This window comes from Bacillus sp. FSL W8-0223 (genome assembly GCF_038006805.1).
GTDB classification, from domain to species: Bacteria; Bacillota; Bacilli; order Bacillales; family DSM-4216; genus Bacillus_O; species Bacillus_O smithii.
The window spans coordinates 115,343-171,357 of record NZ_JBBOVX010000001.1; the positions used below are offsets into that span (position 1 = coordinate 115,343).

68 protein-coding genes, 2 rRNA genes and 2 other annotated features (2 of these 72 running past the window's edge) are annotated in these 56,015 nt (G+C 42.1%); of the genes, 68 read left to right on the forward strand and 2 right to left on the reverse strand.

Annotated features, from left to right (window positions below; all coding sequences use genetic code 11):
• The 64 genes from disA to NST81_RS00860 all read left to right on the forward strand — a co-directional run.
• Positions 1-349 carry the final stretch of a DNA integrity scanning diadenylate cyclase DisA gene (disA, locus tag NST81_RS00545; RefSeq protein WP_003354814.1) on the forward strand. It extends 719 nt beyond the left edge of the window, so 349 of the gene's 1,068 nt are visible here — the last part of the coding sequence; its start codon lies beyond the left edge, outside the window; its stop codon occupies positions 347-349.
• Positions 350-549: 200 nt separating this feature from the next.
• Entirely contained in the window at positions 550-1,635 is a 1,086-nt protein-coding gene (locus NST81_RS00550; protein WP_003354813.1) for a PIN/TRAM domain-containing protein, read from the forward strand.
• A 22-nt stretch (positions 1,636-1,657) separates the two neighbouring features.
• Complete coding sequence (gene ispD, locus NST81_RS00555) at positions 1,658-2,347, forward strand: 2-C-methyl-D-erythritol 4-phosphate cytidylyltransferase (RefSeq protein WP_270583437.1); 690 nt, start codon at positions 1,658-1,660, stop codon at positions 2,345-2,347.
• Between the two features lie 17 nt (positions 2,348-2,364).
• A complete protein-coding gene (ispF, locus tag NST81_RS00560; protein ID WP_327797712.1) occupies positions 2,365-2,841 on the forward strand; it encodes a 2-C-methyl-D-erythritol 2,4-cyclodiphosphate synthase in 477 nt (158 codons plus the stop codon).
• A 189-nt stretch (positions 2,842-3,030) separates the two neighbouring features.
• Complete coding sequence (gltX, locus tag NST81_RS00565) at positions 3,031-4,488, forward strand: glutamate--tRNA ligase (protein WP_003354810.1); 1,458 nt, start codon at positions 3,031-3,033, stop codon at positions 4,486-4,488.
• A gap of 39 nt (positions 4,489-4,527) precedes the next feature.
• Positions 4,528-4,765: a binding site (T-box leader), on the forward strand.
• A 256-nt stretch (positions 4,766-5,021) separates the two neighbouring features.
• Positions 5,022-5,687, forward strand: a complete 666-nt coding sequence (gene epsC, locus NST81_RS00570; RefSeq protein ID WP_341027666.1) for a serine O-acetyltransferase EpsC — start codon at positions 5,022-5,024, stop codon at positions 5,685-5,687.
• Positions 5,668-7,065 carry a cysteine--tRNA ligase gene (gene cysS / locus NST81_RS00575; protein WP_327797713.1) on the forward strand — a complete coding sequence of 466 codons (1,398 nt, stop codon included), beginning with the start codon at positions 5,668-5,670 and terminating at the stop codon, positions 7,063-7,065. Before epsC ends, cysS begins: the two co-directional genes overlap by 20 nt.
• A 4-nt stretch (positions 7,066-7,069) precedes the next feature.
• The gene (locus NST81_RS00580) at positions 7,070-7,474 is read left to right on the forward strand and encodes a Mini-ribonuclease 3 (RefSeq protein WP_003354806.1); all 405 of its coding nucleotides are present in this window, start codon (positions 7,070-7,072) and stop codon (positions 7,472-7,474) included.
• Positions 7,475-7,491: 17 nt separating this feature from the next.
• Positions 7,492-8,235: a 23S rRNA (guanosine(2251)-2'-O)-methyltransferase RlmB gene (gene rlmB, locus NST81_RS00585; protein WP_003354805.1), complete on the forward strand. Its 744-nt coding sequence runs from the start codon at positions 7,492-7,494 to the stop codon at positions 8,233-8,235.
• Position 8,236: 1 nt separating this feature from the next.
• A complete protein-coding gene (locus NST81_RS00590) occupies positions 8,237-8,746 on the forward strand; it encodes an NYN domain-containing protein (RefSeq protein WP_048622364.1) in 510 nt (169 codons plus the stop codon).
• A gap of 114 nt (positions 8,747-8,860) precedes the next feature.
• Positions 8,861-9,466: an RNA polymerase sporulation sigma factor SigH gene (gene sigH, locus NST81_RS00595; protein ID WP_147542803.1), complete on the forward strand. Its 606-nt coding sequence runs from the start codon at positions 8,861-8,863 to the stop codon at positions 9,464-9,466.
• Positions 9,467-9,543: 77 nt separating this feature from the next.
• Positions 9,544-9,687 carry a 50S ribosomal protein L33 gene (rpmG, locus tag NST81_RS00600; protein ID WP_040341604.1) on the forward strand — a complete coding sequence of 48 codons (144 nt, stop codon included), beginning with the start codon at positions 9,544-9,546 and terminating at the stop codon, positions 9,685-9,687.
• Between the two features lie 33 nt (positions 9,688-9,720).
• The gene (secE, locus tag NST81_RS00605; RefSeq protein ID WP_048622365.1) at positions 9,721-9,903 is read left to right on the forward strand and encodes a preprotein translocase subunit SecE; all 183 of its coding nucleotides are present in this window, start codon (positions 9,721-9,723) and stop codon (positions 9,901-9,903) included.
• Positions 9,904-10,224: 321 nt separating this feature from the next.
• Positions 10,225-10,755, forward strand: a complete 531-nt coding sequence (gene nusG / locus NST81_RS00610) for a transcription termination/antitermination protein NusG (RefSeq protein WP_040341608.1) — start codon at positions 10,225-10,227, stop codon at positions 10,753-10,755.
• Between the two features lie 156 nt (positions 10,756-10,911).
• The gene (rplK, locus tag NST81_RS00615; RefSeq protein WP_003354800.1) at positions 10,912-11,337 is read left to right on the forward strand and encodes a 50S ribosomal protein L11; all 426 of its coding nucleotides are present in this window, start codon (positions 10,912-10,914) and stop codon (positions 11,335-11,337) included.
• 112 nt (positions 11,338-11,449) lie between these two features.
• Entirely contained in the window at positions 11,450-12,154 is a 705-nt protein-coding gene (gene rplA, locus NST81_RS00620) for a 50S ribosomal protein L1 (RefSeq protein ID WP_003354798.1), read from the forward strand.
• A 39-nt stretch (positions 12,155-12,193) separates the two neighbouring features.
• Positions 12,194-12,338, forward strand: a sequence feature (ribosomal protein L10 leader region).
• Between the two features lie 42 nt (positions 12,339-12,380).
• Entirely contained in the window at positions 12,381-12,881 is a 501-nt protein-coding gene (gene rplJ / locus NST81_RS00625; protein ID WP_341027673.1) for a 50S ribosomal protein L10, read from the forward strand.
• 61 nt (positions 12,882-12,942) lie between these two features.
• Positions 12,943-13,308: a 50S ribosomal protein L7/L12 gene (gene rplL / locus NST81_RS00630; protein WP_048622368.1), complete on the forward strand. Its 366-nt coding sequence runs from the start codon at positions 12,943-12,945 to the stop codon at positions 13,306-13,308.
• 99 nt (positions 13,309-13,407) lie between these two features.
• Positions 13,408-14,010: a class I SAM-dependent methyltransferase gene (locus NST81_RS00635; RefSeq protein WP_048622369.1), complete on the forward strand. Its 603-nt coding sequence runs from the start codon at positions 13,408-13,410 to the stop codon at positions 14,008-14,010.
• Between the two features lie 239 nt (positions 14,011-14,249).
• Positions 14,250-17,807: a DNA-directed RNA polymerase subunit beta gene (rpoB, locus tag NST81_RS00640; protein ID WP_341027675.1), complete on the forward strand. Its 3,558-nt coding sequence runs from the start codon at positions 14,250-14,252 to the stop codon at positions 17,805-17,807.
• Between the two features lie 123 nt (positions 17,808-17,930).
• Positions 17,931-21,539, forward strand: coding sequence for a DNA-directed RNA polymerase subunit beta' (rpoC, locus tag NST81_RS00645; protein ID WP_341027677.1), 3,609 nt, complete (start codon positions 17,931-17,933; stop codon positions 21,537-21,539).
• Between the two features lie 133 nt (positions 21,540-21,672).
• Positions 21,673-21,924, forward strand: a complete 252-nt coding sequence (locus NST81_RS00650) for a 50S ribosomal protein L7ae-like protein (protein WP_003354792.1) — start codon at positions 21,673-21,675, stop codon at positions 21,922-21,924.
• A gap of 94 nt (positions 21,925-22,018) precedes the next feature.
• Positions 22,019-22,438, forward strand: coding sequence for a 30S ribosomal protein S12 (rpsL, locus tag NST81_RS00655; protein ID WP_003354791.1), 420 nt, complete (start codon positions 22,019-22,021; stop codon positions 22,436-22,438).
• Between the two features lie 35 nt (positions 22,439-22,473).
• Positions 22,474-22,944 (forward strand): 30S ribosomal protein S7, encoded by a 471-nt coding sequence (gene rpsG / locus NST81_RS00660; protein WP_341027678.1) that lies wholly within the window; start codon positions 22,474-22,476, stop codon positions 22,942-22,944.
• 181 nt (positions 22,945-23,125) lie between these two features.
• Positions 23,126-25,204, forward strand: coding sequence for an elongation factor G (gene fusA, locus NST81_RS00665; RefSeq protein WP_341027679.1), 2,079 nt, complete (start codon positions 23,126-23,128; stop codon positions 25,202-25,204).
• 130 nt (positions 25,205-25,334) lie between these two features.
• Entirely contained in the window at positions 25,335-26,522 is a 1,188-nt protein-coding gene (tuf, locus tag NST81_RS00670; RefSeq protein WP_341027682.1) for an elongation factor Tu, read from the forward strand.
• 1,005 nt (positions 26,523-27,527) lie between these two features.
• The gene (gene rpsJ / locus NST81_RS00675) at positions 27,528-27,836 is read left to right on the forward strand and encodes a 30S ribosomal protein S10 (RefSeq protein WP_003354783.1); all 309 of its coding nucleotides are present in this window, start codon (positions 27,528-27,530) and stop codon (positions 27,834-27,836) included.
• Between the two features lie 34 nt (positions 27,837-27,870).
• Positions 27,871-28,503, forward strand: coding sequence for a 50S ribosomal protein L3 (gene rplC, locus NST81_RS00680; RefSeq protein WP_341027684.1), 633 nt, complete (start codon positions 27,871-27,873; stop codon positions 28,501-28,503).
• 29 nt (positions 28,504-28,532) lie between these two features.
• Positions 28,533-29,156 carry a 50S ribosomal protein L4 gene (gene rplD / locus NST81_RS00685; protein WP_341027686.1) on the forward strand — a complete coding sequence of 208 codons (624 nt, stop codon included), beginning with the start codon at positions 28,533-28,535 and terminating at the stop codon, positions 29,154-29,156.
• Positions 29,156-29,440 (forward strand): 50S ribosomal protein L23, encoded by a 285-nt coding sequence (gene rplW / locus NST81_RS00690; RefSeq protein WP_341027688.1) that lies wholly within the window; start codon positions 29,156-29,158, stop codon positions 29,438-29,440. The genes rplD and rplW overlap by 1 nt, the downstream gene beginning before the upstream one ends.
• Positions 29,441-29,466: 26 nt before the next feature.
• Positions 29,467-30,297 carry a 50S ribosomal protein L2 gene (gene rplB, locus NST81_RS00695; RefSeq protein ID WP_328202345.1) on the forward strand — a complete coding sequence of 277 codons (831 nt, stop codon included), beginning with the start codon at positions 29,467-29,469 and terminating at the stop codon, positions 30,295-30,297.
• Positions 30,298-30,357: 60 nt separating this feature from the next.
• Entirely contained in the window at positions 30,358-30,636 is a 279-nt protein-coding gene (gene rpsS / locus NST81_RS00700) for a 30S ribosomal protein S19 (protein WP_048622377.1), read from the forward strand.
• Between the two features lie 18 nt (positions 30,637-30,654).
• A complete protein-coding gene (rplV, locus tag NST81_RS00705) occupies positions 30,655-30,996 on the forward strand; it encodes a 50S ribosomal protein L22 (protein ID WP_048622378.1) in 342 nt (113 codons plus the stop codon).
• Positions 30,997-30,999: 3 nt separating this feature from the next.
• Complete coding sequence (gene rpsC, locus NST81_RS00710) at positions 31,000-31,656, forward strand: 30S ribosomal protein S3 (RefSeq protein ID WP_003354776.1); 657 nt, start codon at positions 31,000-31,002, stop codon at positions 31,654-31,656.
• 1 nt (position 31,657) lies between these two features.
• Positions 31,658-32,092, forward strand: a complete 435-nt coding sequence (rplP, locus tag NST81_RS00715; RefSeq protein WP_003354774.1) for a 50S ribosomal protein L16 — start codon at positions 31,658-31,660, stop codon at positions 32,090-32,092.
• On the forward strand, positions 32,082-32,285 hold the full coding sequence (gene rpmC, locus NST81_RS00720) for a 50S ribosomal protein L29 (protein WP_003354772.1): 204 nt from the start codon (positions 32,082-32,084) through the stop codon (positions 32,283-32,285). The genes rplP and rpmC overlap by 11 nt, the downstream gene beginning before the upstream one ends.
• A gap of 19 nt (positions 32,286-32,304) precedes the next feature.
• Positions 32,305-32,568, forward strand: a complete 264-nt coding sequence (gene rpsQ / locus NST81_RS00725; protein WP_003354771.1) for a 30S ribosomal protein S17 — start codon at positions 32,305-32,307, stop codon at positions 32,566-32,568.
• A 45-nt stretch (positions 32,569-32,613) separates the two neighbouring features.
• Positions 32,614-32,982, forward strand: a complete 369-nt coding sequence (gene rplN, locus NST81_RS00730) for a 50S ribosomal protein L14 (protein WP_003354770.1) — start codon at positions 32,614-32,616, stop codon at positions 32,980-32,982.
• Between the two features lie 42 nt (positions 32,983-33,024).
• Positions 33,025-33,336 carry a 50S ribosomal protein L24 gene (rplX, locus tag NST81_RS00735; protein ID WP_003354769.1) on the forward strand — a complete coding sequence of 104 codons (312 nt, stop codon included), beginning with the start codon at positions 33,025-33,027 and terminating at the stop codon, positions 33,334-33,336.
• A 26-nt stretch (positions 33,337-33,362) separates the two neighbouring features.
• Entirely contained in the window at positions 33,363-33,902 is a 540-nt protein-coding gene (gene rplE / locus NST81_RS00740) for a 50S ribosomal protein L5 (RefSeq protein WP_003354768.1), read from the forward strand.
• Between the two features lie 32 nt (positions 33,903-33,934).
• A complete protein-coding gene (locus tag NST81_RS00745) occupies positions 33,935-34,120 on the forward strand; it encodes a type Z 30S ribosomal protein S14 (RefSeq protein WP_003354767.1) in 186 nt (61 codons plus the stop codon).
• A gap of 30 nt (positions 34,121-34,150) precedes the next feature.
• The gene (gene rpsH / locus NST81_RS00750) at positions 34,151-34,549 is read left to right on the forward strand and encodes a 30S ribosomal protein S8 (RefSeq protein WP_003354766.1); all 399 of its coding nucleotides are present in this window, start codon (positions 34,151-34,153) and stop codon (positions 34,547-34,549) included.
• Positions 34,550-34,581: 32 nt separating this feature from the next.
• Positions 34,582-35,118, forward strand: a complete 537-nt coding sequence (gene rplF / locus NST81_RS00755; RefSeq protein ID WP_048622379.1) for a 50S ribosomal protein L6 — start codon at positions 34,582-34,584, stop codon at positions 35,116-35,118.
• A 32-nt stretch (positions 35,119-35,150) separates the two neighbouring features.
• Positions 35,151-35,513 carry a 50S ribosomal protein L18 gene (gene rplR / locus NST81_RS00760; protein WP_003354764.1) on the forward strand — a complete coding sequence of 121 codons (363 nt, stop codon included), beginning with the start codon at positions 35,151-35,153 and terminating at the stop codon, positions 35,511-35,513.
• Between the two features lie 21 nt (positions 35,514-35,534).
• Positions 35,535-36,035: a 30S ribosomal protein S5 gene (gene rpsE / locus NST81_RS00765; RefSeq protein ID WP_003354763.1), complete on the forward strand. Its 501-nt coding sequence runs from the start codon at positions 35,535-35,537 to the stop codon at positions 36,033-36,035.
• Positions 36,036-36,047: 12 nt separating this feature from the next.
• A complete protein-coding gene (gene rpmD / locus NST81_RS00770) occupies positions 36,048-36,230 on the forward strand; it encodes a 50S ribosomal protein L30 (RefSeq protein WP_003354761.1) in 183 nt (60 codons plus the stop codon).
• Between the two features lie 33 nt (positions 36,231-36,263).
• Entirely contained in the window at positions 36,264-36,704 is a 441-nt protein-coding gene (gene rplO, locus NST81_RS00775) for a 50S ribosomal protein L15 (RefSeq protein ID WP_003354760.1), read from the forward strand.
• Entirely contained in the window at positions 36,704-37,996 is a 1,293-nt protein-coding gene (secY, locus tag NST81_RS00780; RefSeq protein ID WP_048622381.1) for a preprotein translocase subunit SecY, read from the forward strand. Before rplO ends, secY begins: the two co-directional genes overlap by 1 nt.
• 49 nt (positions 37,997-38,045) lie before the next feature.
• Positions 38,046-38,699, forward strand: coding sequence for an adenylate kinase (locus NST81_RS00785; RefSeq protein WP_003354758.1), 654 nt, complete (start codon positions 38,046-38,048; stop codon positions 38,697-38,699).
• Positions 38,700-39,181: 482 nt separating this feature from the next.
• Positions 39,182-39,400, forward strand: coding sequence for a translation initiation factor IF-1 (infA, locus tag NST81_RS00790; RefSeq protein ID WP_003354757.1), 219 nt, complete (start codon positions 39,182-39,184; stop codon positions 39,398-39,400).
• 35 nt (positions 39,401-39,435) lie between these two features.
• Entirely contained in the window at positions 39,436-39,549 is a 114-nt protein-coding gene (gene rpmJ, locus NST81_RS00795; protein WP_003156543.1) for a 50S ribosomal protein L36, read from the forward strand.
• 21 nt (positions 39,550-39,570) lie between these two features.
• Positions 39,571-39,936 (forward strand): 30S ribosomal protein S13, encoded by a 366-nt coding sequence (gene rpsM, locus NST81_RS00800; RefSeq protein WP_003354756.1) that lies wholly within the window; start codon positions 39,571-39,573, stop codon positions 39,934-39,936.
• Positions 39,937-39,960: 24 nt separating this feature from the next.
• Positions 39,961-40,350: a 30S ribosomal protein S11 gene (gene rpsK, locus NST81_RS00805; protein WP_003354755.1), complete on the forward strand. Its 390-nt coding sequence runs from the start codon at positions 39,961-39,963 to the stop codon at positions 40,348-40,350.
• Positions 40,351-40,515: 165 nt separating this feature from the next.
• Entirely contained in the window at positions 40,516-41,460 is a 945-nt protein-coding gene (locus NST81_RS00810; protein WP_003354754.1) for a DNA-directed RNA polymerase subunit alpha, read from the forward strand.
• Positions 41,461-41,505: 45 nt separating this feature from the next.
• Positions 41,506-41,901: a 50S ribosomal protein L17 gene (gene rplQ, locus NST81_RS00815; RefSeq protein WP_003354753.1), complete on the forward strand. Its 396-nt coding sequence runs from the start codon at positions 41,506-41,508 to the stop codon at positions 41,899-41,901.
• 539 nt (positions 41,902-42,440) lie between these two features.
• The gene (locus NST81_RS00820) at positions 42,441-43,283 is read left to right on the forward strand and encodes an energy-coupling factor ABC transporter ATP-binding protein (protein WP_341027702.1); all 843 of its coding nucleotides are present in this window, start codon (positions 42,441-42,443) and stop codon (positions 43,281-43,283) included.
• Positions 43,259-44,128 carry an energy-coupling factor ABC transporter ATP-binding protein gene (locus tag NST81_RS00825; protein ID WP_341027705.1) on the forward strand — a complete coding sequence of 290 codons (870 nt, stop codon included), beginning with the start codon at positions 43,259-43,261 and terminating at the stop codon, positions 44,126-44,128. The genes NST81_RS00820 and NST81_RS00825 overlap by 25 nt, the downstream gene beginning before the upstream one ends.
• Positions 44,125-44,922, forward strand: coding sequence for an energy-coupling factor transporter transmembrane component T family protein (locus NST81_RS00830; protein ID WP_341027708.1), 798 nt, complete (start codon positions 44,125-44,127; stop codon positions 44,920-44,922). The genes NST81_RS00825 and NST81_RS00830 overlap by 4 nt, the downstream gene beginning before the upstream one ends.
• A gap of 14 nt (positions 44,923-44,936) precedes the next feature.
• The gene (truA, locus tag NST81_RS00835; RefSeq protein ID WP_327797722.1) at positions 44,937-45,680 is read left to right on the forward strand and encodes a tRNA pseudouridine(38-40) synthase TruA; all 744 of its coding nucleotides are present in this window, start codon (positions 44,937-44,939) and stop codon (positions 45,678-45,680) included.
• A gap of 150 nt (positions 45,681-45,830) precedes the next feature.
• Complete coding sequence (rplM, locus tag NST81_RS00840; protein ID WP_003354746.1) at positions 45,831-46,268, forward strand: 50S ribosomal protein L13; 438 nt, start codon at positions 45,831-45,833, stop codon at positions 46,266-46,268.
• A 21-nt stretch (positions 46,269-46,289) separates the two neighbouring features.
• Positions 46,290-46,682, forward strand: coding sequence for a 30S ribosomal protein S9 (gene rpsI, locus NST81_RS00845; protein WP_003354745.1), 393 nt, complete (start codon positions 46,290-46,292; stop codon positions 46,680-46,682).
• A gap of 168 nt (positions 46,683-46,850) precedes the next feature.
• On the forward strand, positions 46,851-47,300 hold the full coding sequence (locus NST81_RS00850) for a DUF2521 family protein (protein ID WP_048622385.1): 450 nt from the start codon (positions 46,851-46,853) through the stop codon (positions 47,298-47,300).
• A gap of 90 nt (positions 47,301-47,390) precedes the next feature.
• Positions 47,391-48,086 carry an N-acetylmuramoyl-L-alanine amidase CwlD gene (cwlD, locus tag NST81_RS00855; protein ID WP_341027714.1) on the forward strand — a complete coding sequence of 232 codons (696 nt, stop codon included), beginning with the start codon at positions 47,391-47,393 and terminating at the stop codon, positions 48,084-48,086.
• Between the two features lie 210 nt (positions 48,087-48,296).
• Complete coding sequence (locus tag NST81_RS00860; RefSeq protein ID WP_327797726.1) at positions 48,297-49,358, forward strand: Mrp/NBP35 family ATP-binding protein; 1,062 nt, start codon at positions 48,297-48,299, stop codon at positions 49,356-49,358.
• 36 nt (positions 49,359-49,394) lie between these two features.
• Here NST81_RS00860 and gerD read toward each other — a convergent pair whose 3' ends face one another.
• Positions 49,395-49,991 carry a spore germination lipoprotein GerD gene (gene gerD / locus NST81_RS00865; RefSeq protein WP_048622388.1) on the reverse strand — a complete coding sequence of 199 codons (597 nt, stop codon included), beginning with the start codon at positions 49,989-49,991 and terminating at the stop codon, positions 49,395-49,397.
• Positions 49,992-50,137: 146 nt separating this feature from the next.
• Here gerD and NST81_RS00870 point away from each other — a divergent pair, with 146 nt between their 5' ends.
• Positions 50,138-50,815 (forward strand): KinB-signaling pathway activation protein, encoded by a 678-nt coding sequence (locus tag NST81_RS00870; RefSeq protein WP_341027720.1) that lies wholly within the window; start codon positions 50,138-50,140, stop codon positions 50,813-50,815.
• A gap of 294 nt (positions 50,816-51,109) precedes the next feature.
• Here the strand turns inward: NST81_RS00870 and pdaB are convergent, their stop codons facing one another.
• On the reverse strand, positions 51,110-51,859 hold the full coding sequence (gene pdaB, locus NST81_RS00875) for a polysaccharide deacetylase family sporulation protein PdaB (protein ID WP_048622390.1): 750 nt from the start codon (positions 51,857-51,859) through the stop codon (positions 51,110-51,112).
• A 119-nt stretch (positions 51,860-51,978) separates the two neighbouring features.
• On the opposite strand from pdaB, the gene NST81_RS00880 reads away from it, so the two are divergent.
• The 3 genes from NST81_RS00880 to NST81_RS00890 form a co-directional block, all read left to right on the forward strand.
• The gene (locus tag NST81_RS00880) at positions 51,979-52,209 is read left to right on the forward strand and encodes a hypothetical protein (protein ID WP_003354735.1); all 231 of its coding nucleotides are present in this window, start codon (positions 51,979-51,981) and stop codon (positions 52,207-52,209) included.
• A 224-nt stretch (positions 52,210-52,433) separates the two neighbouring features.
• Positions 52,434-53,988: ribosomal RNA gene (locus NST81_RS00885) — 16S ribosomal RNA — on the forward strand.
• A 135-nt stretch (positions 53,989-54,123) separates the two neighbouring features.
• A 23S ribosomal RNA gene (locus tag NST81_RS00890) occupies positions 54,124-56,015 on the forward strand; it runs 1,041 nt beyond the window's last position.
• Together the 16S and 23S rRNA genes form the textbook arrangement of a ribosomal RNA operon.

Here is a 56,015-nt window from a genome sequence, read left to right on the forward strand (position 1 = left end):
AAAAGACCGTCAAGTTAAACCGTTTGAAGTGCTCTCCAAATTTCAAGAGTTGGTGACGAATGAACTGCTGGATGATTCGGTTTTATTAAAGCTTCTTGGTTTTTCGGGCCACGTTCCGATCGAAGAAGGAATATGTCCCAGAGGCTATCGCGCTTTAAGAAAAATTCCTCGCCTTCCTATCGTCATCATCGAAAATTTAATTTCAAAGTTTAAATGGCTGCCGGAAATTGTGAAAGCGGATGTCGATAAACTGGATGACGTAGAAGGGATTGGAGAAGTGCGGGCGCGAAAAATAAAAGAAGGATTAAAGTTAATAAAGGATCAAATGTTAGCTGATCGTCAATTATAGAGAGAGGCATTCATTTAAATTGACAGTTGCATTGTAGGATGTTACTCTCAAGTTACTAAGATTTTCCTTAATTTAGCCGGCGAATTTTTCAAATGTAAAGAAAATTTTTCATCTATGTTATAATAAAAAATTATTCTCTTTGCAAAGGTTATAATAAAAGAAAAGTGTTTATAATGGTAAAGAGGAGGTGAATGTTGTACATGCTAAGACGTATTGTGCAAGCCATTTTTATCATTTTGGGTGGAACATTAGGTCTGTTTGTTTTGCCGGAATTATTTCATTTATTGAAATTGCCTGAGGCAAGATTATTGTACAATCCATACACAACTACTGTTTTAGGAGCCATTATATTTTATTTATTGACTTTCTGGGCTGTGGATTATGTTGTGAATTTTGTAAAATGGATCGAAGACCGGTTGGTTAAAATGCCGGTTGTGGATATGATATCAGGATGTGTTGGGCTGATTGTGGGGTTGATTGTCGCTTATTTATTAGGGATCCCGCTCAACAAAATTGAAATTCCCATCATTAATACAGTTGCCCCGATTTTTTTGACTTTGCTTTTAGGGTATTTAGGTTTTCAAGTGGGTTTTAAGAAAAGAGATGAAATCAAAGCATTATTTACGTCGAATAGAGTAAGCAGAAGAAAGGAAAGCGAGCCCGAATCGCCTGAACGGAAAACATTTAAAATTTTGGATACGAGTGTCATCATTGATGGCAGAATTGCGGATATTTGCCAGACTGGATTTTTGGAAGGTGTGATCGTGATCCCTCAATTTGTTCTCGAAGAGCTTCAGCATATCGCCGATTCGGCGGATGCGCTGAAAAGAAATCGGGGACGAAGAGGGCTGGATGTATTAAACCGAATTCAAAAAGAACTCCCAATTGAAGTTCAGATTTACGAAGGAGATTTTGAAGAAATCCAAGAAGTGGACAGCAAGCTTGTGAAACTGGCAAAAGTAATGAACGGAATCGTTGTCACAAATGACTATAATTTAAACAAAGTATGTGAATTTCAAAAAGTTCCGGTTTTGAATATTAATGATTTAGCTAATGCCGTGAAGCCAATTGTTCTTCCGGGTGAAGAAATTAACGTTCAAGTGATTAAAGATGGGAAAGAACATAATCAAGGCGTTGCTTATTTAGATGACGGAACCATGATTGTGGTAGAGGAAGGAAAAGACTTTATCGGAAAACAAATTGACGTTCTAGTCACAAGCGTTTTGCAAACATCTGCGGGACGAATGATTTTTGCCAAACCTAAATTATTAGAAAAAGCATTATAAGCGATAATGGAGTTGGATAAGTATGAATTATCAAGTAGTCATTCCGGCAGCCGGGCAAGGAAAACGGATGAGAGCCAAAAAGAACAAATTATTGATGGAATTGCGCGGCTTGCCGGTGATTGTTCATACTTTAAAAGTTTTTGAAAGCGATCCTTGGTGTGAAGGGATTATTTTAGCCACTCAACCAGAGGAAAAGGAAATATTTTTATCATTGGTGAAACAACACGGAATTACAAAGGTTCAGTCCATCGTTGCGGGCGGGCGAGAACGACAGCATAGTGTTCGAAGCGGCTTGAATATGTTAAAAAACTGCAAGGCTGTTCTTGTCCATGATGGAGCCCGTCCTTTTATCACCATCAACGTCATTCATCGATTAGTGGATCGGTTAACGGAGTTTCCTGCTGCGATCGCTGCTGTTCCTGTGAAAGATACGATCAAAAAAGGGGCAGATGGTTTGGTGTCTGAAACGATTGATCGATCAAGCTTGTGGTCAGTACAAACGCCACAAGCTTTTCGTGTGCCAATTTTGTTAGAGGCACACGAAGCGGCAGAACGGGATTCTTTTCTAGGCACGGATGACTCTTCCTTAGTAGAAAGGCTTGGAATTCCGGTTCAAATTGTCGAAGGAGATTATGATAATATTAAATTGACGACTCCAGAAGATTTATTTTTTGCTGAAGCTATTTTAAACAAACGTTTGAATGAACAATGACAAAGGAGTTAAAAGAAATGTTTCGAGTGGGACAAGGATTTGATGTTCATCAATTGGTGGAAAACCGGCCTTTGATAATAGGCGGTGTCCATATTCCTTATGAAAAAGGACTGCTGGGCCATTCAGATGCGGATGTTTTGCTGCATGCCATAGCAGACGCCTGTTTAGGGGCTATTGGAGAAGGAGATATAGGATCCCATTTTCCTGATACAGATCCTGCTTTTAAAGATGCTGACTCATCTTTTTTGCTTTCCCATGTATGGAAATTGGTGCAAGAAAAGGGGTTCCGATTGAGCAATGTCGATGGCACTATCATCGCTCAAAAGCCTAAAATGGCCCCTTACATTGGACAAATGCGGGAAAACATTGCAAGAATTTTAGAAGCAGAAATCAGCCAAGTAAATATCAAAGCTACGACCACGGAAAAACTGGGATTCCCCGGGAGAGGCGAGGGGATTGCTTCTTTGGCTGTGGTCCTGATTGAGAAAGAATGAGAATAACCTTTATTCAATAAGGCAAAGATGATAAAATACTACAGGAAGAAAACGTATAGAGAATTTTTATTGATCAGGATAGATGGCAGTTTCTGTTTTCTGCTTTTTCAGCAAAAGAGTCGAAACAACGGCGGCAGAAACATACATCGAATCGATTAGCGTTTGAATTCAAGAGGAGGCATTCAAATAATGGCTAGTGAAATACGTGTGCGATATGCTCCGAGCCCGACAGGACATTTGCATATTGGAAATGCACGCACCGCATTGTTTAATTATTTATTCGCCAGAAGCCGAGGCGGAAAGTTTGTGATCCGGATTGAAGATACCGACCAAAAACGGAATATAGAAGGCGGCGAGCAAAGTCAGCTAAAATATCTAAAATGGCTTGGAATGGACTGGGATGAAGGCGTTGATATCGGCGGTCCATATGGGCCATACCGTCAGTCGGAACGCACGGATATATACAAAAAATATTATGAAGACCTGTTAGAAAGAGGTCTTGCTTATAAATGTTATTGTACGGAAGAGGAATTAGAAGCAGAACGGGAAGCTCAGCTTGCCCGAGGAGAAATGCCGAGATATTCGGGTAAATGCCGCCATTTAACAAAAGAACAGCAGGAAGCTTTGGAAGCGGAAGGACGTCAGCCTAGCATTCGTTTTCGCGTGCCAGAAGGAAAAATATATGAATTTGATGATATTGTCAAAGACCATGTGTCTTTTGAATCGGACGGAATCGGCGATTTTGTCATTGTGAAAAAAGACGGAATGCCGACATACAATTTTGCGGTTGCGATCGATGATCATTTAATGGGCATGACTCACGTTCTCCGCGGTGATGACCATATTTCTAATACGCCTAAACAATTGATGATTTACGAAGCTTTTGGTTGGGAGCCGCCGAAATTTGGTCATATGACTTTGATCGTCAATGAAAACCGCAAGAAATTGAGCAAACGCGATGAATCCATTATTCAGTTTATCGAACAGTATGAAGAACTTGGCTATCTGCCGGAAGCGTTGTTTAATTTCATTGCATTATTGGGATGGTCTCCAAAAGGAGAAGAAGAAATTTTCTCAAGAGAAGAGTTCATCGAAATTTTTGACCCGGCCCGTCTTTCTAAATCTCCTGCTGTTTTTGACAAGCAAAAGCTTATGTGGATGAATAACCAATATATGAAACAGCTGGAATTGGACAAGGTAGTGGAGTTGTCTCTTCCACATCTTATTAAAGCGGGTCGCGTTTCGGAAAACTTGTCTCCGGATGAAGAACAATGGGTAAGAAAATTAATCGCTCTTTATCAAGAACAAATGAGTTATGGAGCGGAAATTGTAGAGCTATCCGAGCTGTTCTTTAAAGATAAAATTGAGTATAATGAAGACGCGAAGGCCATTCTTTCCGAAGAGCAAGTGCCGGAAGTCCTAGAATCCTTTTTAAATAAAATTCGTGAACTCGATGTGTTTGAAGCTGCTGAAATTAAAAAGACGATTAAGGCTGTTCAAAAAGAGACAGGCCATAAAGGGAAAAAGCTGTTCATGCCGATTCGTGTGGCTGTGACGGGGCAAATGCACGGTCCTGAACTTCCGAACACGATTGAGCTTCTCGGAAAAGACAAAGTGGTTGAACGAATTGAAAATCTTCTTCGTTAACATTATTTTTCGAAAAACAATATATTGAATACCATAAAGGATAAAGCGTTGATGAGGAGAAGTAGAAACCGATGTTTGACAGAGAGAACCATCATCGGCTGAAAGTGGTTTAAACCTCTCGGTTTTCGAAATGCACCTCGGAGTCCGCATCTGAAATGCCTGATAAGGTTAAAGTAAGATGCGGCGGCAGCCTCCGTTACAGGAATTGAGTTTGGGGAACAGGCCAGTCGGCTGATGTTCTCAAACAGAGTGGAACCGCGCTGAAAGCGTCTCTGTCTTTTACAGGGACGCTTTTTTGCATAAAGGGGAGGGGGTTTCTTGTTTGCAGCTGGCTATTTAAAAAGCTGAATGCTTAGCCAAATTAGTCTCCTTTTTTGCATGAAAATAAAAAATCGGGATGAAGAAAAAGCACCTAATAAACGACAATAAAAGTCATAGCCGAATACAGGATCTGCTTTTATTGCCAATCTTGATAAGGAAGCAAGAGCAGTAATTAGCTGTACAAAATCATGAATGTAAAGGAGGAGAGCTGAATGTTTAAAACATTAAAAGAAGATATTGAAGTGGTTTTCGAACAAGATCCAGCTGCAAGAAGCTATCTTGAAGTCATCTTGACTTATTCTGGCTTGCACGCCATTTGGGCTCATCGAATTGCGCATGCTTTGTTTAAAAGAAAGTTTTTTTTTCTTGCGAGAGTGATTTCGCAAATAAGCCGTTTTTTTACCGGAATTGAAATCCATCCTGGAGCCAAAATTGGCCGCAGATTATTTATAGATCATGGAATGGGAGTTGTGATTGGCGAGACTTGTGAAATTGGTGATAATGTGACACTTTATCAAGGTGTTACTCTCGGCGGCACAGGGAAGGAAAAAGGAAAACGCCATCCAACCATTAAAGATAATGCGTTGATCGCCACAGGTGCAAAAGTCCTCGGTTCGATCACGATTGGTGAGAATTCTAAAATTGGGGCGGGTTCGGTTGTTTTAAAAGATGTTCCCCCGAACTCCACGGTGGTTGGTATCCCCGGAAGAATTGTCGTCCAAAATGGAAAGAAGATCAAAAAAGATTTAAATCACCGTGATTTGCCGGATCCAATTTCTGATCGAATACATGAAATGGAACAGGAAATTAAAAGACTTCGAGAGGAAATCGAAAACCTGCGGAAAGGGGAAAAAGAAAATGCCAATTCAACTTTATAATACGCTCACCAGACGCAAGGAAACCTTCGTTCCCCTGGAAGAAGGAAAAGTGAAAATGTATGTGTGCGGTCCGACCGTATACAATTATATTCATATCGGAAACGCCCGCCCCGCGATCGTCTTTGATACAGTGCGAAGATATCTGGAATTTCGTGGATACGATGTCCAATACGTTTCCAATTTCACAGACGTGGATGATAAATTGATACGGGCGGCAAGAGAACTGGGAGAAGATGTCCCAACACTTGCCAATCGGTTTATCCACGCTTATTTTGAAGATGTAGAAGCCCTCGGTTGCAAACGGGCGGACATTCATCCTCGAGTTACGGAAAATATGGACATCATCATTGAATTTATTCGAACGTTGGAAGAGAAAGGTTATGCTTACGAAGTAGACGGTGATGTTTATTACCGCACGAGAAAGTTTAAAGACTACGGGAAGCTTTCCCATCAATCCATTGATGAATTGAAAGTGGGAGCCCGTATCGAGGTTGGCGAGAAAAAAGAAGACGCTCTTGATTTTGCGTTGTGGAAAGCGGCAAAGGAAGGCGAAATTTCTTGGGATAGCCCGTGGGGAAAAGGACGTCCCGGATGGCATATTGAATGTTCGGCGATGGCTCGCCATTATTTAGGAGATACTATTGATATTCATGCGGGCGGGCAAGATTTAACGTTCCCTCACCACGAAAACGAAATTGCTCAATCAGAAGCTCTTTCCGGCAAGACATTTGCTCGTTATTGGATGCATAACGGTTATATTAATATTAATAATGAGAAGATGTCCAAGTCGCTAGGAAATTTCGTTTTGGTCCATGATATTATTCAAAAGCATGATCCCGACGCATTGAGGTTTTTTATGCTGTCTGTCCATTACCGCCATCCGATCAATTACAGCGAAGAATTGCTGGAAAACGCTAAAACATCGCTGGAACGGTTGAAAACTTCTTATCAAAATTTAAAACACAGGAAAGAAGCCAGTACCAATTTAACCGAAAATGATCATGAATGGATGGAAAAAATTCAAAAGCTTCACGATGAGTTTGTGAAGGAAATGGATGATGATTTCAACACGGCGAACGCCATTTCGGTTTTGTTTGAACTGTCTCGGCAAGCCAATTACTATTTGATGGAGAAACATACGTCTGAAAAAGTCATTTCCACGTTTATGAAAGAATTCGAAGATCTCTTTTCCGTCTTGGGATTGAAGCTGGAAGTGAATGAGTGGCTGGATGAAGAGATCGAGCAGCTGATTGAAAAGCGGAACCAAGCACGCAAGGAGCGCAATTTTCAGCTGGCGGATGAAATTAGGGATCAATTAAAGAATATGAATATTATTTTGGAAGATACGCCGCAAGGGACGAGATGGAAAAGAGGATAAAAGAATGATGGAATTTGAACAAATGGAGGACGCTGAACAATTAAATGGACTGGCGCTGGCTTATATGGGCGACGCGATCTATGAAGTATATGTTCGCCGACATCTTTTAGTAAACGGATATGTAAAACCGAATCGTCTGCACAAAGCTGCCACTCATTATGTTTCAGCCAAAGCGCAGGCTATGATTTTGAAAAAATTGATCGATGATCACGTTCTTTCCGAAACGGAGTTGTCTATAGTAAAAAGGGGAAGAAATGCAAAATCCGGCACGGTTCCGAAAAATACCGATGTGCAAACCTATCGCTACAGCACTGCTTTTGAAGCACTGATCGGCTATTTGTTTTTAACGGGGCAGTCATCCCGATTGAATGACATCATCGATCAATCTTTGCAAATACCAACAGATTAAAAGGAGGAGGAGCCCCATTGGATAAGGAATTAATTGCCGGCAGGAACACTGTGTTGGAAGCCCTTCGATCCAAGCGGGAGATCAATAAAATATGGATTGCGGATGGTGCTCAAAAAGGATCTATGACGCCGATCATTAAAGAAGCAAAAAAGGCGAACATTCTCGTTCAATTTGTCCCGAAACAAAAGATTGATCAACTAGTGAACGAAAACCATCAAGGTGTTGTCGCACAAGTGGCAGCATACAAGTATGCAGATATAGATAAATTGTTTCAAGTGGCCGCTGAAAGAAAGGAAACGCCTTTTCTTTTAATTTTAGATGAAATCGAAGATCCGCATAATTTAGGCTCTATCATGAGAACGGCCGATGCTGTCGGTGTCCATGGAATTATCATTCCGAAACGAAGAGCGGTAGGACTGACGACGGCGGTAGCGAAAGCTTCCACCGGTGCCATAGAATATATCCCTGTTGCCCGCGTTACGAACTTGGCCCGGACAGTGGACGAGCTTAAAGAGAGAGGCCTTTGGATTGCGGGGACAGATGCTCAAGGCAATGAGGATTATCGAAGTCTTGACGGAAAGCTTCCGCTTGGTTTAATTATTGGCAGTGAAGGGCGAGGAATGAGCAGGCTGTTAAAAGAAAAATGCGATTTTCTCTATCGACTTCCGATGAGAGGCCATGTAACCTCATTAAACGCATCGGTTGCAGCCGGATTGCTCATGTATGAGATTTTTAGAAATCGTTATCCTTTAGGGGATTAAGATGAACATCCTATTAGTCGACGGCTACAATATTATCGGAGCCTGGCCGGAACTTCAGGAATTGAAGAAAAAAGATTTAGCGGCAGCAAGGGACCGTTTAATTGAAAAAATGGCAGAATATCAAGGATACAGCGGATTTAAAGTGATCGTCGTGTTTGATGCCCACTATGTAAAGGGGATTGAAAAAAGATATCAAAATTATCAAGTCGAAGTCGTCTTTACGAGAGAAAATGAATCTGCCGATGAATGGATTGAAAAAAAGGCGATTGAATTGACGAATATTCGCAATCAAGTATATGTAGCAACATCCGATTATACGGAACAATGGGCCGTTTTCGGGCAAGGGGCGCTTCGTATTTCAGCACGGGAATTGCTGATCGAGATGAAAGAAATCGAGAAAAAAATAAAAAAGAAAGTGAAGAAAACGCAAGAAGCGAAATCTGTTTCAAAAATCTTTCTTAGTGACGAAGTGGCGGAAATTTTTGAAAAATGGCGCCGTGGTCAAAAATGATTCGTTGACGTTCAAAAAATTTCTACTGTATAATATTTCTATCTATGTTTTTGCGGTCGAGGGGATGGTGTGAGCTTGAATAATCGGAGCTTAAACGGCGGGGTATTGGAAAAGATGGATGACGAAGAAATTATCGAATTGGTTCATCAAGGGAATAGTGAAGCATTGGATTTTCTGATTCACAAGTACAAAAACTTTGTAAGGGCCAAAGCTCGTTCTTATTTCCTGATTGGCGCCGATAAGGAAGATATTGTTCAGGAGGGAATGATTGGCCTTTACAAAGCCATCCGTGATTATAAAGAGGACAAGCTTACAACCTTTAAAGCTTTTGCGGAGCTTTGCATTACAAGACAAATTATAACCGCTATTAAAACAGCTACGAGGCAAAAACATATACCTTTAAATTCTTATGTATCACTTGATAAACCGATTTATGACGAAGAATCAGACCGGACGCTTATGGACGTCATTTCGGGGACAAAAATGCTTGATCCGGAAGAGCTGTTAATCAACAGAGAAGAATTTGACAGCATCGAGGAAAAAATGAATGAGCTATTGAGCGATCTTGAAAGAAAGGTATTGGCACTGTATTTGGACGGTCAGTCTTATCAAGAGATTTCCGAAGAGCTGAACCGCCACGTCAAATCGATTGATAATGCTTTACAAAGGGTAAAAAGAAAACTTGAGCGCTATCTTGAAATAAAACAATTATCTATTTAAACGTTTGTTTGACATTTTACAATTATAGTGATATTTTTTTAACATTTCAACGTTATAATCTTATTAGGTGACCAAAAATGAGAAAAAAAGTCGTTTTAGCTTGCTCAAAATGCGGTTCAAGAAATTATTCTGTTAACGGGAGCAACTCGGCTCAGCGTTTAGAAGTGAAAAAGTTTTGCAAATATTGCAATCAACATACGATTCATAAGGAGACGAAATAATCGTAAGAGCAAGCATTATATGGAGGTTTCGACATGTCACGTATTGCCCAATTTTTCCGTAACGTCACGTCTGAGATGAGAAAGGTCAGCTGGCCTAATCGGAAAGAATTAACGAACTACACCATAACAGTTATCGCGACCGTCGCGTTTTTGGCCGTTTTTTTCGCGGTCGTGGACTTGGGAATTTCTTCGATCGTTCGCTGGATATTAAAATGATGGTAAAATCTTTTTATTTCCCTTGAATATACCTTCTTCATACATGGTATAATGAAAACAAAATAGTCAAGATGCAGAAAAAGCCCGGGATATTCGGGTTTTTTCATTTGGATAAAAAGAGCGAACTGACCACATGTGTTTTCATCGAAAGTCTAAAACAATGAAAATACAGATATTTCTTTGCGGTTTTCAATCGAACGCACTAATAAGCTAATGTGGCAGGTCTGTAGAAAATGATCTTCCTGCAATGAAAGATGATCCGTGGCTGTCCACAAAGAGCTGTATAACTTGGAGGAGGGAAGGACGCTAAGTCCCTTGGAAATGGAGAAAAATTGGTATGTAGTACACACGTATTCAGGCTACGAAAATAAAGTAAAAGCAAATTTAGAAAAAAGAGTTGAATCAATGGGAATGCAAGACAAAATTTTCCGTGTGATTGTGCCGGAGGAAGAGGAAACGGATGTAAAAAACGGGAAAAAGAAAGTAGTAAAAAGAAAAGTTTTCCCCGGTTATGTACTGGTGGAGCTGGTCATGACTGACGATTCTTGGTATGTAGTACGAAATACTCCTGGTGTCACCGGTTTTGTCGGATCTTCTGGTTCTGGATCCAAGCCGACTCCTCTTTTGCCGGAAGAAGTAGAGGCCATTTTAAAACAAATGGGCATTGAGGAAAAACGGCTTGACGTTCACTTTGAAATTGGTGAAGTGGTAACGGTGAAAGAAGGTCCGTTTGCGAATTTTGCCGGAACCATTGAAGAAATTGACTATGACAAAGGAAAGTTGAAAGTTCTGGTAAATATGTTTGGTCGGGAGACGCCAATTGAACTTGATTTTGATCAAGTCGAGAAATAATTTTGTAACCAACTTGAATTTTCGCTAAAAAAATGGTACTATTTCATAAGTCAGTGTGTCTCTCGATTGGGAGGCTGATTTTGATAGATGACTGCATGAGTGGGAGGAGATTGGATTCTCCAAGTACCACATCACGGACTTAAGGAGGTGTGTCTCGTGGCTAAAAAAGTAATCAAAGTAGTTAAATTGCAAATCCCTGCAGGTAAAGCAAATCCTGCTCCGCCAGTAGGTCCTGCGCTTGGTCAAGCTGGTGTCAATATCATGGGATTCTGTAAGGAATTTAATGCTCGTACAGCAGACCAAGCAGGTTTAATCATTCCGGTTGAAATTACGGTTTTTGAGGACCGTTCATTTACATTCATCACCAAAACACCGCCTGCTGCCGTATTGCTTAAAAAAGCAGCCGGTATCGAATCTGGTTCTGGTGAGCCAAACCGCAACAAAGTAGCAACAATTAAACGCGACAAAGTACGCGAAATCGCTGAATTGAAAATGCCGGACCTTAATGCAGCCAGCGTGGAAGCTGCTATGCGAATGGTTGAAGGTACTGCACGCAGCATGGGCATTGTGATTGAAGACTAACGCTTAAGTGATTGTTGACAAGGTTGCGAAGTTGAATGTATTGGATTACTTTCACTCGCAGCCTTTATTAGTGGGAGGATTTCCGTTAATACCACATAAGGAGGATATTGAAATGGCTAAAAAAGGAAAGAAATATTTAGAGGCTCTTAAGCTTGTTGATCGTTCGAAAGCTTATTCTATTGAAGAAGCAATTGATTTAGTAAAGAAAACGAACTATACCAAATTCGACGCTACGGTTGAAGCTGCTTTCCGTCTTGGTGTTGATCCGAAGAAAGCGGACCAACAAATTCGCGGAGCTGTTGTTCTTCCGAATGGAACTGGTAAAACAGCGAAAGTTCTTGTGTTTGCGAAAGGTGAAAAAGCAAAAGAAGCGGAAGCGGCAGGCGCAGACTACGTTGGCGATACAGAATATATCAACAAAATCAGCGAAGGCTGGTTTGACTTTGACGTGATTGTGGCAACCCCGGACATGATGGGTGAAGTTGGTAAACTAGGTCGTATTTTAGGTCCTAAAGGTTTAATGCCAAACCCTAAAACCGGCACTGTTACTTTTGATGTAACGAAAGCAGTTCAAGAAATTAAAGCCGGTAAAGTAGAATACCGTGTAGATAAAGCTGGAAACATTCATGTTCCTATTGGTAAAGTTTCATTTGATAATGAAAAGCTTGTTGAAAACTTTGCAACGATCTTTGAAACTTTATTAAAAGCAAAACCAGCTGCTGCTAAAGGAACGTACATGAAAAATGTTTCCGTTACTTCTACAATGGGACCTGGAATTAAAGTAGATCCAGCTTCCGTTGCTGTAAAATCAAATTGACAATTTGTATAAATTATAATATAATGAAACACGTTTGAAAAACGAATAACATTTGTACCGTAGACAGCAGGTGCTTTCTTCAAAGCTTAATTTCCTGCCGAGGTAAGATCGTATAGATACATGTCCTTTTTGACATTGTCTTCTTTGCCTCCGTGTCTACGCATGGAGGTTTTTTATTGGCTCGCGCGGTATAAATGTTCATCTGCCATATATAGGAGGTGTAAAGATGAGCACTGCAATTGAAAAAAAGAAACAAATTGTGGAAGAAATTACGGAAAAATTTAAAAACAGCGTTTCGACCATTGTGGTAGATTACCGTGGATTAAACGTTGCGGAAATTACAGAACTTCGTAAACAGCTTCGCGAAGCGGGTGTGGAATTTAAAGTATATAAAAATACTTTAACGCGCCGTGCTGCTGAAGCGGCTGAATTAACGGAAATCAACGACGTGTTGACAGGTCCGAACGCCATCGCTTTCAGCAACGACGATGTTGTAGCTCCGGCCAAAATTTTAAACAACTTCGCTAAAGAAAACGAAGCGCTTGAAATTAAAGCTGGGGTCATCGAAGGAAAAGTTGTTTCCTTGGATGAAATTAAAGCACTGGCTGAACTTCCATCCCGCGAAGGTTTGCTTTCGATGCTGCTTAGCGTTTTGCAAGCTCCAATCCGCAACTTTGCTCTTGCTGCTAAAGCTGTGGCTGAACAAAAAGAAGAACAAGGCGCATAATCTTTATTGCTATGATTATATGACTGCATTGTGATAAAATAATTTAAGGAGGAAAATAAAGATGACGAAAGAACAAATCATCGACGCTATCAAAGAAATGAGCGTTCTTGAATTAAACGACTTAGTAAAAGCTATTGAAGAAGAATTTGGCGTAACGGCTGCTGCTCCTGTGGCTATCGCTGGTGCTGCTGCTGGTGGCGCTGACGCTGCTGAAAAAACAGAATTCGATGTAATTCTGACTGATGCAGGTTCACAAAAAATCAAAGTTATTAAAGTGGTTCGTGAAATCACAGGTCTTGGACTTAAAGAAGCAAAAGAACTTGTTGACAATACTCCAAAACCAATTAAAGAAGGCGCTTCTAAAGAAGAAGCTGAAGAAATCAAAGCGAAACTTGAAGAAGTTGGAGCTGGCGTTGAAGTTAAGTAATTACAATTTTATGAAAAAGCTCGCTGAATCAGCGGGCTTTTTTGCACTTTTTCTTCTTAAACCAATTCTTCGCAATCACTCCTTTGGAGGGGATACAATTTGGCAGATCATTATTTTTCGCGTTCCCCCGAAATCAAAAGCAACCCGATTTACTGGGATTATCAATTAAAAAATCATTCCTTTCATTTTAAAAGCGATGCCGGAGTTTTTTCTAAAAAGGAAGTCGATTTTGGCTCGCGTTTACTGATTGAAAGTTTTCGAGCGCCTCGTTTAGAAGGTCCGGTACTCGACGTCGGATGCGGCTACGGTCCTATTGGGTTGGCGGTTGCTGCTTATTGTCCCGAAAGAACGGTGCATATGGTCGATATCAATTTGCGCGCTTTGTCGCTTGCAAAGGAAAACGCAGATATGAATGGCATTGAAAATGTACAGATTTATGAAAGCGATGGTTTGGATAACGTAAAAGAGTATGGCTTTGCTGCTATACTGACCAATCCCCCGATAAGAGCGGGCAAGGCGATTGTCCATAGAATTTTTTCGCAAAGCTATGATAAACTTCAACCCGGAGGAGAGTTTTGGGCGGTGATCCAAAAAAAACAGGGCGCCCCATCAGCAATGAGAAAACTGGAGGAACTGTTTCAATCCGTTTCCGTTGAAGAGAAAAAGAAAGGTTACTACGTTTTAAAAGCAGAAAAACATTGACGACAAATAATGGTTGTGTTAATATTATAAAATGCCAATATATTATCCAAGTCTTAATTGAAAAAATAAGCTGATGGTTAAATTTTGGGTATTATGGAAAAGATAATATAATAACTAGTTCTTGTGAATTTGAGGTTTTCTAAGAAAAAACCTTTTTCTTTTTGCCTTAGTTGTTAGGGGCTATCCCCGACATAAAAGGATAGATGCAACTAAAACGCTTGATTTGAGGGGTGAATCAGTTGACAGGTCAACTAGTTCAATACGGACGACACCGCCAACGTAGAAGTTACGCGCGTATTAGAGAAATTTTGGAATTGCCGAATCTTATTGAAATTCAAACATCCTCTTATCAATGGTTTCTTGATGAGGGACTAAGAGAAATGTTCCGGGATATTTCGCCGATCGAGGATTTCACTGGAAACTTATCTTTGGAATTTATCGACTATAGTCTCGGTGAACCAAAGTATTCGGTGGAAGAAGCGAAACAGCGAGATGCAACTTACTCTGCTCCTCTTCGAGTAAAGGTGCGTTTAGTCAATAAAGAAACAGGCGAAGTGAAAGATCAAGAAGTATTCATGGGTGACTTCCCGCTTATGACGGAAACGGGAACGTTTATCATTAACGGTGCTGAACGGGTCATTGTTTCCCAATTGGTCCGCTCGCCAAGCGTTTACTTCAACGGTAAAATGGACAAAAACGGAAAACAGGGATTTACAGCAACTGTTATACCGAACCGCGGAGCTTGGCTTGAATACGAAACAGATGCCAAAGATATCGTATATGTACGTATTGATCGGACAAGAAAACTGCCTGTTACGGTTCTTCTACGGGCTCTTGGTTTTGGCTCTGATCAAGAAATCATCGAGTTGCTTGGTGACAACGAATATCTTCGAAATACATTAGAAAAAGATAATACAGACAATACGGAAAAAGCTCTTATTGAAATATATGAACGCCTGCGTCCGGGCGAACCGCCGACGGTTGAAAACGCTAGAAACTTATTAATTTCCCGCTTTTTCGATCCGAAACGGTATGATTTGGCCAATGTAGGACGCTATAAAATTAACAAAAAACTTCATATTAAAAACCGCATTTTCGGTCAACGTCTGGCAGAAACACTTGTTGATCCTGAGACGGGAGAAATTATTGCCGAAGAAGGAACCGTTTTAGATCGCCGGACTTTAGACAAAATTTTGCCTAACATCGAAAATGGTATTGGTTTTAAAACCTATCGCCAAACGGGCGGTGTCTTAGAAGACGATATCGTGGTCCAATCCATAAAAGTTTATGCCCCCAACAGTGATGAAGCCAAAGTAATCAACATTATCAGCAATGCGGTGCCGGATGAGAATGTAAAACACATCACTCCAGCTGATATCATTGCATCTATTAGTTATTTCTTTAATTTGCTGTATGGTGTGGGACATACTGATGATATTGACCATTTAGGAAACCGTCGCTTGCGTTCGGTAGGTGAATTGCTGCAAAATCAATTCCGCATTGGTTTATCGAGAATGGAACGTGTTGTTCGTGAAAGAATGTCCATTCAAGATACCAATACGATTACGCCTCAGCAATTAATTAACATTCGACCAGTCATCGCGTCGATCAAAGAATTTTTCGGAAGTTCTCAGCTGTCTCAATTTATGGATCAAACCAACCCTCTTGCAGAATTAACACATAAACGTCGTTTATCAGCATTGGGACCAGGTGGATTGACGAGGGAACGTGCGGGCTTTGAAGTACGGGATGTTCACTATTCCCACTATGGTCGTATGTGTCCAATTGAAACCCCTGAAGGTCCGAATATCGGGTTGATTAACTCTCTTTCTACTTACGCAAAAGTCAATCGTTTCGGTTTTATTGAAACTCCGTATCGCCGCGTAGATCCGGAAACCGGAAGAGTGACTGACCAAATTGATTATTTAACGGCTGATGAAGAAGATAATTATGTCGTTGCACAGGCAAATGCCCGTTTAGATGAAAATGGAGCGTTTGTTGATGATGAAGTCGTTGCGCGTATCAGAGGCGAAAACACGGTAGTCAAGAAAGAACGTGTTGATTACATGGATGTTTCGCCAAAACAAGTTGTGTCTGCGGCAACGGCATGTATCCCGTTCCTTGAAAACGACGACTCCAACCGTGCTTTAATGGGAGCCAACATGCAGCGTCAAGCAGTACCGCTCATTCAGCCTGAAGCACCAATTGTTGGAACAGGAATGGAACATGTTTCAGCAAGAGACTCAGGGGCTGCTGTTATCTGTAAGCATGACGGTATTGTTGAACACGTAGAGGCAAGAGAAATTTGGGTTCGGCGTGTATCAGAAGTGGATGGCCAAGAAGTAAAAGGCGACTTGGATAAATACCGTCTTCTGAAATTTGTTCGTTCTAACCAAGGTATGTGCTACAACCAACGTCCTATTGTCCAAGTCGGAGATCGAGTAAAAAAAGGTGAAATTTTAGCTGACGGTCCGTCCATGGATAAAGGTGAATTAGCGTTAGGTCGTAATGTTTTGGTCGGATTTATGACTTGGGAAGGTTATAACTATGAAGACGCTATTATCATGAGTGAACGCCTCGTAAAAGATGATGTTTATACATCGATCCACATCGAGGAATATGAATCCGAGTCACGCGATACAAAACTTGGACCGGAAGAAATCACCCGCGATATTCCGAACGTTGGGGAAGATGCGCTGAAAAATCTAGATGAACGTGGAATTATCCGCATTGGCGCTGAAGTAAAAGACGGTGACCTTCTAGTAGGAAAAGTAACTCCTAAAGGCGTTACAGAATTAACGGCTGAAGAACGTTTGCTGCACGCCATTTTTGGTGAAAAAGCCCGCGAAGTCCGAGATACTTCTTTAAGAGTGCCTCATGGCGGCGGCGGAATTGTCTTGGATGTAAAAGTCTTTAACCGTGAAGATGGAGACGAACTACCACCTGGCGTCAATCAGTTGGTTCGTGTTTATATCGTTCAAAAACGGAAAATCCATGAAGGAGACAAAATGGCTGGACGCCATGGTAACAAAGGGGTTATCTCACGCATTTTGCCTGAGGAAGATATGCCGTTTTTACCGGACGGAACCCCTCTCGATATCATGCTTAACCCATTAGGGGTGCCATCACGGATGAACATCGGGCAAGTGTTAGAACTTCATCTTGGAATGGCTGCCAAAAAATTGGGAATTTATGTTGCAACTCCTGTTTTTGATGGTGCCCGTGAAGATGACGTATGGGAAACGATCGAAGAAGCAGGAATGCCTAGAGATGGCAAAACCATTCTTTACGATGGACGGACTGGGGAACCGTTCGATAACCGTGTATCAGTTGGTATCATGTATATGATCAAACTGGCTCACATGGTCGATGATAAACTGCACGCTCGTTCAACAGGACCATACTCACTCGTCACCCAACAACCACTTGGTGGGAAAGCACAGTTTGGTGGGCAACGCTTTGGAGAAATGGAAGTGTGGGCGCTGGAAGCATATGGTGCAGCTTATACGCTACAAGAAATCCTCACGGTGAAATCCGACGATGTAGTCGGCCGTGTAAAAACATACGAAGCTATTGTTAAAGGAGAAAATGTTCCTGAACCGGGAGTTCCTGAATCTTTCAAAGTATTGATCAAAGAACTTCAAAGTTTAGGTTTAGATGTCAAAATTCTTTCAGGTGATGAAAAAGAAATTGAAATGAAAGAGCTGGAAGATGAAGACGATATTCAGCAAGTTGACTCTTTAAACATTGTGACGGAAGGCAATGAAGAATCGGAAAAAGTCGGCACTAAAGAATGATGCTCGGTCGTTCTATAGACTCAGAAAAGATTTTTGGCAGATAGGTCGTTCCTCCCGGATGACAAAATAGGGAGGAACGATTTAAAACTTGCAAAGCTCTATATAAAAAGGGAGGTAGGCCCCTTGCTAGATGTAAATAATTTCGAGTATATGAAAATCGGTCTAGCGTCTCCGGATAAAATCCGGTCTTGGTCTTACGGTGAAGTAAAAAAACCCGAAACGATTAACTATCGAACTCTCAAACCAGAAAAAGACGGCTTATTCTGTGAACGTATTTTCGGTCCAACAAAAGACTGGGAATGCCATTGCGGAAAATATAAAAGAGTGAGATATAAAGGTGTTGTATGTGATCGTTGCGGTGTGGAAGTCACCAAATCGAAAGTTCGTCGGGAAAGAATGGGCCATATTGAATTGGCTGCGCCAGTGTCCCACATTTGGTATTTCAAAGGAATTCCAAGCCGCATGGGACTTGTCTTGGACATGTCGCCTAGAGCCCTAGAAGAAGTTATTTATTTTGCTTCTTACGTTGTGACGGATCCTGGGGAAACAACATTAGAGAAAAAACAACTCCTCTCTGAAAAAGAATACCGTACGTATAGAGAAAAATACGGAAATAAATTCCAAGCATCAATGGGTGCAGAAGCTATTAAAAAGCTTTTACAAGACATCGACTTGGATAAAGAAGTAGAAACATTAAAAGAAGAATTAAAAACAGCTCAAGGGCAAAGAAGAACACGTGCTATTAAACGATTGGAAGTATTGGAAGCTTTCCGTAATTCCGGCAATAAACCGGAATGGATGGTTTTAGATGTTCTTCCGGTTATTCCTCCTGAACTGCGCCCAATGGTTCAACTTGACGGAGGACGTTTTGCTACTTCCGACTTAAATGATCTGTACCGGCGGGTTATCAACAGAAACAATCGGTTAAAACGTCTTTTAGATTTAGGTGCTCCTAATATTATTGTTCAAAATGAAAAAAGAATGCTGCAAGAAGCAGTCGATGCTCTTATCGATAACGGACGTCGCGGTCGACCTGTAACTGGACCTGGAAATCGCCCGCTCAAATCTCTTTCTCATATGCTGAAAGGGAAACAAGGTCGTTTCCGTCAAAACTTGCTAGGAAAACGTGTTGACTATTCTGGTCGTTCTGTTATTGTTGTAGGTCCGAACTTAAAAATGTATCAATGCGGACTGCCGAAAGAAATGGCGCTTGAACTCTTTAAGCCTTTTGTAATGAAAGAGCTTGTTGAAAAAGGATTAGCGCACAACATTAAAAGCGCTAAAAGAAAAATTGAACGAGTTCAACCAGAAGTATGGGATGTACTAGAAGAAGTCATTAAAGAACATCCTGTATTACTGAACCGTGCCCCAACGCTTCACCGTTTAGGAATTCAAGCGTTTGAACCAACATTGGTAGAAGGTCGCGCCATTCGTCTTCATCCGCTTGTTTGTACAGCTTATAATGCGGACTTCGATGGAGACCAAATGGCTGTTCACGTTCCTTTGTCTGCAGAAGCACAAGCAGAAGCCCGGATGTTGATGTTGGCTGCTCAAAACATCTTGAACCCTAAAGATGGTAAACCAGTCGTAACGCCATCTCAAGATATGGTGCTTGGTAACTATTATTTAACGCTTGAACGAGAAAATGCAGTCGGAGAAGGAATGGTCTTCAAAGATGCGAACGAAGCTTTGATCGCTTATCAAAATGGCTATGTTCATTTGCACTCTCGTATTGCGGTTCATGCCGGTTCGCTTCATAACCAAACCTTTACAGAAAAACAAAATAAACAATTATTGATTACGACTGTAGGAAAACTTATTTTCAACGAAATTTTGCCAAACACATTCCCATACATTAATGAGCCAACAAAAGAAAATTTGGAAGGTAAAACGCCGGAAAAATATTTTGTGGATCCAACGGTGGATGTGAAAGAACATATTAAAAAACAACCGCTTATCCAACCGTTTAAGAAAAAAATCTTGGGAAGCATCATTGCGGAAGTGTTTAAACGTTTCAAAATCACGGAAACTTCGAAGATGCTTGACCGGATGAAAGACCTCGGTTTCAAATATTCTACAAAAGCAGGAATTACGATCGGTATTGCCGACATCGTCGTATTGGCTGAAAAACCGCAAATTTTGCAAGAAGCTCAAGCTAAGGTCGATACGGTCATGAAACAATTCAAACGAGGTCTTATTACAGAAGATGAACGATATGATCGGGTTATTTCCATATGGAGTGCTGCCAAAGATCAAATCCAAGGCAGATTGATGGAACACTTAGATAGAACAAACCCAATCTTCATGATGAGTGATTCCGGTGCCCGTGGTAATGCTTCGAACTTTACGCAGTTAGCTGGTATGCGCGGTTTAATGGCAAACCCGGCTGGCCGGATTATTGAATTGCCGATTAAATCCAGCTTCCGTGAAGGTTTAACCGTACTCGAATACTTCATTTCCACTCACGGTGCTCGTAAAGGTCTTGCTGATACGGCGTTGAAAACTGCCGACTCTGGTTATTTAACACGACGTTTGGTCGACGTTGCGCAAGATGTCATTGTCCGGGAAGAAGATTGCGGAACGGATCGCGGTTTGTTAATTTCTTCGATCAAAGATGGTACAGAAGTAATCGAACCTTTAGAAGAACGTCTTGTTGGCCGCTACTCCAGAAAAACGGTGAAACATCCGGAAACAGGAGAAATTCTTGTTCGCGAAAACGAATTGATTACAGAAGATACAGCAAAAGCGATTGTGGATGCTGGAATTGAACAAGTTTGGATCCGTTCTGCCTTCACTTGCAACACACGCCATGGCGTATGTAAAAAATGTTACGGAAGCAACTTGGCGACTGGACAGGAAGTGGAAGTCGGCGAAGCTGTCGGTATTATCGCTGCTCAATCCATCGGGGAACCTGGTACGCAATTAACAATGCGTACATTCCATACAGGTGGTGTAGCAGGAGACGACATCACGCAAGGTTTGCCACGTGTCCAAGAGTTGTTTGAAGCCCGTAATCCGAAAGGGCAAGCGGTTATTTCTGAAATTGACGGTGTCGTTACAGCGATTAACGAAGGTCGAGATCGTCAATACGAAATAGTGGTTCAAGGCGAAGTTGAAACTCGAACTTATACAGCTCCTTACACCGCAAGATTAAAAGTAAGTGTGAATGATAAAGTAGAACGTGGACAGGAAATCACGGAAGGATCCATCGATCCGAAAGAATTGCTCAAAGTTCGCGATGTGTCCGCGGTTCAAGAATATCTGTTGAAAGAAGTTCAAAAAGTTTATCGTATGCAAGGGGTTGAAATCGGCGATAAACACATTGAAGTTATGGTAAGACAAATGCTTCGGAAAGTACGTGTCATTGATGCCGGTGATACCGATGTACTTCCAGGTTCATTACTGGATATACATCAATTTAAAGAAGCAAACCGAAAAGTATTATTGGAAGGTAAGACCCCTGCAACCGGTCGTCCGGTGCTGTTAGGAATCACAAAAGCATCTTTGGAAACAGAATCTTTCTTATCCGCAGCTTCGTTCCAAGAAACAACTCGCGTGTTGACAGATGCTGCCATCAAGGGCAAACGGGACGAATTGCTTGGATTGAAAGAAAATGTCATCATTGGTAAGCTTGTTCCAGCAGGTACGGGAATGCAGCGTTATCGCAAATCAGAACCGGTTGTTACAAAAAAAGCTAAAGAAAAAGAGGAACAGCCTGTAGCACAAAATTAATCACCTATCCGGCGCCGGTCTTCACCGGTGCCGGATGAAAATTTTCATTCTGACGTTGACATTAAAAATTGAAAGTGTTACTATATTCAAGGTGCTCCTATCTATACCTTGTTACTTTGGAGGATGTTTCAATATGTCTTATGAAAAAGTAGCACAGGCAAAAAAAGTGATTATAGGAACAAAACAAACAGCAAAAGCCATCAAGAATAATCGTGCCCTAGAAGTAGTCGTTGCTTCCGACGCTGATAGCAGAGTCGTTGAAGCAGTGATTCAAGAAGCGAAACAATCGAATGTACCTATTACTTATGTCAGTTCGATGAAAAAGCTCGGAAAAGCTTGTGGGATCGATGTTGGTGCAGCGGCTGTTGCTATTGTCAATGAATAGCGTTTTTGTAGATGACTACAAAAACTTTGTTTTTGCCAAAAAATGAACCACCTGGATGTGTGGGCTTAAACAAAAACGAAGGGAGGAAAATTTCATGCCTACAATTAACCAATTAGTACGCAAACCTCGTAAATCTAAAATAACTAAATCTAAATCTCCGGCGCTTAATAAAGGATTAAACAGCTTTAAGAAAGTACAAACAGATGTATTTTCGCCTCAAAAGCGCGGAGTATGTACACGTGTTGGTACAATGACTCCGAAAAAACCGAACTCTGCATTGCGTAAATACGCTCGTGTTCGTCTGTCAAACGGTATTGAGGTTACTGCTTATATTCCTGGTATCGGACATAACCTCCAAGAACACAGCGTTGTGCTCATTCGTGGAGGACGTGTAAAAGACTTACCAGGGGTTCGTTATCATATTATTCGTGGAGCATTAGATACTGCGGGTGTTGAAAACCGCAAACAAGGCCGCTCAAAATACGGTACGAAAAAACCAAAAGAGAAAAAATAATGCACAAATAATCAGTATCGAAAGGAGGAAATCATATGCCTCGTAAAGGACCAGTGGCAAAAAGAGACGTTTTGCCAGATCCCATTTACAATTCAAAGCTAGTCACTCGTTTGATCAATAAAATTATGATCGACGGAAAAAGAGGAAAAGCGCAAAAAATTCTTTACTCTGCATTTGATATCATTCGTGAACGTACAGGCAAAGATCCTATGGAAGTGTTTGATCAAGCACTTAAAAATATCATGCCTGTATTAGAAGTAAGAGCACGTCGTGTTGGTGGAGCCAACTATCAAGTTCCGGTTGAAGTTCGTCCAGAACGTCGCACCACTTTAGGACTTCGTTGGTTAGTGAACTATGCTCGCCTCCGTGGTGAAAAAACCATGGAAGAACGTTTAGCAAATGAAATTATAGATGCTGCCAACAATACAGGCGCAGCTGTGAAAAAACGTGAGGATACTCACAAAATGGCTGAAGCTAACAAAGCTTTTGCACATTATCGTTGGTAAGAATGGACCGACACTTGCTGTTTCTTGAAATTTCGTCAGAGGGGATTTATTTATCCCCTTATGATGGATAAGGGTGTTGGACCTGAATTTTTGTTCTGAATCTCCTTGAAACTTACGAGATGATCGGGAGATTGCTAGCGGGATTTATTTTATTATTTTGTGAAGGAAGGAGAAAGACAACATGCCAAGAGAGTTCTCCTTAGAAAAGACTCGCAATATCGGTATCATGGCTCACATTGACGCCGGTAAAACAACAACAACTGAGCGTATTCTTTTCTATACGGGACGCATTCATAAAATTGGGGAAACCCATGAAGGTGCATCCCAAATGGACTGGATGGAGCAAGAACAAGAACGCGGTATTACGATCACTTCTGCCGCTACGACTGCTCAATGGAAAGGTCATCGTATTAATATCATCGATACTCCTGGGCACGTGGATTTTACTGTAGAAGTTGAACGTTCCTTGCGCGTACTTGACGGTGCCGTAGCTGTTCTTGATGCCCAATCCGGGGTTGAACCGCAAACAGAGACTGTTTGGCGCCAAGCTACTACATACGGAGTTCCCCGTATTGTGTTTGTCAATAAAATGGACAAAATCGGAGCAGACTTTTTATATTCTGTTAAAACGCTTCATGAGCGTCTTCAAGCAAATGCGCATCCTGTCCAACTTCCAATTGGTGCGGAAGATCAATTTGAAGCGATTATTGACCTGATTGAAATGAAAGCATACTATTATGCTGACGATTTAGGTTCTAGTATCGAAGAACGTGAAATTCCAGATGACTACAAAGAACAAGCAGAAGAATATCGTAACAAACTAATCGAAGCTGTTGCGGAACTGGATGAAGACTTAATGATGAAATACCTTGAAGGTGAAGAAATTACAAACGAAGAATTAAAAGCAGCTATTCGAAAAGCAACAGTCAATGTTGAATTCTTCCCTGTGTTCTGTGGTTCTGCTTTTAAAAACAAAGGTGTTCAGCTAATGCTGGACGGTGTGATCGATTATCTTCCGTCTCCAGTGGATATTCCATCTATTAAAGGAACGATCCCGAATACAGACGAAGAAGAAGAACGCCATGCAAGCGATGACGAACCATTCTCTGCTTTGGCGTTTAAAGTAATGACTGACCCTTATGTTGGTAAATTAACGTTCTTCCGTGTTTATTCTGGAACGTTGAACTCTGGTTCTTATGTATTGAACTCGACGAAAAATAAACGTGAACGCGTTGGACGTGTTCTTCAAATGCACGCTAACCACCGCCAAGAAATCTCAACCGTTTATGCGGGAGATATTGCAGCGGCTGTTGGTTTAAAAGATACTGGAACTGGAGATACTCTATGTGATGAAAAGAACCCAATTATTTTGGAATCCATGGAATTCCCGGATCCGGTTATTAAGGTTGCCATTGAGCCGAAATCAAAAGCCGACCAAGATAAAATGTCCATCGCATTAAGCAAGCTGCAAGAAGAGGACCCAACATTCCATGCCCATACTGATACGGAAACAGGTCAAACCATTATCGCAGGTATGGGAGAACTTCATCTTGATATTATCGTCGACCGTATGAAACGGGAATTCAAAGTAGAAGCGAATGTAGGCGCTCCTCAAGTTGCTTATCGCGAAACGTTCCGTAAATCTGCTCAAGTGGAAGGAAAATTCGTTCGTCAATCCGGTGGTCGTGGTCAATACGGACATGTTTGGATCGAATTTTCGCCAAATGAAGAAGGAAAAGGTTTCGAGTTCGAAAATGCGATTGTCGGAGGAGTTGTTCCTCGTGAATATATCCCAGCTGTACAAGCCGGTTTGGAAGACGCTATGCAAAACGGTGTTTTAGCTGGTTATCCTTTAATTGACATCAAAGCAAAACTCTTTGATGGTTCTTACCATGATGTCGACTCCAGTGAAATGGCGTTCAAAATTGCGGCGTCTATGGCGTTGAAGAACGCTGCTTCAAAATGTGATCCGGTTCTTCTTGAACCAATCATGAAAGTAGAAATTATTATTCCTGAAGAATATTTAGGAGATATCATGGGCGATGTCACTTCCAGACGCGGAAGAGTGGAAGGCATGGAAGCTCGCGGAAATGCTCAAGTTGTAAAAGCGTTTGTACCGCTTGCTGAAATGTTTGGTTACGCAACATCCTTGCGTTCCAACACTCAAGGTCGCGGAACATACACTATGCACTTCGATCATTACGAAGAAGTTCCGAAGAGCATCGCTGAAGAAATTATTAAAAAAAATAAAGGCGAATAATTGATTTATAGTGAGCAATAAAGTATAAATAACATTGTAAGTTATGGTATCTTTGAAGATAGGGACACTTCTATCTTCAAAGCCCCATATATATATACTTAACCTTATTTTGTAAAAGGAGGATTCCCTAATGGGTAAAGCAAAATACGATCGCTCAAAACCACACGTTAATATTGGTACAATCGGTCACGTTGACCATGGTAAAACAACTTTGACTGCTGCTATTACCACTGTTCTTGCTAAACAAGGTAAAGCAGAAGCTCGCGCATATGATCAAATCGACGGTGCTCCTGAAGAACGTGAACGCGGTATTACTATTTCTACTGCACACGTTGAATATGAAACAGACAACCGTCACTATGCACACGTTGACTGTCCAGGACATGCTGACTACGTTAAAAACATGATCACTGGTGCTGCTCAAATGGACGGGGCTATCCTTGTTGTATCTGCAGCTGATGGTCCTATGCCTCAAACTCGCGAACACATTCTTCTTTCTCGTCAAGTAGGTGTTCCTTACATCGTTGTATTCTTAAATAAATGCGACATGGTTGACGACGAAGAATTACTTGAATTAGTTGAAATGGAAGTTCGCGATCTTCTTTCTGAATATGAATTCCCTGGTGACGACATTCCTGTCATCAAAGGATCTGCTCTTAAAGCTTTAGAAGGAGATCCTGAATGGGAAAGCAAAATTATTGAATTAATGGATGCAGTAGACGAATACATCCCAACTCCAGAACGTGAAGTTGACAAACCGTTCATGATGCCAGTAGAAGACGTGTTCTCTATCACTGGACGCGGTACTGTTGCAACTGGTCGTGTAGAACGCGGTCAATTGAAAATCGGAGACGAAGTAGAAATTATCGGTTTATCTGATGAACTTAAGAAAACGACTGTTACTGGGGTTGAAATGTTCCGTAAAATTCTTGACTATGCAGAAGCTGGTGACAACATCGGTGCCCTTCTTCGTGGTATTTCCCGTGAAGAAGTTCAACGCGGTCAAGTATTAGCAAAACCAGGAACCATTACTCCTCATACAAAATTTAAAGCGCAAGTATATGTTTTGTCTAAAGAAGAAGGTGGACGTCATACTCCATTCTTCTCAAACTATCGCCCTCAATTCTATTTCCGTACTACTGACGTAACGGGAATTATCACTCTTCCAGAAGGCGTAGAAATGGTTATGCCTGGTGATAACGTTGAAATGACAGTAGAATTGATTGCGCCAATCGCTATTGAAGAAGGAACAAAATTCTCTATCCGTGAAGGCGGACGTACAGTAGGCGCTGGTTCTGTATCTAGTGTCATTGAATAATTAATCATCGGGTACTATTATAATATGAGAGCAACAGGCGATATTAGTCGTCCTGTTGCTTTTTTATGTGCGCCCGGCATGTACATGAACTATAGGGTGTAAGTCCCGAACCCCGAAGACAGAAGTAGAGGTTAGCCAAGAGCAAGGGTGTCCGTGGTGACGCGGAATCTGAAGGAAGCTGGAGGCAAAACACCGGTCCGAGGAACACGAACCTCATATAAGGCTAGGTATGATGGAGTGAGTTTGCATAACAAAACAAAGCTCTTTCTGTCGAAGGTCATATCGAGTAAATGAGGCGGATAGATGGTGTGAAAGTGCATGTACTTACCCGGGGAGGTCTGGCGGATATGTGAAGTACTCTTCATAACCTACTTAGTGATAAGTAGCTGAACCGTCAGAAGTCAGCAGAGGTCATAGTATTAGTTGGTCTAGAACAACTAAGAAGGACCGAACAATTAAGAGAGAATAGCCCTTGGTATTCAGTGAGTCATGATGAACACAGAAAACGTAGTACCTCACTTGAGGGAGGAAGCGGTGAATCCCGTGGGAGACCTCTTGGAGGGTGGAGTGACCACTGGCATAAAGAGAACAGCTATTCACGGAAGTTATAAAGACTTGCGTCCATTATCTTAATTGAACCGCCGTATACGGAACCGTACGTACGGTGGTGTGAGAGGACGGGAGTTAATCGCTCCCTCCTACTCGATTAGTTTGAATCTTGCGGGCTGAATGGTTTCCAGCGTGAATCCTCAAAGGATTGGCGTTTTTTACCGCCGTCTTGAATTCATCATGTTATCCAAGTATAATGGTTACGGCTTGCCTCTTTGTATGTGCAAAAATGTGTTGCTATTGTACTGTATTTTATGTATAATAGACAATGTTGGTTTTTGACTGCGATGAAGTGGAAGGTTGCTGACACACCCGGCCGCTTTGCCATGGCGAGTGTGTGAGGAAATTTCCATGGAGAATGTCTATTTGAAAATAGGCGGAGAAGGAGGGAAAATAATGGCAAAACAAAAGATTCGCATTCGTTTAAAAGCTTATGATCACAGAATTTTAGATCAATCTGCTGAAAAGATTGTGGAAACTGCGAAACGCTCTGGCGCTGCAGTATCTGGTCCGATTCCGTTGCCAACGGAAAAATCGGTTTATACAATTCTTCGTGCGGTGCACAAATATAAAGATTCTCGTGAACAATTTGAAATGCGTACTCATAAGCGTCTGATTGATATTGTGAATCCAACACCACAAACTGTTGATTCACTTATGAGATTAGATCTTCCATCTGGTGTTGACATTGAAATTAAATTGTAAAGATAAAGCAGATCATTATTAGGAGGTGTGACTGATGACCAAAAAAGGAATCTTAGGAAGAAAAATTGGCATGACGCAAGTGTTTGCAGAAAATGGTGATTTAATTCCGGTAACTGTTGTCGAAGCAACTCCGAATGTTGTGTTGCAAAAGAAAACAGTTGAAACGGACGGTTACGAAGCTATTCAATTAGGATTTGAAGATCTACGCGAAAAATTAGCTAACAAACCGCAAAAAGGCCATGCTGCAAAAGCAAACACTGCTCCTAAGCGCTTCATTCGCGAAATTCGCGGGGTTGATCTCAGCCAATATGAAGTTGGTCAAGAAGTCAAAGTTGATATTTTCGCTGAAGGCGATGTAGTAGATGTTACAGGAGTAACTAAAGGAAAAGGATTCCAAGGGGCTATTAAACGCCACGGACAATCTCGCGGTCCAATGGCTCACGGTTCTCGTTATCATCGTCGCCCTGGTTCGATGGGTCCAATTGCTCCGAACAGAGTATTTAAATCAAAAGAACTTCCTGGACGCATGGGCGGAGAACAAGTAACGATTCAAAATCTTGAAATCGTAAAAGTGGATCCTGAACGTAATGTGATCCTTATTAAAGGCAATGTTCCTGGACCGAAAAAATCATTAGTAAAAATCCAAACTGCGGTTAAATCATTATAAAATCTGATGAAAGAAAGGAGGAAACAGGAATGCCAAAAGTAGCTTTATACAATCAAAGCGGAACACAAGTAGGAGATATCGAATTAAATGATTCCATCTTTGGTATTACACCAAATGAACATGTATTGCATGAAGCAGTCTTAATGCAAAGAGCTTCATTGCGCCAAGGTACTCATAAAGTGAAAAATCGCTCGGAAGTAAGCGGCGGAGGACGCAAACCATGGCGTCAAAAAGGAACTGGCCGTGCTCGCCAAGGATCCATTCGTGCACCTCAATGGCGCGGAGGCGGTACTGTGTTTGGTCCGACACCACGCAGCTACAGCTATAAGCTTCCAAAGAAAATGCGCCGTTTGGCCATCAAATCAGCGCTTTCTTCTAAAGTGAATGAAAATAACATTGTAGTAGTGGATGCGTTGAAATTTGATGCTCCAAAAACAAAAGAATTTGTAAAGGTCCTTAAAAACTTTTCAGTAGATACAAAAGCGCTTGTTGTAACGGATGGTTCCGACGAAAACGTTTTGCTTTCAGCTCGCAACATTCCTGGAGTGACAGTTGTTGATACGAACGGCATCAATGTAATAAACGTACTAGATCATGATAAATTAATCATGACAAAATCTGCCGTTGAAAAAGTAGAGGAGGTGCTTGCATAATGGATGCCCGCGATATTATTAAGCGCCCCGTCATTACTGAACGTTCAATGGATCAAACATCTCAAAAAAAATACACTTTTGAAGTTGATGTAAAAGCGAACAAAACTCAAGTGAAACAAGCTGTCGAAGAAATTTTCGACGTGAAGGTAGCAAAAGTCAACATTATGAACTATAAAGGAAAATTCAAACGCATGGGACGTTATGCAGGATATACGAACAAACGTCGCAAAGCGATTGTTACGTTAACTCCTGAAAGCAAAGAAATTGAATTATTAGAAGCCTAATTCAAAAGAAGAGGAGGGAATAAAGAATGGCGATCAAAAAGTACAAACCAACTAGCAACGGTCGTCGCGGCATGACGGTATCTGATTTTGCCGAAATCACAACGGATACTCCAGAGAAATCGTTGCTAGCGCCTTTAAATAAGAAAGGCGGCCGCAACAACCAAGGGAAAATCACTGTTCGTCATCAAGGCGGCGGTCATAAACGCCAATACCGGATCATCGACTTTAAACGTGATAAAGATGGTATACCAGGACGCGTTGCTACTATTGAATACGATCCGAACCGTTCAGCCAATATTGCTTTGATTAACTATGCGGATGGAGAAAAACGCTATATTTTGGCTCCAAAGAATTTAAAAGTCGGAATGGAAGTTATGTCTGGCCCTGATGCTGACATTAAAGTTGGAAATGCACTGCCGCTTGCCAACATTCCAGTCGGTACAATTATTCACAACATCGAATTAAAACCTGGAAAAGGTGGACAATTAGTTCGTTCTGCCGGAACATCTGCACAAGTACTTGGGAAAGAAGGAAAATATGTACTTGTTCGTTTGACTTCCGGTGAAGTAAGAATGATTTTAGCTGCTTGCCGTGCTACAATCGGCCAAGTTGGTAACGAACAACATGAATTAATTAATATCGGAAAAGCCGGACGTTCTCGTTGGCTTGGTAAACGCCCAACTGTTCGCGGATCTGTTATGAACCCGAACGACCATCCACACGGTGGTGGGGAAGGACGTGCTCCAATTGGACGTAAAACTCCTGTTACGCCATGGGGTAAACCGACTCTTGGATATAAAACTCGCAAGAAAAACCATAAAGGCGATAAATTTATCGTACGCAGCCGCAAAAAATAATAAGATTGCACTACGGTTCGATTTAAGAGCCGTAGAACAATCAAGAAGGGAGGTACCAATATGGGTCGCAGCTTGAAAAAAGGACCATTTGTTGATGACCATTTAATGAAAAAGATTGAAAAATTGAATGAAAGTGATAAGAAGCAAGTAATTAAAACTTGGTCTCGTCGTTCAACGATTTTTCCATCTTTTATCGGACATACAATTGCTGTTTACGATGGTCGTAAACATGTGCCTGTATACATTACTGAAGATATGGTAGGCCATAAGTTGGGAGAATTTGCACCAACTCGTACTTTCAGAGGCCATGCCGGTGACGACAAGAAAACAAGACGTTAATGAGGGGAGGTTATCCTAATGCAAGCTAAAGCTGTTGCAAAAACAGTTCGAATTGCTCCTCGTAAAGCTCGCTTAGTGGTTGATTTGATCCGAGGAAAGCAAGTAGGTGAAGCTGTTGCGATTTTACGTCTTACTCCAAAAGCAGCATCTCCTATCGTTGAAAAAGTATTAAAATCTGCTGTTGCGAATGCAGAACATAACTATGACATGGACGTAAACAATCTTGTGGTTTCTGAAGCCTATGTGGATGAAGGTCCGACTTTAAAAAGATTTCGTCCTCGCGCTATGGGAAGAGCTAGCCAAATTAATAAACGCACAAGCCACATTACGATCGTGGTATCAGAAAAAAAGGAGGGATAATTCGTGGGTCAAAAAGTACATCCTAACGGTTTGCGTATTGGTGTAATCCGTGATTGGGATTCGAAATGGTACGCAGAAAAAGATTACGCAGACCTTTTACACGAAGACTTAAAAATTCGTGAATATATTGCAAAACGCCTAGAAGATGCATCCGTTTCCCGTGTGGAAATCGAACGTGCGGCAAACCGTATCAACATCACGATTCATACTGCAAAACCTGGAATGGTTATTGGTAAAGGCGGTACTGAAGTTGAAGCTCTCCGCAAAGCTTTAAACGATTTAACCGGAAAACGAGTTCACATCAATATTGTCGAAATTAAGAAAGCTGATTTAGACGCTAAATTAGTTGCAGAAAACATCGCTCGTCAACTTGAAAACCGTGTATCTTTCCGTCGTGCACAAAAACAAGCAATCAGTCGTGCTATGCGTGCAGGCGCTAAAGGAATCAGAACAATGGTTTCAGGACGTTTAGGCGGGGCTGATATTGCTCGTTCTGAACATTACAGTGAAGGAACTGTTCCTCTTCATACTCTTCGCGCTGACATTGATTATGCTCATGCAGAAGCTGATACAACTTATGGAAAACTCGGCGTGAAAGTATGGATTTATCGTGGAGAAGTCCTTCCTGCTAAGAAGAAATCTGAGGAAGGAGGAAATTAATATGTTAATGCCAAAACGTGTTAAATATCGCCGTGAACATCGCGGAAAAATGCGCGGACGAGCAAAAGGCGGTACAGAAGTTTCATTCGGAGAATTCGGCCTTCAAGCTCTTGAATCGGCTTGGATCACAAACCGTCAAATCGAAGCTGCCCGTATTGCGATGACTCGTTATACTAAACGTGGCGGTAAAGTTTGGATTAAGATCTTCCCTCATAAACCGTATACGGCTAAACCGTTGGAAGTACGGATGGGTTCCGGTAAAGGGGCTCCTGAAGGATGGGTAGCTGTTGTAAAACCAGGCAAAATCATGTTTGAAATTGCCGGTGTATCAGAAGAAGTTGCACGCGAAGCGCTTCGTCTTGCATCTCACAAACTGCCGATTAAGTGCAAGATTGTAAAACGTGAAGAAATTGGTGGTGAATCAAATGAAGGCTAATGAAATCCGTGAACTTACCACTGCCGAAATTGAACAAAAAATCAAGTCTTTAAAAGAAGAGCTCTTTAACCTTCGCTTTCAATTAGCGACTGGTCAGCTTGAAAATACTGCTCGTATTCGTGAAGTACGTAAAGCGATCGCTCGTATGAAAACTGTTATTCGCGAAAGAGAGATCGGTGTTAACAATCGATAATTGAAAGGAGGTTTGCCTAATGAGCGAACGTAATAACCGAAAAGTTTATACTGGACGCGTTGTTTCTGACAAAATGGATAAAACTATTACCGTTTTGGTGGAAACATACAAAAAACATTCACTTTACGGGAAACGGGTTAAATACTCGAAAAAATATAAAGCTCATGATGAATTAAATGAAGCAAAAGTAGGCGATATTGTTCGTATTATGGAGACTCGCCCGCTCTCTGCTACGAAACGTTTCCGCTTAGTGGAAATTGTTGAAAAAGCTGTTATCATTTAATTAATTTGTTCGGATTGATGCTCATTCCGAAGGGAGGTTACACAAATGATCCAACAAGAATCCAGATTAAAAGTTGCTGACAACTCTGGAGCTCGCGAAGTTCTTACGATCAAAGTTTTAGGTGGTTCCGGACGCAAAACCGCTAATATTGGTGATGTGATTGTGTGTACGGTTAAACAAGCAACACCAGGAGGCGTTGTCAAAAAAGGCGACGTTGTAAAAGCGGTAATTGTGCGTACAAAACGCGGTGTTCGCCGTTCTGACGGTTCCTACATCCGTTTTGATGAAAATGCTTGTGTCATTATTCGTGATGACAAGAGCCCTCGCGGAACTCGTATTTTTGGACCTGTGGCACGCGAATTGCGCGACAATAACTTTATGAAAATCGTATCTCTTGCTCCAGAAGTAATTTAATAATCCAAATATTTTTCAGGCCTTTCAAGGAGGTGCTACAAAATGCATGTAAAAAAAGGCGATAAAGTAATGGTGATCTCCGGTAAAGATAAAGGAAAAACTGGGGTTATCCTAGCGGCATTTCCTAAGAAAAACCGCGTGATTGTGGAAGGAGTAAACATTGTTAAAAAACATGCGAAGCCTTCTCAATTGAATCCTCAAGGCGGTATCATCAGCCAAGAGGCACCTATACATGTATCAAATGTTATGCCTTTAGATCCGAAAACGAATGAGCCTACCCGAGTAGGCTATCAAATTGTGGACGGTAAGAAAATTAGAATTGCTAAAAAATCTGGTCAACCATTAGATAAATAGTTTTTAGATGAAGGGAGGTATTCTAAATGAACCGCCTAAAAGAAAAATATCTTAAAGAAATTACTCCTGCATTAATGAAAAAATTCAACTACAAATCTGTTATGCAAGTACCTAAAATCGAAAAAGTAGTTGTCAACATGGGTGTAGGTGACGCTGTACAAAATGCTAAAGCATTAGACAATGCTGTAGAAGAATTGTCACTTATTACTGGACAAAAACCTCTTGTTACCCGTGCAAAAAAATCAATTGCTGGATTCCGTCTTCGCGAAGGAATGCCGATTGGTGCGAAAGTTACCCTTCGCGGCGAACGCATGTATGAATTTCTTGATAAACTAATTTCCGTTTCTCTACCTCGTGTAAGAGACTTCCGTGGTGTTTCTAAAAAAGCGTTTGACGGCCGTGGCAATTACACATTAGGAATTAAAGAACAATTGATTTTCCCTGAAATTGATTACGATAAAGTAAGCAAAGTGCGCGGAATGGATATTGTTATTGTTACGACTGCCAATACAGACGAAGAAGCACGTGAACTGTTGACTGAATTTGGAATGCCATTTCAAAAATAATCGCTCTTAACATACAAAAAGGAGGCGACATCGTGGCTAAAAAATCAATGATCGTGAAACAAAAACGGCCTCAAAAGTTTAAAGTGCGTGAATATACACGCTGCGAACGCTGCGGACGTCCACATTCCGTTTATCGCAAATTTAAACTTTGCCGTATTTGTTTCCGTGAACTCGCATATAAAGGTCAAATTCCTGGCGTGAAAAAAGCTAGCTGGTAATACCCGAATTAGGGAAGGAGGTAAAAACCTATGGTAATGACAGATCCAATTGCAGATATGTTGACTCGTATCCGTAATGCGAATATGGTTCGTCACGAAAAATTAGAACTTCCGGCTTCAAAAATCAAAAAAGAAATCGCTGAAATCTTAAAACGTGAAGGTTTTATTCGTGACGTTGAATACATTGAAGACAATAAACAAGGCATTATCCGTATTTTTCTGAAATTCGGACCGAACAACGAACGCGTAATTACTGGTTTGAAAAGAATCAGTAAACCAGGTTTGCGTGTTTACGCAAAAGCGGACGAAGTGCCTAAAGTTTTAAACGGCTTAGGAATCGCAATTGTTTCCACTTCTCAAGGTGTGTTAACAGACAAAGAAGCACGTGCTAAAAAAGTGGGCGGAGAAGTTTTAGCTTACATTTGGTAATAATTCTCTTTATGAATGGAGGTGCAGCTTAAATGTCTCGTATCGGAAAAAAACCTATTGAAATTCCATCAGGCGTTACTGTTACCGTTGAAAAAAATACCGTAACAGTAAAAGGGCCGAAGGGAAGTCTTACCCGGACCTTTAACCCAGATTTTAACATTGAAGTAAGAGAAAAAGAAATTATTGTAACACGGCCTTCTGATTCAAAAGAACACCGTGCTCTCCACGGAACGACTCGCGCACTTCTGGCCAATATGGTCGAAGGTGTTTCAAAAGGATTTGAAAAATCCCTTGAATTGATCGGGGTTGGATACCGTGCGCAAAAACAAGGTAAAAAACTTGTTTTAAACGTAGGTTACTCACATCCAGTAGAAATAGAACCTGAAGAAGGCATCGAAATCGAAGTTCCTTCTAATACGAAAATCGTCGTTAAAGGGGTAAGCAAAGAGCGTGTAGGCGCCCTTGCTGCCAATATCCGCGATGTTCGTCCACCTGAACCTTACAAAGGAAAAGGTATTCGCTATGAAGGAGAATATGTACGCCGCAAAGAAGGTAAAACAGGGAAGTAATGCCGCTTAGGTAAAGAAAGGAGTGAGCTTTGGTGATTACAAAACCAGATAAAAACAAAGTGCGCAAAAAAAGACATGCACGTGTACGTACGAAAATTTCCGGTACTTCTGCTCGTCCGCGTTTAAATGTTTATCGTTCCAATAAACACATTTATGCTCAGCTGATCGATGATACGAAAGGAGTAACTCTTGCCAGTGCTTCAACATTAGAAAAGGATTTCGATTTAGAATCCACTGGTAATGTCGAAGCTGCAGCGAAAGTGGGAGAACTTATCGCTAAAAAAGCTGTTGAGAAAGGAATTACTTCTGTTGTATTTGACCGTGGTGGATATTTATATCATGGTCGTGTAAAAGCATTGGCTGATGCTGCACGCGAAAATGGCTTGCAATTTTAAGATAAAAGGAGGGAAACTTGAATGCGTCGCATTGATCCAAACAAGCTTGAATTAGAAGAACGCGTTGTTACCGTAAACCGTGTTGCGAAGGTTGTAAAAGGTGGTCGCCGTTTCCGTTTTTCTGCTCTTGTGGTTGTAGGTGACAAAAACGGCCATGTTGGATTCGGAACTGGAAAAGCGCAAGAAGTTCCGGATGCTATTCGTAAAGCGGTTGAGGATGCAAAGAAAAATCTTTTTGAAGTACCAAGAGTAGGAACGACGATTCCTCACGAAGTAATCGGACACTTTGGTGCAGGGGAAATTCTTTTAAAACCTGCATCTGAAGGTACGGGTGTTATTGCCGGCGGTCCTGTTCGTGCCGTATTGGAACTAGCAGGTGTAGGAGATATCCTTTCCAAATCCCTAGGTTCCAACACGCCGATCAATATGGTTCGTGCAACAGTAGACGGATTGAAACAATTAAAACGTGCTGAGGATGTAGCGAAATTGCGCGGTAAATCAGTAGAAGAACTGTTAGGATAAGGAGGGAGTAAAATGGCAAACAAGTTAGCAATTACCCTCACTCGCAGCTTGATCGGTCGTCCAAAAGATCAACGTGAAACAGTTAAAGCATTAGGGCTTCGTAAACTGCATCAAACCGTTGAACATGATGATAATCCAGCCATTCGTGGTATGATCAACAAAGTGTCTCATCTTGTAACTGTGAAAGAACAATAAGGATCGATCATTGAATAAGGAGGTGCTCGAAAAATGAAACTTCATGAGTTAAAACCTGCTGAAGGGGCTCGCAAAAAACGCAATCGTGTAGGCCGTGGTATTGGTTCAGGGAACGGAAAAACGTCCGGAAGAGGTCAAAAAGGACAAAACGCTCGTTCCGGCGGTGGTGTGCGTTTAGGTTTTGAAGGTGGGCAAACACCTTTATACAGAAGACTTCCAAAACGCGGCTTTACGAATATCAATCGAAAAGAATATGCTATTGTGAACCTGGAAGCATTAAATCGCTTTGAAGACGGTACAGAAGTAACTCCAGAACTTCTGATTGAAACAGGGGTTGTCAGCAAAGAAAAAGCAGGTATCAAAATTTTAGCGAAGGGTGCTATTGAGAAAAAATTAACGGTAAAAGCTCATAAGTTCTCTTCTGCTGCTAAAGAAGCTATTGAAGCTGCCGGCGGTAAAGCCGAGGTGATTTAATGTTTCGTACAGTCTCCAATTTTATGCGCGTGGGTGATATAAGAAAAAAAATTATATTCACCCTTCTTATGTTGATTGTGTTCCGTATCGGAACCTTTATCCCAGTGCCGAACGTTAATGCCGATGTATTTAAAATGCAAGAGCAGGTCGGACTTGTTGGCTTTTTAAATACTTTCGGGGGCGGTGCATTGAAAAACTTCTCCATTTTTGCAATGGGGATCATGCCCTACATTACTGCCTCCATTATTGTTCAATTGCTTCAGATGGATGTAGTTCCGAAATTCACGGAATGGTCGAAGCAAGGTGAAGTAGGAAGAAGAAAACTGAATCAGTTTACTCGTTATTTTACGATTGTACTAGGCTTCATTGAAGCTCTGGGAATGTCGTATGGATTCAATCGTTTATATGGAGGGCTGTTAATTGTAGGTAATGGCATTGGCACCTATCTCCTGATTGCTCTTGTATTGACGGCCGGCACCGCCTTCTTAATGTGGCTGGGAGAGCAAATTACCGCTAAAGGGGTCGGCAACGGAATCTCAATCATTATTTTTGCGGGAATCGTAGCAGGTATTCCAAACGGTATTAACCAAATTTATGCGCAGCAACTTCAAAATGCTGGAGATCAATTGTTCTTAAAAATTATTGTCCTACTTCTGATTGCTGTCGCCGTCTTAGCGATTGTGGTCGGTGTTATTTTTGTTCAGCAGGCTTTGCGAAAAATTCCTATTCAATACGCTAAACGTCTTGTTGGAAGAAGCCCTGTTGGAGGACAATCTACGCATTTGCCGTTAAAGGTTAATGCAGCCGGAGTAATCCCGGTTATCTTTGCGATCTCGTTTCTCATTGCTCCTCAAACGATTGCAACTTTCTTTGGAAACGAGAAAGTCACAAGTACGATCCATAATATTTTTGATTATACAAAACCTGTCGGCATGTTGATTTATGTCGCATTGATCATTGCGTTTTCTTATTTTTACGCTTTTGTGCAAGTGAATCCAGAACAATTAGCAGATAATCTAAAAAAGCAAGGCGGGTATATTCCGGGTATTCGGCCCGGCAAAAATACGCAAGATTATTTAACACGCGTTTTGTATCGTCTTACCTTTGCAGGGTCCATATTCCTTGCAGTGGTAGCTGTACTTCCTGTTTTCTTTGTTGATATTGTAGGACTTCCCCCTTCATCACGCATTGGAGGCACCAGTTTGTTGATCATTGTCGGGGTTGCCTTGGAAACGATGAAACAATTAGAAACGCAGCTTGTAAAACGTCACTACAAAGGGTTTATCAAATAGCTTGTTTCGATGATATATATGAACTTATTTAACCTGAGGGGGTAGAAGAGTGAATCTTGTATTAATGGGGCTGCCGGGTGCCGGAAAAGGTACGCAAGCCGAAAAAATTGTCGAGAAATACGAAATCCCTCATATTTCTACTGGAGATATGTTCCGTGCAGCTATGAAGGAGGGTACGGAGCTGGGTTTAAAAGCCAAGTCTTATATGGATAAAGGCGAGCTAGTTCCCGATGAAGTGACTATTGGCATCGTTCGCGAACGTCTAAGCAAAGACGACTGCAAAAAAGGATTTCTATTAGATGGATTTCCAAGAACCGTTGCTCAGGCTGAAGCGTTAGAGTCCATTATGAGCGATCTTGGAAAAAAGATCGATTATGTGATCAACATTGATGTCGATAAAGATTTACTGTTGGAACGGTTGACAGGACGCAGAATTTGCAAAAGCTGCGGATCCACCTATCATTTAGTCTTTAATCCTCCTAAAGTGGCTGGCAAATGTGACCGATGCGGAGGAGAACTGTATCAACGGGCTGACGACAATGCGGAAACGGTTCAAAACCGCTTGGATGTCAATTTAAAACAAGCAAAACCTTTGCTTGATTTTTATGGTGAAAAAGGCTATTTGAAAAATATTGACGGCACGCAGGAAATAAATAAGGTATTTGAAGATATTGATCAACTGCTAGGCAAGCTTGCTGATTAATATATTTTTGTTTAGGCTTGATCACAAGTTTCTTGTTGAAAAGCGACCCGTTTATCGGCTATGAAACGTCTTTCAAATTGGTCATCAAGATGAATTCATCATGTGTAGCTGATAGTGGAGTGGTCAACAATGAAAATGAACATTTTCAAGATCGGTTCCACTAGGATGGTGCCGCTTCCTGTTGTGTTTTACAGGAAAGATCGCTTTTATTGACCGTTGCGATAAGAGTTGATTTGTGATGAATTGGGTGATAAAATAAGTGTTTGATCGCCTTGTAGTTTCATTTTAATGAGTGAATCTGTTTTAGGCGGTTGCTGTTTTGTTTGACCACCTGATCAAACGGCTTAAACATACCCTTTTTTAAGTGGTTTTACTTCATATAGATGGTTGTGGCTGTCAGCATGTTTTTTGCAGCTTCGAGCAATGCCTAGACGATGAATCGTGAAGCGGGTCCTACAAGAAGGAAGAAGGGAGACGATACGATGGCGAAAGACGATGTTATTGAAGTAGAAGGTACCGTTACTGAGACTTTGCCAAATGCGATGTTTAAAGTGGAATTAGAAAATGGTCACACGGTGCTTGCGCACGTTTCTGGGAAAATCCGTATGCACTTCATCCGGATTTTGCCCGGGGATAAAGTAACGGTTGAGTTATCTCCGTACGACCTGACACGCGGTAGAATTACGTACCGTTATAAATAGTTTTGCACTCCGAAATAATTAAGGAGGTTTGGAAAATGAAAGTAAGACCGTCTGTTAAACCGATCTGCGAAAAATGCAAAGTCATTCGCAGAAAGGGAAAAGTTATGGTAATCTGTGAAAATCCAAAACATAAACAAAAACAAGGTTAATTTTGAAGGAGGTGCTCTTATATGGCACGTATTGCTGGTGTAGATATCCCGCGTGATAAACGTGTTGTGATTTCTTTAACTTATATTTATGGTATCGGTAAATCTACTGCTCAAAAAATCTTGGCAGAAGCTGGTGTTTCTGAAGATACTCGCGTTCGTGATTTAACAGATGAAGAAGTGAACAAAATCCGTGATCTTGTCGATAAATTAAAAGTTGAAGGAGATCTTCGCCGCGAAGTATCGCTGAACATTAAACGTTTAATGGAAATCGGCAGCTATCGTGGACTTCGTCATCGCCGCGGTTTACCTGTTCGTGGACAAAATACGAAAAACAATGCCCGCACACGTAAAGGTCCGCGCAAAACTGTAGCGAACAAGAAAAAATAATAGGTAAAGGAGGTAACACCAACAATGGCTCGTAAAACAACTACTCGTAAACGTCGTGTCAAAAAGAATATTGAAACTGGAATTGCGCACATTCGCTCTACATTTAACAATACGATTGTCACTATTACTGACGTCCATGGGAATGCTGTCGCTTGGTCAAGTGCAGGGGCTCTTGGTTTCAAAGGTTCCCGTAAATCCACTCCATTCGCAGCACAAATGGCAGCAGAAACAGCTGCAAAAGCTTCCATGGAACATGGAATGAAATCTCTTGAGGTAACAGTAAAAGGACCCGGTGCTGGACGTGAAGCTGCGATTCGTGCACTTCAAGCTGCCGGACTGGAAGTTACAGCAATTAAAGATGTGACTCCTGTACCTCATAATGGATGCCGTCCGCCAAAACGTCGCCGTGTTTAATTTTTCTGTATATTATTTGTATCTCTGTCAATAATGGGATACTAATGATATTTTTGTTTAAACAGAAAAAATCTTTTCATTGTGCACAATCGGGAACGAAAACATGGGGAATTTCGGTGATTGTTCTAGCCGGGGTTTCGACGTTTTAAAGGAGGGTATAATTGAATGATCGAGATTGAAAAACCAAAAATTGAAACGGTTGAGATCAGCGATGATGCCACTTATGGGAAGTTCGTCGTAGAACCACTTGAGCGTGGATATGGTACAACTTTGGGTAACTCCTTACGTCGTATCCTATTATCCTCACTCCCAGGTGCCGCTGTCACATCTATTCAAATAGACGGAGTTTTGCACGAGTTTTCAACAGTTGAAGGCGTCGTTGAAGATGTAACATCCATCATTTTGAACATAAAAAAATTAGCTTTAAAAATATATTCTGATGAAGAAAAGACGCTTGAAATTGATGTGCAGGGTGAAGGTGTTGTGACCGCTGCAGATATTACCCATGACAGCGATGTGGAAATTTTAAACCCTGATTTACACATTGCTACATTGGCGGAAAACGGCAGTTTGCGCATGCGGTTAACAGCGCGGCGTGGGCGCGGCTACACTCCAGCTGATCAAAACAAACGCGAAGATCATCCAATCGGCGTGATCCCGATAGATTCTATTTATACTCCAGTTTCAAGAGTGAACTATCAAGTAGAAAAGACGAGAGTTGGTCAAGTCGCCAACTACGATAAACTTTCGCTTGATGTCTGGACTGACGGCAGTATTGGACCGAAGGAAGCCGTTTCCCTTGGCGCCAAAATTTTAACAGAGCATTTAAATATCTTCGTTAATTTGACCGATGAGGCTCAAAATGCTGAAATTATGGTCGAAAAAGAAGAAGATCAAAAAGAAAAAGTTCTGGAAATGACGATCGAGGAATTGGATCTATCCGTTCGTTCCTACAACTGTCTAAAACGTGCGGGCATCAATACAGTACAAGAATTGGCAAATAAAACGGAAGAAGATATGATGAAAGTCCGAAACCTTGGACGAAAATCATTAGAAGAAGTAAAAGCCAAGTTAAATGAACTTGGGCTAAGTTTGCGTAAAGACGATTAATCATACGATTTTGTTATAGATAGCTCAACAAAGGAGGGAATCTTCATGTCTTATAGAAAGCTAGGACGTACAAGCGATCAGCGGAAAGCATTGCTTCGCGATTTGACAACAGATTTAATCATTAACGAACGCATTGAAACAACAGAAGCGCGTGCAAAGGAATTGCGCTCTGTCGTAGAAAAAATGATTACACTTGGCAAACGCGGAGATTTGCATGCTCGCCGTCAAGCAGCTGCCTTCTTGCGTCATGAAGTAGCAGATACTATTGAAGTAGAAGGTGCAGATGGAAAGAAAAAGGAAAAACCGGTTTACGCTTTGCAAAAATTGTTTAACGACGTCGCACCTCGTTATCAAGAACGCCAAGGCGGTTACACTCGCATTATGAAAATCGGACCTCGTCGTGGCGACGGTGCACCTATGGTCGTTATTGAATTAGTTTAATGACGAAGGTAGACCATTGGGGCGGGACAGTTGACAGCAACTGACCACTGCCCTTTTTCTATATTTTTAATGTACGCGATTGCAACAAAGCTTGAGCGTTATGATGAGCAATGATAAGACTCGTCTAGCTCGTGCGCCTCTTTTATTCGACATTCGTGAAAAGAGGCGCGGGCTTTTTTTGTATTTTTCGAAAATTATAATAAGATCATGCTGCTCTGCGGGCTGCAAAACAACGGTTTGATGGCGGGCTGATCTTCAGAGAAGAGATAATGCTTAGCCTGTTAATGAAGTACTTAGCAGTGGATGTTTGGTTTATTTTGCAAGGTTCTGTTTTTCGCCGGTTGTGCGGCAATCTGAGGGCGCTTTTCGTCTCTTTAGAATCCTGTTAAATGAACCAAATATCTACCTTGGGCGCGCCAGCTTTTTATGGCACGTTTTAATGATGTCGATATGTGTCCGACTTTTGCTTCATCGTTTTGTCAAACTGTGGTATAAAGGAAAAGAAAGCAGGGACGGGTTCGTTTAGGGGGGGATTCGAATTGAAAAGAGAAATAGTTGTTCAGATTGAGCACGTATTTTTTCGTTATCCTGAACAACCGAGATATGCTCTTGAAGACGTAAGTCTATCGATCGCGAAAGGGGAATGGCTGGCGATCGTCGGCCATAACGGATCCGGGAAATCTACTTTGGCCAAATTACTAAACGGTCTTCATTTTCCTGAAAAAGGGAAAATTGTGGTGGGCGACATTTTGTTAGGGGAAGATACCGTTTGGGACATTCGCAAAAAAGTGGGGATGGTGTTTCAAAATCCTGACAATCAATTTGTAGGTACAACGGTGGAAGATGATGTCGCGTTCGGTTTGGAAAATAATGGTGTAGATCATGATGAAATGGTCATAAGAGTGCAAGAATCCTTGGAGAAAGTAGGAATGAGCGCTTTTGCCAGACAAGAACCGCATCATCTTTCTGGAGGGCAAAAACAGCGTGTGGCGATTGCCGGCGTTCTGGCGTTAAGACCGGATATTATTCTCCTAGACGAGGCTACATCTATGCTGGATCCCCGTGGCAGAGAAGAAGTTTTGGCTACGGTAAGAGAATTGAAGGAGGATCGCAATCTAACCGTTGTGTCGATTACACATGACTTGGAAGAAGCGGCAAAAGCGGATCGTGTGATCATTTTAAATAAAGGAAAGGTTTATAAAGAGGGAACTCCTGAGAAAATTTTTCAAATGGACGAAGAGCTGATAGCGCTCGGTCTTGATATCCCCTTTTCGGTCAGAATGAGCAAAGAGCTACGTTCACGGGGACTTCATATTCCCCAAAATCATTTGACAGAAGATGAGTTGGTGAATGATTTATGGACATTAAACTTCAACATGTAGAATATCGATATTCGGCCGGAACTCCATTTGAACGTTTTGCGCTCAAGGATGTTTCATTCGATATACCGGAATGGACATTTCTTGCTGTCATCGGCCATACCGGTTCCGGGAAATCAACTCTTTTGCAGCATTTAAATGCTCTTTTGCAACCGACAAGCGGGCAAGTAAAAATAGGGGAGAACGTGATTGAGGCAGGCAGAAAAAATAAGAATTTAAAACCGATAAGGCAAAAAGTAGGGATTGTCTTTCAATTTCCGGAACACCAATTGTTTGAGGAAACCGTTGAAAAAGATATTTGTTACGGACCGATCAATTTTGGGGTGCCGGAAGAAGAGGCGAAACGGCGAGCGCGTCTGGCAGCTAAGAAAGTAGGGCTGCCGGAGGATGTACTGCAGAAATCTCCATTTGACCTGTCAGGCGGCCAAATGAGAAGAGTGGCGATTGCTGGCGTACTGGCGATGGAACCGGAAGTGCTCGTTCTTGATGAACCGACCGCCGGTTTGGATCCGCGGGGAAGGCGGGAAATCATGGATCTCTTTTACAAGCTTCACCAAGAGAAAAAAATGACAACCATTTTAGTCACCCACAGTATGGAAGATGCTGCCTTATATGCTGATGAAATCGTCATTATGCATCAAGGAAAACTGGCCAGAAAAGGAAAGCCAGAAGAGATCTTTTCTTCCCCCGAGGAATTGTTTGGCTTAGGATTAAACGTGCCTGATGTTGTGAAGTTTCAATACATGTTTGAAAAAAAATCAGGAATCCGTTTAGGAAAAACGTGTTTATCCGTTCAAGAATTAGCTGATGAGTTGGAGCGGTTGTACAAGCGGGGTGGTCAGCCATGATGGAAAAGATGATTTTTGGACGCTATGTACCGGGAGATTCCATTGTACATAGGCTGGATCCGCGCTCAAAACTTGTCTTTGTGATTGCTTTTGTGTGTATTGTGTTTTTGGCCAATAATATGGCGACCTATGGCATTTTAACCGCATTTACGGTTTTCCTTATCTTTTTGTCCCGCATTCCGTTTCGTTTTTTGCTGGCGGGGTTGAAGCCGATTTTATGGTTGATCTTGTTTACGTTTTTACTTCAACTCTTTTTTACAAGAGAAGGGCCTCTCGTTTTTCAGCTGGGATTTATCAAATTTTATCAAGTGGGAATCCAGCAGGGAGTTTTTATCTCGTTGCGCTTTTTCATTCTGGTGTTGGTCACATCTTTATTGACGCTGACGACGACACCAATTTCGATTACGGACGGGCTGGAAAGCCTTCTTGGACCGTTTAAAAAAATCAAGCTTCCTGTCCACGAACTGGCGTTGATGATCTCGATAGCACTGCGGTTCATCCCTACTCTTATGGATGAGACAGAAAAAATTATGAAGGCGCAGACGGCTAGAGGAACTGATTTTTCCGGAGGGCCACTTAAAGAAAGGATCAGAGCGGTTGTACCGCTATTAATTCCGCTGTTTGTCAGTTCTTTTAAACGTGCGGAAGATCTTGCCGTGGCCATGGAGGTGCGAGGCTATAAAGGCGGAGAAGGACGTACCAAATATCGTCTGTTGACTTGGAAACTTCGCGATACTTTTGTTCTTGTGATCATCGTTATTTTTGCTGTGGTGCTATGGCTATTAAGAAGCTAGACGGAGTGTCCTATATGGTTAGAATGAAATGTGTGATTTCGTATGATGGTTCAGGCTTTGCCGGTTATCAAATTCAACCGGCTAAAAGAACGGTCCAATCGGAAATAGAATCAGCATTAAAGGTCCTACATAAAGGAGAAGCAGTAAAAGTGACAGCATCGGGTCGGACCGATGCTGGCGTTCACGCTCGCGGTCAAGTGATCCATTTTGATACGTCCCTTCCGATTCCGGAAACAAAGTGGGTGCAAGTGTTAAATAGCATTTTTCCTGAAGATATTGCAGCCATTCAAGTAGAAGCGGTCGACGATGCCTTTCATGCGCGCTTTTCTGCAACGGGCAAAGAATACCGCTATCGACTGTATACCACTCCCCACCGCGATCCTTTAAAGAGGTTTTATGCCTATCATTTCCCTCATTCATTAAATATAGAGGCGATGGAAGAGGCAGCTCGTTATTTAACGGGAACGCACGATTTTACGAGCTTCTGTTCAGCTAAGACGGAGGTCAAGGATAAAGTACGAACCATCCGCAAAATAGCGATTGTCCAAGAAGGGGAGGAGATTGTTTTTCAGCTGGTCGGAAACGGTTTTTTGTACAATATGGTCAGGATTATCGTCGGCACTCTTTTGGAATGTGGGACAGGAAAACGATCTCCAGAGGAAATCCCTGAAATCTTAGAAGCGAAGGATAGATCGAAAGCCGGGAAAACCGTTCCGCCAGAGGGACTGTATTTGTGGAACGTATTCTATGACAACTAATCCAGGCGTAACATTTTCTTGACATTGCTTTTAGAAACCTTTATCATAGATACGGTATGTTATTTAGCCCCACGATAAGCCCCGGAAACTTATTCGTGTTTTTAAATAAATCATATGAAACGACTTTGATTATATGGGAGGGTAAAAAACATGCGTACGACGTATATGGCGAAAGCAAATGAAATCGAACGTAAATGGTACGTTGTAGACGCCGAAGGCCAAACTTTGGGACGTCTTGCAAGTGAAGTAGCATCTATTTTGCGCGGTAAGCATAAACCAACTTACACACCGAATGTTGATACTGGTGACCACGTAATTATTATTAATGCGGAAAAAATTGAATTAACTGGCAAAAAATTAACGGACAAAATTTATTATCGCCACTCTCAACATCCAGGCGGATTAAAAGCTCGTACAGCTTTAGAAATGCGGACGAACTATCCTGAGAAAATGCTTGAATTAGCCGTTAAAGGAATGCTTCCAAAAGGCTCCCTTGGACGTCAAATGTTTAAAAAATTGCATGTCTATGCTGGTCCGGAACATCCACATCAAGCGCAAAAACCGGAAAATTATGAACTTCGCGGATAATTGAAAGAGGAGGGTATTAATTTGGCACAAGTTCAATATTACGGAACAGGTCGTCGTAAAAGCTCAGTTGCTCGCGTTCGTTTAGTTCCTGGCGATGGACGTATCGTCATTAACGGCCGCGATGTTGAAAATTATATTCCATTTGCAGCTTTACGTGAAGTGATTAAACAACCTTTAGTGATTACAGAAACGCTTGGAAATTATGATGTATTAGTAAACGTAAAAGGCGGCGGTTATACTGGTCAAGCAGGCGCTATTCGCCACGGAATCGCTCGTGCGCTGCTTCAAGCTGATCCGGAATATCGTCAACCACTAAAACGTGCAGGACTCTTGACTCGCGATGCACGCATGAAAGAACGTAAGAAGTATGGTCTCAAAGGCGCTCGTCGTGCACCACAATTCTCAAAACGTTAATTGTACGTATCAAAGGCTCTCAATCTTTATGGTTGGGGGTCTTTTTTATTTAGAAGAAATTGTATTCACTCTAGATGGCAGTAATGATCCTCCCTTCTACGCCAAGATAACAAGCATCGTATAGTTTCTTTTTTTTGTCGAAAAATAGGACAAAGGAGGATTCTATCGATGACTGTTATTACTTCCTTTACAGAACGATTGCGAAAAAAGGAAATTCAACTTGAACGAAGTCTGTTAAAGGAACTTTCTATCCAAAATTTGCAAAACAGCATTCGAATGTACTTTGGCACGATCCATCTTTTTGGAAATGTTTTGATGGATGATCCGGGATTTGAGGATGCTTGTTTCGATGTGGGGATCGAATCCTACTTATTAGGAGGAAGGTACAGCAAATTTGGATTTTATGGTGAAGACACCAATGTGGTGAAAAATAGATGTCAGCATGAAATCGAGTATTTGACGGATACGTTATATCATTTTTGGCTGTATTGGTGGAAAATCGGCGTGGCTGATAACGTCGATGAATCCACTTTCTACAATTGCAGCCAGTTTGTTGATTACTGGTGGAATGAAGGATACTCCCAGGGAAAGAAACGGTTAAAACTTCGGCTTCATTAACTCGGTCATAGAAAATGGCCTTCGAGTTGGTCTAAAATCCCCCCTTGTCCCATATGTTAAAAAGTAGAGAGAACAAGGAGGGGGCGCTCTATGCACCGGAGATTAAAGTGGGGAGTTTATATATTAGGCTGTGTGCTCATTTTTTTAATAATCCAGTTTAAATTTTTAGAAAACCACTCATGGAAACCTTGGAATTTGCCGTTATCAGGAAAAATCATTTATTTGGATCCTGGGCATGGCGGTCCCGACGGCGGCGCTACAAAAGACGGTACGCAGGAAAAAGACATTGCTTTAAATGTAGCCAAAAAGGTGAGAGATTATTTACAACAGCAGGGAGCGCTCGTCGTGCTGACACGAGAAAAGGATAAGGACTTAGCAAACCAAGACACGAGCGGACTAAGCCGACGCAAAACAGAAGATTTGAAAAAAAGACTGGATCTCATTAATAAATCGGATGCCGACCTTTTTATAAGCATTCATTTAAATTCTATCCCTTCCCCGCAATGGAGAGGAGCCCAGACGTTTTTTTCCCCGCATTATAAAGAAAATCAAAAAGTCGCAAAATTAATCCAAGACGAACTAGTTTTAAACTTGGAAAACACCAATCGTTTAGCGAAAGCCATTGACCATGTATATATTTTAAGATATGCGAAAAAACCAGGAGCTTTAGTGGAAATCGGCTTTTTATCCAATCAAGAAGAAAGAGAACAATTAAAAACGGATGACTATCAGGAAAAGGTGGCAGCATCCATTTATAAAGGAGTTTTAAGATATTTTACCGAATAGCCGGAGGGGGGAGAATCCAATGGCTTTTTATTTTGACCTTTCTGCTTTCCACTTAGAGAATCATAAAGCGAAGGCGGCGATAATTGCGGATGGTGGAAAGTACATTAAGGTAAACGGCCATACGGGAAGATAGACATAGTAGCGAAGTTTTATGGATTGTCTGAATATATGCTATACTATTGAAAAGGAATGAAAAGGAAGGTGTAGAGCGTGATTAGCGAACAAGAAGTGCGGGAGTTACTAAAAAAGGTGCAAGATCCATTTTTACATAAAACGTTGGAAGAGACCAATGGAATTATGGAAGTCAAAATAAAAGAAGAAAAGAAACATGTAAGTGTGAAGTTGGCTATTTCCAAAACGGGAACCTCTGAACAATTACAGCTCCAAATGGAAATTGTCAATCTACTGAAAAATGCCGGGGCAGAAACGGTTGGGATTCGCTTTGCGGAACTCCCGAAAGAGGTGCTGGAAAAATTCAAAGGGCAAGCAGGGGATTCCGGACATGATTTGCTTTCTCCTTCTAGTAAAACGGAGTTCATTGCCATCGCGAGCGGTAAAGGGGGAGTAGGTAAGTCCACGGTATCGGTTAATTTAGCCGTTGCGCTGGCCCGCCTCGGCAAAAAGGTCGGACTTGTTGATGCCGATATTTATGGATTTAGTGTTCCGGATATGATGGGGATCACTCATCGCCCGCTCGTCAAAGGCAATAAGATTATACCTGTGGAGCGATTTGGGGTCAAAGTCATTTCAATGGGATTCTTTGTAGAGGATAATGCGCCTGTCATTTGGCGGGGGCCGATGCTAGGGAAAATGCTCAACAACTTCTTTAAAGAAGTGGAGTGGGGAGAACTGGATTATTTGATTTTGGATTTACCTCCGGGAACAGGAGATGTGGCATTGGATGTTCATACGATGATTCCACACAGTAAAGAAATTATCGTATCGACTCCTCATCCGACAGCAGCCTTTGTAGCGGCCAGAGCGGGAGCAATGGCTTTAAGGACCGAGCATGAAATACTTGGTGTCATTGAGAACATGTCTTACTTTGAAAGTAAAAAAACAGGCGAAAGAGAATATATTTTCGGCAAAGGCGGCGGCGAAAAGCTGGCCGAAGAATTGCAAACCGATCTTTTTGGCCAAATTCCGCTTCAACAGCCTGACTGGAATGAAGCAGATTTTGCTCCGTCAGTCTATTCAGAAGATCATCCGATCGGAAAAATTTACATGGATATTGCAAAGAAAGTGGATCAAAAACTGGTCAGCCAAAATTAAGCGAGAAAAGCCGGCAACTTCGGGGCCGGCTTTTTTCTATGGACTAAACTTTTGGCCGCCGCTCGTTGTTTGGTTTTGCTGATCGTTTTTGCCGCTGAGCTGATCATTAGCTTCTTTCACCAGCAAATCCGCTACTTTCTTTTTATATAAAGGGCTCTCAAACGTCTCGAGCATGATTTTTTGAAGGTGTTGTCTGAAATCTTTGCTTTTTAAAAGCTTCATGACTTCTTGTTCATAGGACGGATCTTTTAAAATATCCAGCATCATCGTTTGGTACTCAGGGTCTTTCATTAAACTTTTTAATAACTTTTCGTTTTCTGTTTTTACGCCATTCGCAAAAGAATTTGAAAAGTTAGGGTCTTGAAAAGACTTTTCCCAAAATTTTTTGCCTTTTTCCGATGTTAGTGTTTGTTCGATCGTTTTTGTGATTTCCGGTTGCTCCATTATTAAATTTTTATTCAAATCTTTATCTTTCAATACCTCTTTTATGGCTTTTTTGCCGTCATCGGTTTTCAATATGTCAATGACCATTCTTTTCGTCTCATCATAATTCATGCGGCTGCTAATTTGTTCATCGCCAGAACAGGCCGTTAATAAAAAAAATACGAGAAGAAGAGGCCGTACAATTCTCATGAAAAAAAGCTCCTTTCTAAGAACTTTCTTATCGTTAGGATAATCTAAGGGCCAAAATTTATTCTTTGGGAAGGATTTATCAACTGGATTTTTTGCTCCTCTGTTGGTAAAATCAATACAATACTGGAAAAATGGGGGAACTCGGCGTGACGATTCGAAATTGGGTTCGTTTTTTTATACATACGCTGTTTATTGGGGGAATAACGGGCGGAATTATGGGGTTTATAATTCGTTGGGATGAGTTTGCTCCTTTGTTTCAAAAAGGGGATGTTCTTAACATTTTCTCGGTATTTATATGGCTTGTCGGTGTAGGATTCACGTTTAGTGTTATCAGCCAAATGGGGTATTTTGCCTATTTGACCATTCATCAATTCGGACTGCGCATGTTTCGTTCCAATTCTCTTTGGAATGCTGTTCAAATGATTTTAGTGGCGTTTGTATTGTTTGATTTGGTGTATTTTCGCTTTCAAGCTTTTGCGGATAAAGGAGAATCACTTATCCCTTATTTTGGATTGGCGGCTTTTTTATTGTCCTTTGCGATTGTGGTCGCTTGGATCAAAACAAAACAATCCAATAAAAAAATGTTTGCTTCTGCTCTCTTTTTTATGGTAGTGGCCACCGTTCTGGAATGGCTGCCGGTTTTAACGGTGAATGAAAAAAGCTGGCTGTATTTAATGCTGTTTGCTCTCCTGTTCTGCAATGCTTACCAGCTTCTTATGCTGCCTAAATACATTGAGAGATCCCAAGAAGAGATCTCCCGAAAAAAGAAGGCTATCGTCTATCCGCCAAATGAAAAAAATCACCCTGCCGCAAAAGGGAAATAGTGAATTTTCTTAAAATAAAAAGAACGAGCGGATGTTTACTGTCGTTTGTTCGTAGCACTGATAAAAAGGAATGGCTTCCTTTTGGATGAAGGAAGCCAAACCTGTCGTTTACCCGCAAATGCCATATGTATATTCGGAGCTTTTTCCAATGCTCCCGCTAATTTTTAAAGTCTAATGAATGCTGTTCATGTTTTTTCCTCTTTCTCTTTTCTTTTCAGCGGTTCTGTTTATTCTCCTGTTTTATTTCTATTATCTTCCGATTTCAGACAGTTTGTTGAAGGTGCTAATGAAGAATTAAGGGATTAATGTAGTATCGACATTGCCGTTTGCAATCATTTCCGAAATGGTCACAAATTTTCCTTTATGCTGAAGTGTCTTGAGGATTAAAGGCAAAGCTTTTTTGGTTTGTTTAGCGGAATCGGAAGCATGAAGCAAAATGATATCACCGTTTTTCGCCTTTGAAACATTTTTGACAATATGATCTACTCCAGGATTTTTCCAATCTTCAGAGTTAACGCTCCAATGAACAATCGTGAATCCGAATTGATCGGCTGTTTTAATCACTCTCTTGTCGAAGTGGCCGGTCGGTGTACGGAATAAATGAACATTTTTCAACTGAAGTTTTTTAAATGTTTCTTTCGTTTTTAAAAATTCCTTTTTCAATTCTTCATCTTCCAAGGCGGTATAATCTTTGTAACTGTAACCTAACATTCCAATTTCGTATCCATGATCGGCTATTTTTTTGACTAAATCGGGATGTCTTTCTGCCCAAGAACCCGAAAGAAAAAAAGTGGCCGCCTTCACTTTGTTTTTAATTAAGGTATTGATAATCGGCTCTGCTCTTTCATCTCCCCAGCCGATATCAAACGTTAAAGCAATTCCTTTTTCGCCTCTGTAGATCGCTTGAGGACCTTCTTTTCCCGCCAAAACAGGAATATGGAGTATATTTTGAGTAAACAATAATAATGCAGTAAAAAATGAAATAATAACAATCAATAATGTTTGTTTCACTCTTTTATCCTTTATCACATACCAAAAATTCATTTTCGGCCCTCCACTAGACAAGTCTTTGCTTCTATTTGTATGACGGCCTTGCAAACGTTAGAACCAGTTCCCGGGTTTTTTCGCAGCGCATGAGACACTTATCAAAAGGAGTGACCTACATGATCGGAATACTAATAAATGAAAAGGAAAAAGAAGAGATCTATTATTTGTTGAAAAGGGAAATGGACGAAATTCTGTTTGATCTTAATGATCACAGAATTGATCATGTTGTGAAAAGGGCGATGAAGGAGAGGTATAACATTTTATTCAATTTATTTAAGAGAGTTGCGAGTCATCATGAATGTATGAAATATTTAAGAGTAGGAAAAAGAACCAAAAGCAGAGAATAAATTTTTTTAAAAAAAGATGTTGACACTCCATCATTATGCTGATATATTATTACTTGTCCTTGATGGACAGCATTAAACAAGAAAAAGTTATTGACATTCCCTTAGTGGGATGTTATAATAGAAAAGTCGCTCGTTAAAAACAGGCGGCAGACATGGATCCTTGAAAACTGAACAAAACGAAGCGTAAACCAATGTTTCAATCGAAACAAGCCAAGTCAAATTTCTTTTTGGAGAGTTTGATCCTGGCTCAGGACGAACGCTGGCGGCGTGCCTAATACATGCAAGTCGAGCGGACTTTCAAGAAGCTTGCTTTTTGAAAGTTAGCGGCGGACGGGTGAGTAACACGTGGGCAACCTGCCTGCAAGACGGGGATAACTCCGGGAAACCGGGGCTAATACCGGATAATATCTTCCTTCGCATGAAGGAAGGTTGAAAGGCGGCGCAAGCTGCCGCTTGCAGATGGGCCCGCGGCGCATTAGCTAGTTGGTGAGGTAACGGCTCACCAAGGCGACGATGCGTAGCCGACCTGAGAGGGTGATCGGCCACACTGGGACTGAGACACGGCCCAGACTCCTACGGGAGGCAGCAGTAGGGAATCTTCCGCAATGGACGAAAGTCTGACGGAGCAACGCCGCGTGAGCGAAGAAGGTCTTCGGATCGTAAAGCTCTGTTGTCAGGGAAGAACAAGTACCGTTCGAACAGGGCGGTACCTTGACGGTACCTGACCAGAAAGCCACGGCTAACTACGTGCCAGCAGCCGCGGTAATACGTAGGTGGCAAGCGTTGTCCGGAATTATTGGGCGTAAAGCGCGCGCAGGCGGTCTCTTAAGTCTGATGTGAAAGCCCACGGCTCAACCGTGGAGGGTCATTGGAAACTGGGAGACTTGAGTGCAGAAGAGGAGAGCGGAATTCCACGTGTAGCGGTGAAATGCGTAGAGATGTGGAGGAACACCAGTGGCGAAGGCGGCTCTCTGGTCTGTAACTGACGCTGAGGCGCGAAAGCGTGGGGAGCGAACAGGATTAGATACCCTGGTAGTCCACGCCGTAAACGATGAGTGCTAAGTGTTAGAGGGCTTCCACCCTTTAGTGCTGCAGCTAACGCATTAAGCACTCCGCCTGGGGAGTACGGCCGCAAGGCTGAAACTCAAAGGAATTGACGGGGGCCCGCACAAGCGGTGGAGCATGTGGTTTAATTCGAAGCAACGCGAAGAACCTTACCAGGTCTTGACATCCTTCGCTACCTCTAGAGATAGAGGGTTCCCCTTCGGGGGACGGAGTGACAGGTGGTGCATGGTTGTCGTCAGCTCGTGTCGTGAGATGTTGGGTTAAGTCCCGCAACGAGCGCAACCCTTGACCTTAGTTGCCAGCATTCAGTTGGGCACTCTAAGGTGACTGCCGGTGACAAACCGGAGGAAGGTGGGGATGACGTCAAATCATCATGCCCCTTATGACCTGGGCTACACACGTGCTACAATGGATGGTACAAAGGGTCGCGAAACCGCGAGGTGGAGCCAATCCCAAAAAACCATTCTCAGTTCGGATTGCAGGCTGCAACTCGCCTGCATGAAGCCGGAATCGCTAGTAATCGCGGATCAGCATGCCGCGGTGAATACGTTCCCGGGCCTTGTACACACCGCCCGTCACACCACGAGAGTTTGCAACACCCGAAGTCGGTGAGGTAACCCTTACGGGAGCCAGCCGCCGAAGGTGGGGCAGATGATTGGGGTGAAGTCGTAACAAGGTAGCCGTATCGGAAGGTGCGGCTGGATCACCTCCTTTCTAAGGATATTCTTAAGTACGCTTTCGTTTTGTTCAGTTTTGAAGGATTTCATCCTTCCAAGTTGTTCCTTGAAAACTAGATAGAAAAAAGAAGCAGCATAAACCGAGTATCGCCATCTAGGATAAAACCAACATGGTTAAGTTAGAAAGGGCGCACGGTGGATGCCTTGGCACTAGGAGCCGATGAAGGACGGGACTAACTCCGAAAAGCTCCGGGGAGCTGTACGTAAGCGTTGATCCGGAGATTTCCGAATGGGGAAACCCGCTGCCCGTAATGGGGCAGCATCCTTGCCTGAATCCATAGGGTAAGGAAGGCAACCCGGGGAACTGAAACATCTAAGTACCCGGAGGAAGAGAAAGCAACAGCGATTCCCTGAGTAGCGGCGAGCGAAACGGGAACAGCCCAAACCAGAAGGCTTGCCTTCTGGGGTTGTAGGACACCAATCGTGGAGTCACAAAGGAACGAGGTAGACGAAGAGGTCTGGAAAGGCCCGTCAGAGAAGGTAACAACCCTGTAGTCGAAACTTCGTTCCCTCCCTGGTGGATCCTGAGTACGGCGGGACACGAGGAATCCCGTCGGAAGCTGGGAGGACCATCTCCCAAGGCTAAATACTCCCTAGTGACCGATAGTGAACCAGTACCGTGAGGGAAAGGTGAAAAGCACCCCGGGAGGGGAGTGAAAGAGAACCTGAAACCGTGTGCCTACAAGTAGTCAGAGCCCGTTTACGGGTGATGGCGTGCCTTTTGTAGAATGAACCGGCGAGTTGCGATCTCATGCGAGGTTAAGTCGGAAAGACGGAGCCGCAGCGAAAGCGAGTCTGAACAGGGCGCATGAGTATGGGGTCGCAGACCCGAAACCAGGTGATCTACCCATGTCCAGGGTGAAGGTGAGGTAACACTTACTGGAGGCCCGAACCCACGCACGTTGAAAAGTGCGGGGATGAGGTGTGGGTAGGGGTGAAATTCCAATCGAACTTGGAGATAGCTGGTTCTCTCCGAAATAGCTTTAGGGCTAGCCTCAAGGAAAGAGTCTTGGAGGTAGAGCACTGTTTGGACTAGGGGCCCTCATCGGGTTACCGAATTCAGACAAACTCCGAATGCCAGCGACTTATCCTTGGGAGTCAGACTGCGAGTGATAAGATCCGTGGTCAAAAGGGAAACAGCCCAGACCGCCAGCTAAGGTCCCAAAGTATACGTTAAGTGGAAAAGGATGTGGAATTGCTTAGACAACCAGGATGTTGGCTTAGAAGCAGCCACCATTTAAAGAGTGCGTAATAGCTCACTGGTCGAGTGATTCTGCGCCGAAAATGTACCGGGGCTAAACGTATCACCGAAGCTGCGGGTGGACACCTTCGGGTGTCCGCGGTAGGAGAGCGTTCTAAGGGCAGAGAAGCCAGACCGGAAGGACTGGTGGAGCGCTTAGAAGTGAGAATGCCGGTATGAGTAGCGAAAGAAGGGTGAGAATCCCTTCCACCGAATGCCTAAGGTTTCCTGAGGAAGGCTCGTCCTCTCAGGGTTAGTCGGGACCTAAGCCGAGGCCGACAGGCGTAGGCGATGGACAACAGGTTGATATTCCTGTACCACCTCTTTTCCGTTTGAGCGATGGGGGGACGCAGGAGGATAGGGTAAGCGCACTGCTGGATGTGCGTCCAAGCAGTAAGAGGGGCAGCGAGGCAAATCCCGTTGCCACTAACCTCAAGCTGTGACGGCGAGGGAAATATAGTACCGAAGTTCCTGATTCCACACTGCCAAGAAAAGCCTCTAGCGAGGAAAAAGGTGCCCGTACCGCAAACCGACACAGGTAGGCGAGGAGAGAATCCTAAGGTGTGCGAGAGAACTCTCGTTAAGGAACTCGGCAAAATGACCCCGTAACTTCGGGAGAAGGGGTGCTTTTTGGGGTGCATAGCCCCGAGAAGCCGCAGTGAATAGGCCCAGGCGACTGTTTAGCAAAAACACAGGTCTCTGCGAAGCCGTAAGGCGAAGTATAGGGGCTGACGCCTGCCCGGTGCTGGAAGGTTAAGGGGAGC

What these genes read in the sequence shown, in the direction of transcription:
- NST81_RS00550 (WP_003354813.1), top strand. Translation starts at nt 550, where the DNA reads ATGCTAAGACGTATTGTGCAAGCCATTTTTATCATTTTGGGTGGAACA.
- ispD (WP_270583437.1), top strand. Translation starts at nt 1,658, where the DNA reads ATGAATTATCAAGTAGTCATTCCGGCAGCCGGGCAAGGAAAACGGATG.
- ispF (WP_327797712.1), top strand. Translation starts at nt 2,365, where the DNA reads ATGTTTCGAGTGGGACAAGGATTTGATGTTCATCAATTGGTGGAAAAC.
- gltX (WP_003354810.1), top strand. Translation starts at nt 3,031, where the DNA reads ATGGCTAGTGAAATACGTGTGCGATATGCTCCGAGCCCGACAGGACAT.
- epsC (WP_341027666.1), top strand. Translation starts at nt 5,022, where the DNA reads ATGTTTAAAACATTAAAAGAAGATATTGAAGTGGTTTTCGAACAAGAT.
- cysS (WP_327797713.1), top strand. Translation starts at nt 5,668, where the DNA reads ATGCCAATTCAACTTTATAATACGCTCACCAGACGCAAGGAAACCTTC.
- NST81_RS00580 (WP_003354806.1), top strand. Translation starts at nt 7,070, where the DNA reads ATGATGGAATTTGAACAAATGGAGGACGCTGAACAATTAAATGGACTG.
- NST81_RS00590 (WP_048622364.1), top strand. Translation starts at nt 8,237, where the DNA reads ATGAACATCCTATTAGTCGACGGCTACAATATTATCGGAGCCTGGCCG.
- sigH (WP_147542803.1), top strand. Translation starts at nt 8,861, where the DNA reads ATGGATGACGAAGAAATTATCGAATTGGTTCATCAAGGGAATAGTGAA.
- rpmG (WP_040341604.1), top strand. Translation starts at nt 9,544, where the DNA reads ATGAGAAAAAAAGTCGTTTTAGCTTGCTCAAAATGCGGTTCAAGAAAT.
- secE (WP_048622365.1), top strand. Translation starts at nt 9,721, where the DNA reads ATGTCACGTATTGCCCAATTTTTCCGTAACGTCACGTCTGAGATGAGA.
- nusG (WP_040341608.1), top strand. Translation starts at nt 10,225, where the DNA reads ATGGAGAAAAATTGGTATGTAGTACACACGTATTCAGGCTACGAAAAT.
- rplA (WP_003354798.1), top strand. Translation starts at nt 11,450, where the DNA reads ATGGCTAAAAAAGGAAAGAAATATTTAGAGGCTCTTAAGCTTGTTGAT.
- rplJ (WP_341027673.1), top strand. Translation starts at nt 12,381, where the DNA reads ATGAGCACTGCAATTGAAAAAAAGAAACAAATTGTGGAAGAAATTACG.
- rplL (WP_048622368.1), top strand. Translation starts at nt 12,943, where the DNA reads ATGACGAAAGAACAAATCATCGACGCTATCAAAGAAATGAGCGTTCTT.
- NST81_RS00650 (WP_003354792.1), top strand. Translation starts at nt 21,673, where the DNA reads ATGTCTTATGAAAAAGTAGCACAGGCAAAAAAAGTGATTATAGGAACA.
- rpsL (WP_003354791.1), top strand. Translation starts at nt 22,019, where the DNA reads ATGCCTACAATTAACCAATTAGTACGCAAACCTCGTAAATCTAAAATA.
- rpsG (WP_341027678.1), top strand. Translation starts at nt 22,474, where the DNA reads ATGCCTCGTAAAGGACCAGTGGCAAAAAGAGACGTTTTGCCAGATCCC.
- fusA (WP_341027679.1), top strand. Translation starts at nt 23,126, where the DNA reads ATGCCAAGAGAGTTCTCCTTAGAAAAGACTCGCAATATCGGTATCATG.
- tuf (WP_341027682.1), top strand. Translation starts at nt 25,335, where the DNA reads ATGGGTAAAGCAAAATACGATCGCTCAAAACCACACGTTAATATTGGT.
- rpsJ (WP_003354783.1), top strand. Translation starts at nt 27,528, where the DNA reads ATGGCAAAACAAAAGATTCGCATTCGTTTAAAAGCTTATGATCACAGA.
- rplC (WP_341027684.1), top strand. Translation starts at nt 27,871, where the DNA reads ATGACCAAAAAAGGAATCTTAGGAAGAAAAATTGGCATGACGCAAGTG.
- rplD (WP_341027686.1), top strand. Translation starts at nt 28,533, where the DNA reads ATGCCAAAAGTAGCTTTATACAATCAAAGCGGAACACAAGTAGGAGAT.
- rplW (WP_341027688.1), top strand. Translation starts at nt 29,156, where the DNA reads ATGGATGCCCGCGATATTATTAAGCGCCCCGTCATTACTGAACGTTCA.
- rplB (WP_328202345.1), top strand. Translation starts at nt 29,467, where the DNA reads ATGGCGATCAAAAAGTACAAACCAACTAGCAACGGTCGTCGCGGCATG.
- rpsS (WP_048622377.1), top strand. Translation starts at nt 30,358, where the DNA reads ATGGGTCGCAGCTTGAAAAAAGGACCATTTGTTGATGACCATTTAATG.
- rplV (WP_048622378.1), top strand. Translation starts at nt 30,655, where the DNA reads ATGCAAGCTAAAGCTGTTGCAAAAACAGTTCGAATTGCTCCTCGTAAA.
- rplP (WP_003354774.1), top strand. Translation starts at nt 31,658, where the DNA reads ATGTTAATGCCAAAACGTGTTAAATATCGCCGTGAACATCGCGGAAAA.
- rpmC (WP_003354772.1), top strand. Translation starts at nt 32,082, where the DNA reads ATGAAGGCTAATGAAATCCGTGAACTTACCACTGCCGAAATTGAACAA.
- rpsQ (WP_003354771.1), top strand. Translation starts at nt 32,305, where the DNA reads ATGAGCGAACGTAATAACCGAAAAGTTTATACTGGACGCGTTGTTTCT.
- rplN (WP_003354770.1), top strand. Translation starts at nt 32,614, where the DNA reads ATGATCCAACAAGAATCCAGATTAAAAGTTGCTGACAACTCTGGAGCT.
- rplX (WP_003354769.1), top strand. Translation starts at nt 33,025, where the DNA reads ATGCATGTAAAAAAAGGCGATAAAGTAATGGTGATCTCCGGTAAAGAT.
- rplE (WP_003354768.1), top strand. Translation starts at nt 33,363, where the DNA reads ATGAACCGCCTAAAAGAAAAATATCTTAAAGAAATTACTCCTGCATTA.
- rpsH (WP_003354766.1), top strand. Translation starts at nt 34,151, where the DNA reads ATGGTAATGACAGATCCAATTGCAGATATGTTGACTCGTATCCGTAAT.
- rplF (WP_048622379.1), top strand. Translation starts at nt 34,582, where the DNA reads ATGTCTCGTATCGGAAAAAAACCTATTGAAATTCCATCAGGCGTTACT.
- rpsE (WP_003354763.1), top strand. Translation starts at nt 35,535, where the DNA reads ATGCGTCGCATTGATCCAAACAAGCTTGAATTAGAAGAACGCGTTGTT.
- rpmD (WP_003354761.1), top strand. Translation starts at nt 36,048, where the DNA reads ATGGCAAACAAGTTAGCAATTACCCTCACTCGCAGCTTGATCGGTCGT.
- rplO (WP_003354760.1), top strand. Translation starts at nt 36,264, where the DNA reads ATGAAACTTCATGAGTTAAAACCTGCTGAAGGGGCTCGCAAAAAACGC.
- secY (WP_048622381.1), top strand. Translation starts at nt 36,704, where the DNA reads ATGTTTCGTACAGTCTCCAATTTTATGCGCGTGGGTGATATAAGAAAA.
- infA (WP_003354757.1), top strand. Translation starts at nt 39,182, where the DNA reads ATGGCGAAAGACGATGTTATTGAAGTAGAAGGTACCGTTACTGAGACT.
- rpmJ (WP_003156543.1), top strand. Translation starts at nt 39,436, where the DNA reads ATGAAAGTAAGACCGTCTGTTAAACCGATCTGCGAAAAATGCAAAGTC.
- rpsM (WP_003354756.1), top strand. Translation starts at nt 39,571, where the DNA reads ATGGCACGTATTGCTGGTGTAGATATCCCGCGTGATAAACGTGTTGTG.
- rpsK (WP_003354755.1), top strand. Translation starts at nt 39,961, where the DNA reads ATGGCTCGTAAAACAACTACTCGTAAACGTCGTGTCAAAAAGAATATT.
- NST81_RS00810 (WP_003354754.1), top strand. Translation starts at nt 40,516, where the DNA reads ATGATCGAGATTGAAAAACCAAAAATTGAAACGGTTGAGATCAGCGAT.
- rplQ (WP_003354753.1), top strand. Translation starts at nt 41,506, where the DNA reads ATGTCTTATAGAAAGCTAGGACGTACAAGCGATCAGCGGAAAGCATTG.
- NST81_RS00825 (WP_341027705.1), top strand. Translation starts at nt 43,259, where the DNA reads ATGGACATTAAACTTCAACATGTAGAATATCGATATTCGGCCGGAACT.
- NST81_RS00830 (WP_341027708.1), top strand. Translation starts at nt 44,125, where the DNA reads ATGATGGAAAAGATGATTTTTGGACGCTATGTACCGGGAGATTCCATT.
- truA (WP_327797722.1), top strand. Translation starts at nt 44,937, where the DNA reads ATGGTTAGAATGAAATGTGTGATTTCGTATGATGGTTCAGGCTTTGCC.
- rplM (WP_003354746.1), top strand. Translation starts at nt 45,831, where the DNA reads ATGCGTACGACGTATATGGCGAAAGCAAATGAAATCGAACGTAAATGG.
- NST81_RS00850 (WP_048622385.1), top strand. Translation starts at nt 46,851, where the DNA reads ATGACTGTTATTACTTCCTTTACAGAACGATTGCGAAAAAAGGAAATT.
- cwlD (WP_341027714.1), top strand. Translation starts at nt 47,391, where the DNA reads ATGCACCGGAGATTAAAGTGGGGAGTTTATATATTAGGCTGTGTGCTC.
- gerD (WP_048622388.1), bottom strand. Translation starts at nt 49,991, where the DNA reads ATGAGAATTGTACGGCCTCTTCTTCTCGTATTTTTTTTATTAACGGCC.
- pdaB (WP_048622390.1), bottom strand. Translation starts at nt 51,859, where the DNA reads ATGAATTTTTGGTATGTGATAAAGGATAAAAGAGTGAAACAAACATTA.
- NST81_RS00880 (WP_003354735.1), top strand. Translation starts at nt 51,979, where the DNA reads ATGATCGGAATACTAATAAATGAAAAGGAAAAAGAAGAGATCTATTAT.